Genomic DNA, 56,086 nt, shown 5'->3' with positions numbered 1-56,086 from the left:
CGCCGGCAATCCCCGCTATCCTTGCCGCCCCATTGATGACGGAGCAGGGCATGGCCGGCAACAGGCAAGTGGATGTGGTGGTTATCGGCGCCGGGGCGGCGGGCCTGATGTGTGCCGCCACGGCTGGCTACCAGGGTCACCGGGTACTGCTGCTCGATCATGCCAACAAACCCGGCAAGAAGATTCTCATGTCCGGTGGCGGGCGCTGTAATTTCACCAACCTGAATACCACGCCGGAGCATTTCGTCTCCGCCAACCCGCATTTCTGCAAGTCCGCGCTCAAGCGTTACAGCCCCTGGCACTTTGTTGATCTGGTGGAGCGTCATGGTGTCGAGCACGTGGAAAAGGCGCCGGGCCAGCTGTTCTGTGCCGACTCCGCCAAAGATGTGTTGCGGGTGCTGCTTACCGAGTGTGAATGGGCCGGTGCCCAGGTGCAGCTCAACACCAGCATTCGCCGGGTCAGTTACAAAGACCCGGGGTTCGAGCTGGTCACCAGTGAAGGCACGGTGGCCTGCCGCAAGCTGGTGGTGGCCACTGGTGGCTTGTCGATCCCGACCATGGGCGCCACCGGCTTCGGCTATCAGCTGGCCGACCAGTTCGGTCTCAAGGTCTATCCCACCCGGGCCGGTCTGGTGCCCTTTACCCTGCAGCCGTCGGACAAGGACTGGCTGGCGGCGTTGTCGGGTATCAGTACCGAGGTAGTGGCGCAGGCCGGCGGTGCCCGTTTTGCCGAGCCCCTGTTGATTACCCACCGCGGTTTGTCCGGGCCGGCCATGTTGCAGGTATCTTCCTTCTGGCAACCGGGCCAGTCGGTGCATGTGGACTGGCTGCCCGCCGTCGCCGACCCCCGTGCCGCGCTGATCGATGAGCGCCAGCAGCACCCCAACCGCAGCCTTGAGCGCTGGCTGCGACAGTATTTTTCCCAGCGGCTGGCCGCGGCGCTGGTGGCGCAGTTCGGCTGGCAGGGCAACCTGCAGCAGTTCAGCAATGACCGCCTGGGCGACGTGGCCGCGACCCTCAAGGGCTGGCAGTTCAAACCGTCGGGCACCGAGGGGTATCGCACCGCGGAAGTCACCCTGGGCGGGGTTGATACCGATGCCATTTCATCCCGTGATTTCCAGGTCAAAGAGGTGCCGGGCCTGCACTTCATTGGCGAAGTACTGGATGTGACCGGTCAGCTGGGCGGTTTCAATTTCCAGTGGGCCTGGGCCAGTGGCTGGTGCACGGGGATGGCGTTATAAACCCTGTCAGGCGATGTCAGGGAAACGGGCGCGGAAGTCTTCCGGCACCGGCATTACGCCATGGGTCTGATGATCGAAGAACACGAAGCCCTGTTTGGCCAGTACCACCATCTGGTCACCGGGTTGCTTGGTAACCCGGAAGATCAGGTCCGCGCCATACCTGTTGAAGTCCATCAACCCCACCTCGAACCGCAGGTCATCCTGGGCAAAACTCTCCGCCAGATAGGTGGCCACCAGATCGGTGACCACAATCCGTTCCTGGCTGTAGTCGATATGACAGAAGAAACGGTAACGGGCCTCCGAGAGCAGCGAGATCATCTGGTCATTGCCCACATGCTTGCCAGTGTTAAGGTCAGTCATGCGTACATTGATGGTGTGGGCGTAGAGAAACTGTTCGGGAAGATCGAGCTGAACACGGGCCATGGGGCACTCTGGGCATGCAAACGGGAGGAGCGCCATTATAGCCGGTCGGCGATGGATCTTCACGGTTTGTGAAACAGGGTTCCGATAATTCTCGGGAGGCAGGCCATGATTGATGTCAGCCACGGCTATCTCACCGCCGGCCTGCTTTATCTGGGCATCTGGGCCCTGTTGTTCGCGGTCAGCGAACCCTTTGTGCGGGTGGTCATGCTGGTCGGGGGCGTGCTGTTCTGCGGGTTGGGCCCGCTGGCAGGCTGCTGAAAAACCCCTTGCGTACTCAGCGTGGCCTGAAGCGTGCAGCTGTTGTGTCTTGTCTCGACGGTCAGGGTGGCTCCCTTTCCTAGAGGCAAGGCGCAGCAGATGTGCGCTTCAGGCCACGCCCTCCGGGCCTTCCAGGCTGGCCCGTACTCGTTGTTGCAATTTCTCGATGGGTGGACACACACCTTCAAAATTGCGCCTAGATTACGAGCCAGCCTGAAAGGCTGAGCATGCAAGGGGTTTTTCAGCAGCCTGCTGGGGCAACAGCTCTGGTTTCTGCATGACTGGTGGCACCCGCCGGGCGCTTTCACAGCGCAACCCTGGCCGGAGGACATCCTGCTGACCTTTGCCCATATCGGCATTGTGGTGGCCATTTACCCGGCCCTGGTCCGCCGCCGCAGTGGGCGTCGCCCGCATTCAACCTCCATGAGCGATTGCGCTCGGGCACTGATGCGCATGGTGCCCTTTTTGTTGTTATCGCTACTGGTGGTGTGGGGCGTGTGGGCCCTGCAAGTCCATTCCTCGGTGGCCTGCGCTGCGGGCATGCTGGCCGGTGGCAGCTATCTGCTCTGGCGGCGGCCGGATCTGTGGCCGGAGGCGCTGGTCAGCGGCGCCCTGATGGTGGCCGTGACCCTGCCGGTGTTCTGGCTACTGGCCTGGCTGAGCCCGCACTGGGTGGATCAGAGCTGGCAACCCGGGCTGTACTCACGCTGGCGGCTGTTAGGTATGCCGCTGGGGGACATGGCTTTTTATGCCTGCTCCGGGTTCCAGTGCGGCCCCTTGCTGGCCTTCATGTTCGATTTTCGCTGGCAGCCTCTTCAACGCCGAATGACAGTCCATCAGTAGCGGTTAGACGCTATCGCGTCATAATGGCCAGGATTGCAAACAGCAAGGAGGGGCCGAGGGATAAATCAGGCTGACGAGCGGCCCCACGCCTGACTTGCTGATCGGATTATTATCGTGATCGGTGCCAACAGCAGGATCGGCCTGGAAACCGTCAAACTGTCTGATGTCAGGGGGGCCTGCTTGCCGGACGTAGGCGCTGTGGACGTTTTGCCCTAGAATCCACGGTTTCCTTTTGATGCCGGAGCAATCAGCCCATGGGCCGCGCCTACCAGAACCGAAAAGAATCCATGGCCAAGACCTCGGACATGAAAGCCAAGGTCTACAGCCGTTACGGACGGGAAATCTATGTCTGTGCCAAGGCTGGCGGGCTGGACCCGAGTGCCAACCTGGCGCTGCGCAGCCTGATTGACCGGGCCAAGAAAGACCAGGTGCCCGGCCATGTGATCGACAAGGCCATCGACAAGGCCAAGGGCGGCGGTGGCGAAGATTTCGCGCCAGCCCGCTACGAGGGCTATGGCCCCGGTGGCTGCATGGCCATCATCGAGTGCCTCACCGACAACCCCAACCGCACTTTCGGCGATGTGCGCGTGGCCTTTACCAAGACCAAGTGCAAGATCGGCACCCAGGGCACCGTGGCGCACATGTTCGACCATGCGGCGATTTTCCGTTTTGCCCACGATGACGAGGATGCGGTGCTGGAAGCATTGATGGACGCGGACGTGGATGTCACCGATATCGAAAACGAAGACGGCATGCTGACCGTGTTCACCCCCAATACCGAGTTTGCCAAGGCCCGTCAGGCGCTCGCGGCGGCGATAGAAGGTATCGATTTCGATGTGGAGGAGATCCAGTTTATTCCCCATGCCTACACCACGGTGGAGGGGGATGATCTGGAGCTGTTCGAGAAATTCCTGGGCATGCTCAATGACCTGGACGATGTCCAGAACGTTTATCACAACGTGGAAAACGTCTGATTCCACGGCGGCCATACCGGAGCAGGGCACAATCAAAAAGCGGGAACCTGTTTACCCTGCAGTGACTCTTATCAGGCAGGGCGCTAATCTGACAGCGCCTTGTCCGATATGGAGGCTAGATCATGGCGAAAAACCCCCGGCGTCTTGACCCCATTTACCCTGCCAGATCGTCAGCGGCGATGACGCCCCGTTTTCTGGGTTATGTGGCCCTGTTCGATTCGTCCGATGAAATTCTGGCGTTCGGTGGGCTGGATCACCCGGATGAGGCCGGTTTCCGCACCGATCATCCGGCCTGGGCTCACCGCTTTACGTCCCTGGAAGAAATGCGCAGCCTGCGCAGCGCCGACACCATTCACCCCATGGCGCTCTTCGATGCCGGTGGCCGCTTTGTGCTCAGGCCCACCGAGAGCGTGCACTGACACCCGCCGGCCGGAGGCCCAGTCTCTGGCCGGCTCGTTTCTCGCGAGTAACACTTTCCCCCATTCCGTTTCCCCTGTCTTTTCTGCGTGAAGCTTTGGATGCGTCGTTGTAAGGCCTTAATGCGCCTGCGTATCCAACTGTCGTCTTGTGGTAAGACTGCCGGCGGTCATCACTTTCCGCTGCCGTTATCGGCGCACACTGGCCTCGGGTGCTTGCCATCCGAGTCAGACAGCACCCCATAACCATGACAATCAATGACAGTGGGAGAGGGCCATGAAAGCGTTTAATAAGCTGGCCAGCCTGGCGGCAGCGTCCGTCTTGCTGGTGGCTTGCGGTGGTGGCGGTGGCGGCAACGCCACCCCGGTGTCCAGCACGAACAATGCACAGGAGCCCCGGGCGGCGGACCCCATGGCGCCGGCTCCGCCCCCGGATGCCGCGTCCTTTGCCGGGCGGGATTATCGCTGTGTGGGCGAAGAATGCCGCATCGGTAAATTCAGCGGGCCTTTTGCCGAGCCGACCATCCGCTACAGCGACTCCACCACCGGTGATCAACTCAAGGTGGTCACCACCGACGACAAGTGCATCAAGGACGCGGAAAATGATTTCCGCTGCAAGCCCACCGCCGGTTCCGTGGCACTGCTGCCCGATGACCGTCTGGTGTACTTCAATGCCCTGGAGGGGACCGAGAATGTGGAACTGTCCATCGTGGCCGAATTCGGTTTCGTCTCGGTGGATGACCAGACCCGGGTGCTGAGCCTGGGCCCGGCCGGTCCGGTGGACCAGCCCTCCTGGCAGCGCCCGTCGCCCCTGAGCGGTGGCGCCAATGTGGATGGTAACGACAGCGAAACGCTGCTGCCCGGTAAACAGCTCACCGATGCGGAAAGCACCGCCGGTAATGACGGGGCGCTGTTCTGTGCCGACCTGGTGGCACTGGCGGATGGTCGCATCATGGCGGTGGGCGGTACGGACTATTACACCGAACCGTCCCTGGGCGCGGTATTCCCCCAGGCGCGGGACGTGCTCAGCGACTTTGATGCCGAATTCCCGCTGCCCAGCAACTTTGGCCGCCTGGGTGTGCCTGACGACATCGGTGTGGCGGAACTGGAAGGGCTCAAGGATGCCCGCATCTTTAACCCCGATGACAATTCCTGGACCCAGACCGGTCACATGAGCCAGGGGCGCTGGTACCCGACTCTGGTGACGCTGGCCGATGGCGATGTATTTGTGGCCAGCGGCGTGACCAAGCTGCTCAAGCCGGTCTACACCGGTAACCTGCTCACCGGCGAGGACCCGGTCAATGGCCTGGCGGACCTGCTGCAATCAGCGGATAACGTGCGCATCAGCGAGACCTACCATCTTGATACCGGTAACTGGACCGAGAACGGCGAGCAAGTCGGCACCTTGCACACTGCGGACAAATCCCTGCCACTGTTCCCGCGCCTGCACCTGCTGCCCAACGGTCAGGTGCTCTACAACGCCGGCGGCCAGGCCTTCAATCCCTTCGGCCAGTCCTATAACCAGGCCCAGTGGAATGTGGTGTCGGCCTACAACCCGAAAACCCAGCGCTGGAATGATCTGGGCTATGCGGGCCTCAATGTGCAGCTCAACCAGCTGTCGCTGGAGCGCCTGACCTCGGCGCTGACCCTGACCAACCCGGATTTGCTCAGTGACCTGAACCAGAGCACGGCCGGCCTGCTGGAGAATCTGCTCAACAAACCGCTGGACAGCCTGACCCAGGTGGAGAACCTGCTGGGCGATGTGACCGACCCACAGGTGGTCAACCGGGTGCTGGGTGCCGGTTTCCGGGGTTCCACCTTTTCAGTGATGATGCCCCTAAAGCCGGATGACAATGGCCAGTATCACAAGGCCGAGTTCCTCACCGCCGGCGGCGTGCTGGGCCTGGTGGCAGCCACCAGCCCGGGCAGCTATCTGGCCGTGCCCAACGGACGCATTGATACCGTGGAAGTGGGGGTGGATGGCGATGACACGGTCAGTGGCATGCGCTACTCCTCCCGTATCGTCGGCAATTTCAGTGGCCCGCGCTGGTACCCCTATGGCGTGTTGCTACCGGACGGCTCGGTGATGGCTTTCAATGGCGGTAACCGTGACGGGGTGGTATTGCCCGGGCTGGATGTGCCGGTGCGTCTGAGCGAGCGTTTTGATCCGGTCAGTGAGAGCTGGCAGCCCATGGCCACCTCCCTGCATCCGCGTACCTATCACAACACCGCCTTGCTGTTGCCCGATGGTCGGGTGCTGATCGGGGGGCATGCGCCGATCAATACGGCTTACCTGTTCAGCCTCAACCTGGAGAGTCTGGGACTGTCTCCCAACGATGGCCGTGACCCGTCCTTCGAGGTTTACAGCCCGCCCTATGTGTTCAAGAGCCGGCCGGTGATCGAGCAGGCCCCCACCCAGGTCAACCATGGCGATCGCATCACCGTGAAGGTGGATGATGCCGGGGCCATTCATCAGGTGTTGCTGGTTCGCCGTACCGCCACCACCCATCTGGTGGACGGTGACCAGCGTACCGTGGTGTTGCCGTTTACGGTGGCCGGTGCCCATTCCCTGTCGGTGCAGGTACCGGGTAATCCGGCGGTGGCGCCGGCGGGCCATTACATGCTGTTCGTCAACCGCATGGCTGAAGATGGCTCCGGCATGATCGTGCCGTCCGTATCGGCGCCGGTGCATGTCTCCCTGCCCACGCCGTTGGCCCTGGCCAGTTATCAGGAGGCACCATGAGAGCATGGATGGCCGGTCTGGTACTGCTGATGACCACCGCCGCCTGGGCCCACGGGCCAGAGGCCAGTGCCGTGAAAGTGAGACTGGACCCACTGCCGGCGCCAATGGCGGACATACAGGTCCAGGTGCAGACCACCGTTGCCCCGCAGCTGGTGGTGGCAAACCATGGCAAGGCGCCGCTGACGGTACTGGATGAACAGGGCCGGGCCTTTGTGCGCATTGCCCGTGACGGGGTCTATGCGGACGTGCGCAGCCCGGCCTGGTATCGCACCCAGAGCGCCGCCCGTGGCGTGCCATTGCCACAGGGGGTCAGTCAGACGGCATCGGCGCATTGGGTCAAGGTCCAGCGGGAGCCGCACTGGGGCTGGTTCGACCCGCGCCTTCGGACGGAGGGAGTGACCGTACCCCATGCGGTAAAGGATGCCGGCCAGCCGGCGTCCATTGCTGGCTGGTCCGTGCCGGTGCGTGTGGGAGATACCGAGACCCGCCTGCAGGGCCAGTTCCGCTATGAGCCCTTGCCCCGCGGCGTGATGTTTTCCCGGCTGACGTCTGCGGCTCAGCCGCTGGAAGGTGTCACCGTCAGCCTGGCGCCGGGAACGGTGCCGGCACTGCTGGTGGAAAACCGCCGCGACCAGCCGCTGCTGGTGATGGATGGCCAGGGCATGCCCTATTTGCGAATCGGCCCGCAGGGCAGTTTCGTCAACGCCCGGGAGGCTTCGCAGCGTAATGATCTGGTGCCGCCGCGCTGGGTGAAGGTGGCCGATGTGCCCCGTTACACCTGGACAGAACCCCGGGCGGCCCATGCCTCGCGCTACCCGCCGTCGGCGGTGGTGCGTCAGGGCCGGCGTGCCGTGCTCGATCACTGGCAGATTCCGGTGACCCTGGCCGGCAAAACCGTGCCGATCTCCGGTGTGGTCTATTGGCAGCCCGAGCGGGGCGAGTCAGTGGCCCGGGCGGGGCATGCCCATCATTCCCATTGAGTATTGGAACCCGGAAAGCAAAAAAGGCCGCGTCAGCGGCCTTTTTCATGTTGGCATTTTTCATTCTGGCATTGTGACTGGATCAATACGGTGTCAGGCGAATCAGCATGCCGAATTTGGGGTGGTCGAAGTAATAGACCGTCTTGCTTTCCATGCGCCGGCTCTGGTTGATATCCACGTAGTATTTCTGGCCGTTGCTCTGAGCCAGAAACCAGATGCGCGGGTCCACGTGCAGGTAGCGTTGCAGGCTGAAGTGCAGGGTGCCTTCCAGTTCCGGCACCGTGCCATCTTCGGTGGGGATCTGCTGGCCGCCCTGGATGTAGACCGGGCGGGTTTCGGCCTTGTCGCCAATCGGCTGGCGCCAGGCCTTGTGGAAAAGCTCCCGGTATTTGCCGGTGCCTTCCATGCGCTCGAGCATGTAGCGAAGAATCCTGTCGTCTTCCGGCAGCGGCTGCCAGGCGCCACGGCCGAAGGCATCCTGGTCGGCTCCGGTGCCCATGGGGTCAGCCAGGCTGATGGCCTGGCTGTCGTAGCGCGGTTGCAGGTTGAGCGGCCACAACTCATCGCTGATGCTGTTCTGGCGGGCAAACACCAGCACTTCTACCTGGTACCACTTTTCTGCCAGGGCCGGGCTGGCGAGCAGGGTCAGAACGGCAAGCAGTAACGCACGGATCATCCGGAACTCCTTCATACTACGACCGTCACGCCATGGCGGGACGGTACATCCAGCCGGGGACTATAGCGGGTATGCCCGCCGAATTCACCGGCAATGCGATTTTAGGCGGGCGCCTCTGGGGTCAGGCGCTGTCGCGCCTGATGCTCTGGGCCGCCAGCCGTTTGAGCAGGGCGTCCACCACCTCGATGCGCTCCAGCGCGGTTTCGCTGTCTTCCACAAAGCGCAGGGCGTTGGCGCCTTCCAGTTTGTAGCGATTGGGGCCCGACTGCACCAGTTTGACGATGGTCAGCGGGTCCACCGGTGTGCGCTCGCCGAATTCCAGTTTGCCGCCACCGGCGTGAGCATCCAGTCGGGTAATCCCCAGGCGTTCGGCCTGCTGGCGCAGTTCGGTGACCGCAAACAGGTTCTTCACCGGTTCGGGTAGCAGGCCGAAGCGGTCGATCATTTCCACCTGCAGTTCTTTCAGGCCGTCGCGGGTCTTGCAGCCGGCGATGCGCTTGTAGAGCGTTAGGCGGCCGAACACATCCGGCAGGTAGTCTTCCGGGATCAGCGCCGGGATGCGCAGGTTCACCTCCGGGCCGCCGCTGAGCGGTTTTTCCACGTCCGGCTGTTCGCCGCGTTTCAGGGCCTCCACCGCCTGTTCCAGCATTTCCATGTAGAGGCTGAAGCCGATGGTTTCGATGTTGCCGTGCTGCTCCTCGCCCAGCAGCTCGCCGGCACCGCGGATTTCCAGGTCCTGGCTGGCCAGCATGAAGCCGGCGCCCAGGTCGGTGGCCTGTTCGATGGCCTCCAGGCGCTTGAGTGCATCCTTGGTCATCACCTTGGGGCTGGGGGTGATCAGGTAGGCGTAGGCCTGGTGGTGGCTGCGGCCCACGCGCCCGCGCAGCTGGTGCAGCTGGGCCAGACCGAGCTTGTCGGCCCGGTCGATGATGATGGTGTTGGCGCTGGGCACGTCGATGCCGGTCTCGATAATGGTGGTACAGACCAGCACGTTGAAGCGGCGGTGGTAGAAGTCGCTCATCACCGCTTCCAGCTCGCGCTCGCGCATCTGACCATGGGCGATACCGACGCGGGCATCGGGCACCAGTTTGCGGATGTCCGCCGCGGTTTTTTCCATGGTGTCGATGTCGTTGTGCAGGTAGTACACCTGGCCGCCACGCAGCAATTCGCGCAGCAGCGCTTCCTTGATGGCGGTGTCGTTGTGCTGCTGCACAAAGGTCTTCACCGACAGGCGCTTCTGTGGCGGGGTGGCGATGATGGAAATATCGCGCATGCCGCTCATGGCCATGTTCAGGGTCCGAGGAATCGGCGTGGCGGTGAGCGTGAGAATGTCACACTCGGCGCGCATCTGCTTGAGGCGTTCCTTGTGGCGCACCCCGAAGCGGTGTTCTTCGTCGACGATGATCAGGCCGAGATTGTGGAAGCTGACGCTTTCCTGCAGCAGCTGGTGGGTGCCCACCAGAATGTCCACTTTGCCGGCCTTGAGCCGCTCCAGCACCTGGGTTTTCTCTTTGGCGCTGCGAAAGCGTGACAGCACTTCAATGTTCACCGGCCAGTCGGCAAAGCGGTCGCTGAAGGATTCATAATGCTGCTGGGCGAGCAGGGTGGTGGGCACCAGCACCGCCACCTGGGTCTGGTTTTCCACCGCCACAAAGGCGGCGCGCATGGCCACCTCGGTCTTGCCGAAGCCCACGTCACCGCACACCAGCCGGTCCATGGGCCGGTTGGCCTGCATGTCGGCAATCACCGAGGCAATGGCTGCCTGCTGGTCCGGGGTTTCCTCGAACGGGAAGGTGGCGCTGAAGCGTTCGTAGTCGCTCATGTCCACGTCGAACTGCCTGCCTTCGCGGGCTTCGCGGCGGGCATAGGTGTTGAGCAGCTCGGCGGCCACGTCGTGGATTTTTTCGGCGGCTTTCTGGCGTGCCTTGCTCCACTGTTCGGTGCCCAGCTTGTTGAGCGGGGCGGTATCGCCGCCCCCGTAGCGGCTGATCAGGTGCAGTGAGGACACCGGCACATAGAGCTTGTCACCGCCTGAGTATTCCAGCAGCAGGAATTCGTGTTGCTGGCGGTCCACTTCCATGTGGGTCAGCCCCAGATAGCGGCCGACGCCGTGCTCCAGGTGCACCACCGGGGCGCCCACGGTGAGTTCGCCCAGAGAGCGGAAGGCCTGCTCCGCAGCGCCATCATCGCTGCTGGATTTGCGTCGCCGGCGCTGCAGGACCCGTTCGCCATAAAGGTCGTTCTCGGTGACCACCAGCAGCTGGTGGTCCGGGGCATGAAAACCGGCGTCCAGTTCGCCGCGGGTCAGGCTCCAGCGCTCCGGTCGGGCGATGAAATCCGCCCAGCTGTCCTTCATGGCCGGCTGGATGCCGATTTTCTGCATCAATTCCAGCAGGGCTTCACGGCGCCCGGCGGTTTCCGCGCAGATCAGGATGCGGGTGTCCGGGTGGGCGTCGGCGAAGGTGTGCAGCAGTGACAGCGGATTGTTGGCACGCACGTCGGCGGTCAGTGCCGGCATCGGGGCGACGTCGAAATGCAGCGCCTGGCTGCTCTCGTTCTGCCGGGCACGGGGATGTTGCTTGAGGGCCGCGCCCAGCTCTTCGGGGCGCAGGAATAGCTGCCAGGGGGCCAGGATGGGGCGATGGATATCGTGGCGCCGGGATTCGTAGCGCTGCTGTACATCTTCCCAGAAGTGTTCGGTGGCCTGCTGGCAGTCGGCCAGTTCCACCAGCCGGACATCGTCGGGCAGGTAGTCGAACAGGCTGGCCATGTGCTCGAAGAACAGCGGCAGATAGTACTCCAGGCCCGGGGCGGCCAGGCCATCGGAGACATCCTGATAGAGCGGCACCTGGCGGGTGTCCACATCGAAGGTATCGCGGAAGGCGGTGCGGAAGCGGGCAATGCCTTCGGCGCTGAGTGGAAACTCCGCCGCCGGCAGCAGGGTAATGTCGTCCACCTTGCCGGTGGAGCGTTGACTCTCGGCCTCGAACAGGCGCAGGGACTCGATTTCGTCGTCGAACAGTTCGATGCGGAACGGCTGCTCGGCGCCCATGGGGTAGATATCCATGATGGCACCGCGCACGGCGAACTCGCCGTGTTCGTAGACGTTGTCACGCTGGCGGTAGCCGCAGGCCACCAGTCGCTGGCGGGTGGCTTCCATGTCGAAGGTGTCGCCCACCGTGAGAAGAAAACTGTTGCCGGTGATATGCAATGGTGGCGCCAGGCGCTGCATCAGGGTGTTGACCGGAACCACCAGAATGCCCTTGTGGGTGTCGGGCAGGCGGTGCAGGACCCGGATGCGGTCACTGATGATGTCCTGGTGCGGGCTGAACAGGTCGTAGGGCAGGGTCTCCCAGTCGGGAAACAGCATCACTGGCACGGCCTCTTTCCCGTCGGCGCCGCCGTCGAGGTAGAAGCCCAGGGAGTCGGCCAGTTGCTGGGCGCGGCTGGTATTGGGCGCCATGACCACGATCAGGTGGTCCTGGCTGCGGGCCAGCTCGGCAAGTACTGCGGCCATGCTGCCGCTACTGAGCCCGGCCCAGTCGCGATAATGCTCGCGGCCGGTGGGGAAGAGGGCACTGTCGGGGAGTAACTTCATCAAGACCCGTTCCTGCGAGTTCCAAGGCAAATCAGGGCGCGTATTGTAGCCGCGCTGATCCGGTGGTGACCATCTTGCCGAATGCGGCGTAAAGGCGGCGATAATGAATTTGACGTTTTAATCCGGTTAACATGATGGCCTGATTGGTTTTTTTGCGCTGAGGATTGGGTATGAAAGCACCGGTGCGGGAGTTGATGGATCTGTTTGATCTGGAACCGCTGGAGAACAACCTGTTTCGTGGCCAGAGTCAGGCCAATGGTCAACGTAGTGTGTTTGGCGGCCTGGTGGCCGGCCAGGCACTGCTGGCAGCGTCGCGCACGGTGCCGGAGGAGCGCCCGGTGCATTCGCTGCACGCCTATTTTCTGCGGCCCGGGGATTTCAACGTGCCGATCGTTTACGACGTGGACCGTATCCGTGACGGCAAGAGTTTCACCACTCGCCGGGTCAATGCCATTCAGCACGGCCGGCCGATTTTTTCCCTGGCCGCCTCCTACCAGGTGGAGGAGAGCGGGGCGTCCCACCAGGCCACCATGCCCGAGGTGCCCGGGCCGGAAGGGCTGGAAAACGATGAGGCCATCCGCCACAAGCTGGTGGAGCGCCTGCCGGAGCAGTATCGCCAGGACTTTCTTACCGAGCGGCCGGTGGAATTCCGCCCGGTGACGCCGCTGGACCCCATTTCGCCGGAGCCCAAGGCGCCGGTACGCGAGGTCTGGTTCCGGGTGATCGACCGGGTGGAGGCCAGCCCCATGATGCACCGGGCGCTGCTGGCCTACTGTTCCGATTTCGGCCTGATGGGCACCGCCATGCTGCCCCATGGCATGAATTTCTGGCAGGCCAATGTGCAATGCGCCAGTATCGACCACGCCATGTGGTTCCATAATGACTTCCGCATTGACGAGTGGCTGCTTTACCGCAGCGAGAGCCCCTTTGCCGGCGGCTCCCGGGGCATCAACTTCGGTGCCATCTATCGGCAGGACGGTACCCTGGTGGCCTCGGTGGCCCAGGAGGGGCTGATGCGTATCCATCCCTCTGACAGTCCCACCGGATGAGCGAGCTGATCTCTCTGCTGGAGGAGGTGAGGGCCTGCCGGTTGTGCGAGCCGCACCTGCCCCTGGGGCCGCGACCGGTGGTGCGGGCGGCAGAGAGCGCCCGTTTGCTGATCATCGGGCAGGCGCCGGGGACCCGGGTGCACGAGACCGGCATTCCCTGGAACGACCCGTCCGGTGACCGCCTGCGTGACTGGCTGCAGATGGATCGTGATACGTTTTACGACGAGAGCCGTATCGCCATTATTCCCATGGGCCTGTGCTATCCGGGGCGCGGGCGCGGCGGCGACCTGCCGCCACGGCCGGAATGCGCGCCCGCCTGGCATGGCCGGTTGCTGGCGCAATTGCCGGCCCTGCGTCTGACGCTGCTGGTGGGCCAGTATGCCCAGAAATCCTACCTGCCCGCGCCGGGCAAGACCCTGTCGGACAATGTGCGGCAATTTGCCACGGCCCTGCCGCATGGCTATTTCCCCCTGCCGCACCCCAGCCCGCGCAACCGCCTGTGGCTGCGCCAGCGCCCCTGGTTCGAGCAGCGCGTACTGCCGGCCCTGCGTGAACAACTGAAAGATGTCTTTGCCGGACGGTAATATCCGCGTCATCCGGGTGGATAAACGGGCCGTTACGCAGTATTATTCGCGCCCCAAACTCCACCGCAGGTGGCCGTGGAACGCGCCGTCCGGGCCCGCTCCCCGCACCTGAACCCAAACTGAGAGGGGCATCTCCGTGAACAAACTGGAAGACCATTTCGGACGCTGGAAGAACCGCGAGGAAATTGCCGAGGCCATGATCCCCATGATCGGCCGCCTGCATCGCGAAAAGAACGTGACCACCACGGTCTACAGCCGCTCCCTGGTCAACAAGTCTGTCATCCAGATTCTGAAGGCCCACCGCTTCGTCAAGCAGGTCGAGGATTCCGAGCTGTCTGTGGTCGATACCCTGCCGGTGCTGGAAGAAGTGAACAAGCTGGATCTGGGCCCTTGCCGCGTGGATATCGGCAAACTGGCGGTGGAGTACAAGAAGGACAACCGTGGCCTGTCCATCGAGGACTATGTCCGTGAAGAGCTGGCGGAAGCGGTCAACAGCAAAATGCCGATGCCCGAGCAGACCGACGTGGTGCTGTACGGTTTTGGCCGTATCGGCCGTATCCTGGCTCGCCTGCTGATCGAGAAGGCCGGTTCCGGCCAGGGCCTGCGCCTGAAGGCCATCGTGGTGCGTGAATCCGGCAAGGGCGACCTGCAGAAGCGCGCCAGCCTGCTGCGCCGCGATTCCGTGCACGGCCCGTTTGCCGGCACCATTTCCGTGGATGAAGAAGACAACGCCATCATCGCCAACGGCAACTTCATCAAGGTGATCTACGCCAACGACCCGAATACCATCGATTACACCCAGTACGGCATCCACAATGCCGTGGTGATCGACAACACCGGTAAATGGCGCGACGTGGAGGGGCTGACCCAGCACCTGAACCGTCCCGGTGTTTCCCGCGTGATGCTGACCGCGCCGGGCAAGGGTGACATGAAAAATATTGTTCACGGCGTGAACAATGACACCATCGTCGACAGCGACAAGATCATTTCCGCGGCCAGCTGTACCACCAATGCCATCGTGCCGCCGCTGAAAGCCATTGAAGACAAGTTCGGCATCGAATTCGGTCACGTGGAGACGGTGCACTCCTACACCAACGACCAGAATCTGCTGGATAACTTCCACAAGGGTCCCCGTCGTGGTCGTGCCGCACCGCTCAACATGGTGCTGACCGAAACCGGCGCTGCCACCGCGGCCGCCAAGGCGCTGCCTTCGCTGCAGGGCAAGTTGACCGGTAACTCCATCCGCGTTCCCACGCCGAACGTGTCCATGGCGATCCTCAACCTGACCCTGGAAAAGGAAACCACCCTGGAAGAGCTCAACGAATACCTGCGCTGGGTGAGCCTGCATTCACCGCTGCAGCGTCAGGTGGACTTCGTGAGCAGCCCGGATGCGGTTTCCACCGACTTTGTCGGCTCTCGTCACGCGTCCGTCATCGACGCCGAGGCTACCATTGTCAACGGGCGTCACTGTGTTCTGTACGTGTGGTACGACAACGAGTTCGGTTACAGCTGCCAGGTGCTGCGCATCCTGCAGCAGATCTCCGGCGTGGAGTATCCGGCGTACCCGAAGGACTGACCGATCAGGAAAAGCCCGCTTAGCGGGCTTTTTTTCGGCTCGATGATGGTGCAGGGGAGTCTGCACCGAAATGGGACTATGCGACCTTTGGCGCCATGGCGGGCGCTGGCGAACAGGCCGGCTGACCTTTATAATGTGCGCCGCTGACCTGTGGGTCGCTTTCATTGCAGAATCCGGTTTTTCCGATATTTCCTGGGTGTCTGGCCATTCCTGGCAGCCCTGGCCGGATATAACTCGACTTCAGCAACACGCAACGTGGGCGAGAAACTATGATTAAAGTCAGGAAGGGCCTTGACCTGCCCATCACTGGTGCACCGCGCCAGGCGATTGAGGAAGGTCATCAGGTTCGTTCTGTTGCCGTGCTGGGCGGCGACTACGTGGGTATGAAACCCACGATGGAAGTCCGCGAAGGGGACGTGGTCAAGAAAGGCCAGCTGCTCTTCACGGACAAGAAAACCGAAGGCGTGAAGTACACCGCGCCCGCCGCCGGCAAGGTGGTAGCCATCAACCGTGGCCATAAACGGGTTCTGCAATCCGTTGTTATCGAGGTGGCCGAGCAGGAAGAGCAGGTGACCTTTACCGCCCATGGTGCGGATCAGCTTGCTTCCCTGAGCCGTGAGGCCGTCCAGCAGCAGCTGGTGGATTCCGGTGAGTGGACCCTTCTGCGTACTCGCCCGTTCGGCAAGGTGCCGGCCATCGGCACGGCGCCCAACTCCATTTTCGTTTCCATCCTCGATACCAATCCGCTGGCCCAGGAGCCGGCAGTGGTCATCAAGGAAAACGAGCAGGCCTTCCGTAACGGCCTGACACTGCTGACCCGTCTGACCGACGGGCCGGTGTGGGTGGGGCGCGGTCCGAAAACCGAGCTGCCGTCCTTCGCCCAGGGTCAGATCCGTGAAGAGCAGTTCGCCGGCAAGCACCCGGCGGGCAACGTGGGCACCCACATCCACTTCCTGGATCCGGTCAGCCTTGGCAAGACCGTATGGTCCATCGGCTATCAGGATGTGATCGCCATTGGCCGCCTGTTCACCGAAGGCAAACTGTACACCGACCGGGTGGTGGCACTGACAGGCCCGCAGATGAAAACCCCGCGCCTGGTGCGCACCCGGGTTGGCGCCAATATCGAGGATGTCACCCGCGGCGAGCTGAAAGACGGTGATAACCGTCTGGTTTCCGGTTCCGTGCTGCATGGCCACCATGCCCGCGGCCCGCTGGCCTGGCTCAATCGCACCAGTAATCAGGTGACCGCCCTGCGCGAAGGTCATGAGCGTGAGCTGCTGGGGTATATCTCTCCCGGGATGAACCGTTTCTCGCTGATGAACATCTACCTGTCCAAGCTGATGCCGTCCAAGCGCTTCAACTTCACCACCACCACCAACGGCTCCGAGCGTGCCATGGTGCCGGTGGGCGCCTACGAGGAAGTGATGCCGCTGGATATTCTGCCTACCCAGCTGCTGCGTTCGCTGATTGTCGGTGATACCGATTCGGCTTCCGCACTGGGCGCGCTGGAACTGCTGGAAGAAGACCTGGCCCTGTGCACCTTCGTGTGCCCCGGCAAGTACGAGTACGGCCCGATCCTGCGCGACAATCTGACCACTATCGAGGCGGAGAACTGAGCATGGGCATGAGACGTTTTCTGGATAACAAGGTTGCCCCGCATTTTCACGAGGGTGGCAAGTTCGAGAAGTATTACACCTTCTACGAAATGTTCGACACCATGCTCTACAGCCCGGATTCGGTGACCCGAACCGGTGCGCATGCGCGTGATGGTCTCGATCTGAAACGCATCATGATGACGGTCTGGTTCTGTACCTTCCCGGCCATCATCTTCGGTCTCTACAACACCGGCTACCAGGCCAACCTGCAGATCACCGAGTTCGGGCAGAGCCCGCTTGCCGGCTGGCGCAGTGACCTGGTGATGGCCCTGACCGGCTTTGATTACCACAGCATCTGGGCCAACTTCCTGCATGGTGCGGTCTATTACATCCCGATTCTGCTCACCGTCTACATCGGCGGCTTTATCTGGGAAGGCCTGTTTGCCTGGAAGCGCGGTCACGAGGTCAACGAAGGCTTCTTCGTCACCGGTATCCTGTTCACCCTGATTCTGCCGCCGGCCATTCCCCTGTGGCAGGTATTCCTGGGGATTTCCTTCGGGGTCGTGATCGGCAAGGAAGTGTTCGGCGGCACCGGCAAGAACTTCCTCAACCCGGCGCTGGTCGGCCGTGCCTTCCTGTACTTCGCCTACCCGGCGCAGATGTCCGGGGACGCGGTCTGGACCGCGGTGGATAACTTCTCCGGTGCCACGCCGTTGTCTCAGGCGGCGGCCGGCAACCTGAACTTCGCCGCCGGTCTGGGTGAAAATGCCCTGGCCGCTGGAGCCAACGGTGCCACCGCCAGCCTGACCTGGATGAACACCTTCCTGGGCGGTATTCAGGGCTGTATCGGTGAAACTTCCACCCTGGCCATCCTGATCGGTGGCGCGGTATTGCTGCTCACCAAGATCGCCTCCTGGCGTATCGTGCTGGGCGTGTTCCTGGGTATGGTGGGCATGTCCGCCGTGTTCAACGCCGTCGGTTCCGACAGCAATGCCATGTTCGCCATGCCGTGGTACTGGCACCTGACCGTGGGCGGCTTCGCCTTCGGCATGATCTTCATGGCCACCGACCCGGTGTCCGCCTCCATGACCAACACCGGCAAGTACATTTTCGGGGCGGTGATCGGCATCATGACGGTACTGATCCGTGTGGTGAACCCGGCATTCCCGGAGGGCATCATGCTGGCGATCCTGTTCGGTAACCTCTGTGCCCCTCTGATTGACTACTTTGTAACCCAGGCGAACATTCGTCGTCGTCTGCGCCGGACCGGGGGAGAAGTGTAATGGCTGGAAATAGCGAAAGTATCAGCAAGACACTGCTGGTCGCCTTCCTGGTGTGCGTGGTCTGCGGTGTGGTGGTTGCCACCGCCGCCGTGAGCCTGCGCCCGGTCCAGGAGCAGAACAAGCTCAACGACAAGCGCACCAACATCCTGCAGGCCGCCGGCCTGTACAAGGCCGGTGTGCCGGTGGACGAGCAGTTTAAAAGCATCGAGCGCAAGTTCGTGGAAATCGATACCGGCAAATACGTGCAGGAACCGGAATCCTACGATCAGCGCAAGGCGGCCAAGGACCCGAAACAGTCCGTGCGGCTGCCCGGTGACGAAGATATTGCCGGCATCAAGACCCAGGCCAAGGTGGCCGAGGTCTACCTGGCCTATGATGACCAGGGCAAGCTGAGCCGCATCATCCTGCCGGTGCACGGCTATGGCCTGTGGTCCACCATGTATGGTTTCCTGGCCCTGCAGGCGGATGCCAACACCATTGCCGGTTTCGGCTTCTACGAGCAGGGTGAGACCCCGGGGCTCGGCGGCGAAGTGGACAATCCCAAGTGGAAAGCCCAGTGGCCCGGCAAGAAGCTGGAAGATGATCAGGGCGATGTGGAGATCCAGGTGGTCAAGCATGGCACCGGCTCCCCGTCCAAGGCGGATTACACCATTGACGGTCTGGCGGGTGCCACACTCACCACCAAGGGCGTCAGCAACCTGGTGCGTTTCTGGGTAGGCGAAGACGGCTTCGGCCCATACCTGGAGCGCATGCGTAGCGGAGCTGCTGATAGCGCTGAGGCGCAGGCCAGCAGCAAGCCGGCAACCAGCGACAAAGGAGAGGCGTAATGGCGGAGAAAACCAAGGACATTCTTTTCGGTCCGATTTTCGACAACAACCCCATCGCGCTGCAGATTCTCGGTATCTGCTCCGCCCTGGCGGTAACCAGTAACCTGAGCACCACGGTAACCATGTGTATCGCGCTGACCGCGGTCACCGCGTTTTCGAACCTGTTCGTCAGCATGATCCGCAACACCATCCCGTCCAGTATCCGCATGATCGTGCAGATGGTGATCATTGCCTCGCTGGTGATCGTGGTCGACCAGTTCCTGCGTGCTTATGCCTACAGCATTTCCAAGCAGCTGTCGGTGTTCGTGGGTCTGATCATCACCAACTGTATCGTGATGGGCCGGGTGGAAGCCTACGCCATGAAGAACCCGCCGCTGCCGTCCTTCATGGATGGTGTCGGTAATGGCCTCGGTTACTCCTTCATCCTGCTGTGTCTGGGTTTCATCCGTGAGCTGCTGGGTGCTGGTAGCCTGTTCGGTCACCAGGTATTGCCGAAGATCGCCGATGGCGGCTGGTACAACACCAACGGTCTGTTGCTGTTGCCGCCCAGTGCCTTCTTCCTGATCGGTCTGTTGATCTGGGGTATCCGCACCTGGAAGAAAGACCAGGTGGAAGAGGACACCTTCAAGATCAAGGCCAACACCCGTGTCAGCGACGCGTTTTAACGGAGACGAGGAATGTTTGAGCATTATCTGAGCCTGTTCGTCCGCGCCGTCTTTGTTGAAAACATGGCGCTGGCGTTCTTCCTGGGCATGTGTACCTTCATCGCGATCTCCAAGAAGATCCAGACCGCCATCGGCCTGGGTGTTGCGGTGATCGTGGTGCTGACCATCACCGTGCCGGTCAACAACCTGATTCTTCACAACCTGCTGGAACCGGGCGCCCTGGCCTGGACCGGCGTGGATGCGCTCGCCAACCTGGACCTGCGTTTCCTGGGCCTGCTCAGCTACATCGGCGTGATCGCGGCGATTGTGCAGATCCTGGAAATGACCCTGGACAAGTATGTGCCGAGCCTCTACAACGCGCTGGGTATCTTCCTGCCGCTGATCACCGTGAACTGCGCCATCATGGGGGCTTCCCTGTTCATGGTGGAACGTGACTACACCTTTGGTGAGTCCGTGGTCTACGGCATTGGCGCAGGCACCGGCTGGGCACTGGCAATCACGCTGCTGGCCGGTATCCGTGAAAAGCTCAAGTACAGCGATGTACCGGACGGCCTGAAAGGGCTGGGCATCACCTTCATTACCGTGGGTCTGATGTCTCTGGGCTTTATGTCTTTCTCCGGCGTGCAGCTGTAAGCGAGGGGTTGAATCATGAGTGTTGAGATTATTCTCAGTGTGGTCATGTTCACCGCCATCGTGCTCGCGCTGGTGGCTGTGATTCTGATTGCACGTTCGCGTCTGGTGAGCACGGGTAACGTGCACATCGACATCAATAGCGATGCGGAAAAAAGCATCGACGCGCCCGCCGGCGGCAAGCTGCTGGGCACCCTGGCCAACCAGGGGATTTTCCTGTCCTCCGCCTGCGGTGGTGGTGGTACCTGCGCCCAGTGCAAGTGTCAGGTGCTGGACGGTGGCGGTGACATCCTGCCCACCGAAGAAGGTCACTTCACCAAGGGCCAGATTCGTGATGGCTGGCGCCTGAGCTGCCAGGTCAACGTCAAGCAGGACATGAAGATCCAGGTGCCGGAAGAATTCTTCGGCGTGAAGAAGTGGGAATGCGAGGTTGTGTCCAACAACAACGTGGCCACCTTCATCAAGGAGCTGACCCTGAAACTGCCGGAAGGCGAGAACGTGGATTTCCGCGCTGGCGGCTACGTACAGCTGGAAGCGCCGCCGTTCGATATCAACTTCTCCGATTTTGATATCGAAGAGGAATATCGCGGCGACTGGGAGCGTTTCAACTTCTTCGATCTGAAGTGCAAGAACAACGAGGAAGTGATTCGTGCCTACTCCATGGCCAACTACCCGGAAGAGAAGGGCATCCTCAAGTTCAACATCCGGATTGCCACGCCGCCTCCGGGTTCCAAGGACATTTCTCCGGGCATCATGAGCTCCTATGTGTTCAACCTGAAGCCGGGCGACAAGATCACCGTATTCGGGCCCTTCGGCGAGTTCTTCGCCAAGGAAACCGATGCAGAGATGGTGTTCATCGGTGGCGGTGCGGGTATGGCGCCCATGCGCAGCCATATCTTCGACCAGCTCAAGCGTCTGAACTCCAAGCGCAAGATGTCGTTCTGGTACGGTGCCCGCAGCTGGCGCGAGACCTTCTACAACGACGAGTACGACATGCTGGCCGAAGAAAATGACAACTTCGAATGGCACCTGGCGCTGTCGGACCCGCAACCGGAAGATAACTGGACCGGCCTCACCGGCTTCATCCACAACGTGCTTTACGAGCAGTACCTGAAGGACCATCCGGCGCCGGAAGACTGCGAGTACTACATGTGCGGGCCGCCGATGATGAATGCGTCCGTGATCAAGATGCTGGAAGATCTGGGTGTGGAACCCGAGAACATCCTGCTCGACGATTTCGGCGGCTGATTCGCAACGCCGGCCTTGGGGCCGGCGTTTTTGTTGGTAATCCATCCCCGTATCTTTGCCGACCCACCTTCCGACTGATATTTCCATGAAGACTGCAATTGCACGATTTCTGCCGTTCTGGGTACTGCTGTTTGCGGTGCTCGCCAGTGGCTGTGATGATTCCCGGCAGCGGCTGTCGGTGCTGTCCGGCCCGACCATGGGCACCACCTGGTCCGTGAAATTTACCGGTACGCCGGATGACGGCGTGCCGGGCCTGAAAAAGGCCATCGAGGGCGCCCTGGTGACCATCAACCAGGAAATGAGCACCTATATCCCGGATTCCGAACTGAGCCGCTTCAACCAGGCGCCGGCGGGCACCCGGGCGACCCTGTCCGACGATTTCGCCCGGGTGATCAACGAGGCTCTGCGGCTCTCTCAACAGAGCGATGGCGCCTATGACGTGACGGTGGGGCCGCTGGTCAACCTGTGGGGCTTCGGCCCGGATCCGGACCGCTTCGAGCCGCCGTCCGACGAGGATATCCGCAAGGCTCAGGCACGTATTGGCTGGCAGAAACTGGTACTGGACGACAAGGTGCTGCTGCAACCCGGTGGTGTTTATGTGGACCTGTCCTCCATTGCCAAGGGTTTTGCGGTGGACAAGGTAGCCGAGCTGCTGGAAAAGCAGGGTCTGCACAACTATCTGGTGGAAATTGGCGGCGAGCTGCGCGCCCGCGGCCACAAGCCCTACAAGCAGCCCTGGCGGGTGGCGGTGGAAAAGCCCATTCCCGGCGTGCGGGAAGTGGAAAATGTTATTGATCTCAAGGACATGGCGGTGGCCACCAGTGGCGACTACCGCAATTTCTTCGAGGACAATGGCAAGCTTTATTCACACACCATTGATCCACGTACCGGCTACCCGGTGACCCACAAGCTGGCCAGTGTCAGTGTACTGCACAAGGACTGCATGACCGCCGACGGGCTGGCCACTACCATGACGGTGCTGGGGCCGGAGAAGGGCATGGAATTCGCCAAGGCCCATGAACTGGCGGTATTATTCATTGTCAGAACAGACAAGGGCGCCGAAGAACTGATGACGCCGGCCTTCAAGGCCATTCTCGACAAGCAGGAGAAGTAATCATGTTGTTGACCATCATTGCTGCCGTACTCTTCATCGGCCTGTTGTTCGCCGGTATGGCCGTGGGCGTGATTTTTGCCAACAAGCCGATCAAGGGCTCCTGCGGTGGTCTGGCGACCCTGGGCATGAAGGAAGGCTGCGAGATCTGCGGTGGTGACCGCAGCCAGTGCGAGGAAAATACCCGCAAGGTAAACGGCGAAAAAGCGGCGGCCCTGAGCAAGGACGCCATGAAAGTCTGATACCGGTGCCGATTGCCGCAACCATGAAAAGCCCCGCCAGAGCGGGGCTTTTTTATGGTTCATCGCGGAATTGCGGGAAAACGTACAAGGTCGGACGTCAGAGGTCGGACGCCAATCTTAACACCGACAGTTGGCGCGGCACTGAGATTTCGAGGCACCTCCTGCACGCGCACGCCTGTGCCCCTCTCCCCAACCCCTCTCCCTCAAGGGGAGAGGGCCTTAACATCTAAAGTGAACAGCATTGCCACAGGCGACGAGCCGGTGAAGATTTTTGGGGTTGGGGGTTTCAGCCTATCGCGTCCGACGTCCGCCGTCCGACCCCAGACGTTGGACCAGGCCGATTTCCCCCTAATCCGCGATGAACCTTTTTTATTGGCTTGCGGTATTGAGCCTAGCCACCAAGGACCACGGCGGTTTTCAGTTTGGCCTGTCCATAGCGATGCATCTGCCCGAACAGACGGCGACTGATGGGCACGTACTGGCAGTCCAGCGGTACCTGTTCCTCGCCTGGGTCCGGGTCGTGGATGTAAAAGCATTCGTCATCACTGCCACTGACAGCGACCCAGTGTGGAGCCTTGCGTCCGTCCAGCCGCCAGGTGCTGATCATCACCAGCACGATACGGCCCGCAGCGATGGCCTGGTCGATCTGGTCGGCGCCGAATTCCCGGTAATGTACCGGCAACTGCTGAGCTTTGGCCTGGGCGACGAAGTGATCGTGCAGGGTTTCGATCACCGCTTTCTTGGCGCTGTCACGGACCGAATCCACAAACAGGGGGCCGCGCTGATTGCACCAGACTTCCGCATTCAGGCCCCGCTGACGAGCGGCCAGTGCCAGGCCCAGTGGATGGCAGCCGCCATGGCCGGCGGTCATGAAAATGGTGGTAGCTTCACGCCACAGCAACAACTCTTCGGTGACCGTGGGGCGGTAGTCGCCCAGGGCCGCCATGGCCATCTGCAGACAGGCCGGACCACAGGTGAACGGTGTGCTCTGCTGCACCCAGGGCACCTGCAGCTGTTCCGCATTCTGTGGCAGATAGTGCAGCCGTTTCTGGAAGCGCAGGGCGTCTTCATGGTCCTCGTAGTAATCCGGCATTTCATCGAAATGCTGATAACCCAGTTGCTGGTACAGGCGAATGGCGCGCTCATTGTCGCGGCGCACTTCCAGACGCAGATAAAGGCGTCGCTGACTGTGGGCATAGTCTTCCGCGGCCTGCATCAGGGCGCGGCCCAGCTGACGGCCGCGACCGTCCGGGTCCACGGCAATGGAATAGAGTCGGGCCAGGCGGGTGCCTTGCTGTAACAGCACCAGGGCATAGCCCAGTAGCTGGCCGTCCTCTTCGGCGACGATCAACCCGGAATGCTGGGCCCGGATCCAGTGGCGGAAACTGCGTCGTGACAACCGGTCGCTCTGGAAACAGCGCTGCTCCAGCGCATCCAGGGCGTTTAGGTCGTCAGCAATGGCGGGGCGAAGGGTAAGGGTCATGGTGTTCAGTCCTGCGTTGCCCGCAGCATAGGGCAGAGTCCGGCATTAGGGAACCATTGAAAACGCCGGTGACGGGTGACGCCGACGGGGCAGGGCGGCATACTGATCAAAGGACACAAGGAGTCGATCCATGCAGCAACAGGACCCGGTACGCGGTCTGATTCTGTCGGGCGGGGGCGCCCGGGCCGCCTATCAGGTGGGGGTCTTGTCGGCCATGGCCGAGATGGTCCCCCGCGGTGAACGCAATCCCTTTCCGATTATCTGCGGCACGTCCGCCGGGGCGCTCAATGCCGCCGCGCTGGCGGCCAATGCCGACAACTTTCGCGTTGCCGTGCGCGGGCTGGAGCGGGTGTGGAGCAATATCACCGCCGAGCAGGTTTATCGCACGGAATTTTTTGCCTGCCTCAAGGGCGTGCTGCGCTGGTTGTTTTCCGGTGTGGCCACCGGGCGTACGCCGGAGAAGAGTGCTCTGCTGGACAACACGCCGCTGCAGCGCTTGCTCAATCTGGTGATCAACTTTCGCAAGATCTCGGGCAACCTGGATGCGGGCAATCTGCGAGCGCTGGCGATCACGGCCTCCAATTACGGCAGTGGCGAGTCGGTGAGTTTTTTCCAGGGCCACGATGAACTGCAGGAGTGGACCCGGGCCCGCCGTCTGGGCAAACGTTCGCATATCGGCGTGCAGCATCTGCTGGCCTCGGCAGCTATCCCGATTCTGTTTCCGGCGGAAAAGGTGGATGGCGGCTTCTATGGGGATGGCGCCCTTCGTCAGCTGGCGCCGGTGAGCCCGGCACTGCATCTGGGCGCGTCGCGGCTGCTGGTGATCGGGGTGTCCGGTAATGCCAGCGCCCACCATCAGCGTCGTCTCAGTGGTTACCCGTCCATGGCCCAGGTGCTGGGTCATGTGCTTAACAGCATCTTCGTTGACACGCTGGAGGGGGATGTGGAGCGTCTGGAACGGATCAACCATACCCTGGGCTCGGTGAGTGAGCGCGCGCGCAAGCGCAATGATATCCAGCTGCGCCAGGTGGAAGTGCTGAAGATTTACCCCTCCGAGCCGATTGATGAAATTGCCGCCGAGCATGTCAGGGAACTGCCCAGAAGCGTCCGCTTCTTCCTGCGCGGTTCCGGTGCGACCCGTTCACCGGGGGCCAGCGCCATGAGTTATCTGCTGTTTCAGCCGGGGTTTACCCGCACGCTGCTGGAGCTGGGGCGCAAGGATGCCCTGGCCCGGGCCGATGATATCCGGGCCTTTCTCAGCGAGGCACCCATGGGGCCCAAGGCGATCAGCGGGGAGAGTGAGCCTGCCGACGCTGAAAGTGCGTGACAAAGCTGCTGGGGTAGTCGGTGATAATGCCGTCTACACCCAGCCGGGTCAGCCGTTCGGCTTCGGTCAGATCGTTGACCGTCCACACCGAAACCTTGAGGCCGCGGCGGCGGGCACGGCGCATCAGCGCCGGCGTCACCAGGCTGAAATGGGGCATCACCCAGCGGCACCCCAGCCCCTGGGCACGGCGGGTCGGTTGCAGGTAGCGGTACTGGCAGACATAGCCGCGGTCGATATCCGGGGCCATGGTACCCATCATGCGCAGAAACCCGGTATGGCTGGAGGTAACCACCACCCGTGATTGCAGTTGCTGCTGCTGAATCATGTGAGTCAGGTTATGGGCCAGCTGGTGCAGCACGCTGCGATCGGCTCCCTTGACCTCGAACTGGAAACGCATGGCCGGGCCGCACAGATCCAGGACATCCTGCAGAGAGGGAATACCGGTGGGGCTGTGCCAGCCGGGGGTATTGCGCCGGGCATCCATGACACCCAGCTGGGCCAGGGTGTAATGGCGGGCGTTACCGCGCTGGCCGGTGGTACGCTGCACATCGCTGTCATGCAGCACGATCAGATGGCCGTCGGAAGACAGACGCACATCCAGTTCGATTTCGGTAACGCCGGCATCCACGGCCACCTGAAAACTGGCCAGGGTATTTTCCGGGGCTTCACCGCGGGCGCCGCGGTGGCCAACCAGAGTGGGATAGGGTGCGGTCATTGCAGCAGTCATGGCCTTATTGTTTCCCAAGAAGATGACAGTGCTGTGACCCGGACACAAGGGGGAAGTTTGTCATTTTTCTGCCGCAGAACTGTTTTATTGTTTCAATAAATCATGTTGCCGTGGACGCCTGCCGTGTTGTCACTGTTAAACCGATATCTGCGTTTTTTCTGTCTCAGCTGGTGGCCGGATTATCAGGGCCGCATTGGTGGTTTGTCACTGCAGCGATTGGTGGTCATGGCCCTGTTCTGGCCGCTGTTTGTCAGCGTACAGGCCATCAACGCTCTGGGCCTGTGTGTGGATCATCTGCTTTTTCCCGGCTTTCGCCGGGTGCCGGTGCGTGAACCGTTGTTTGTGGTGGGCGTGCCGCGCAGTGGCACCACCTTCCTGCACCGGTTGCTGGCCCTGGATGAACGCTTCACCACCACGGCGCTGTGGGAGTTGCTGTTTGCCCCCTCCATCAGCCAGCGCTATTTCTGGACCGGTGTGGCCGGTCTGGATTCGCGGCTGGGGCGCCCATTGGGCCGCTTGCTGATGTGGGCCGAGCGGCGTCTGCTGGGCGGGCTGGACGGGGTGCACAAGACCGGGTTGCTTGATCCCGAGGAGGATTATCTGGGCCTGATCCCGGTGTGGGGCTGTTTCCTGATGGTGCTGGTGGTGCCGGTGCCGGCCCTGTGGCAGCTCACCTACCTGGATCGGGATGGCAGTCAGGCAGACAAGCAGCGGCTGATGACAGCCTATCGTCGCTTCGTGCAACGCCATCTTTATTTCCATGGCACTGACAAGGTGCTGCTGTCCAAGAATCCGTCCTTCACCCCCTGGATGGAGACGCTGGCCCAGGCCTTCCCCGATGCCCGCTTTATCGGCTGTGTTCGTAACCCCAGTGCCTCGGTGCCCTCACAGATCAATTCCATCCTGATCGGCGCGCGCCTGTTTGACGGCCGGGATACCCGCGACTACTGGCGCCAGGGCTTCATGGACATGCTCGACTATTACTACCGCCATGTGCTGGCGGCGCTGGCGTCGCTGCCCGAGCATCGCCAGGCCCTGTCGGTGATGGAAACCCTGGCGACGGCGCCGGCGGACACGGTGCTGGGGTTTTACCGTCGCTTTGGCTGGCAGGTCGATCAGGCCTACCGGGCCCGGCTGGCGGAGCAGGATCGCAAGGCCGCCGGTTATCGCAGTGGTCATCACTATTCGCTTGACGATCTGGGCGTCAGTGCCGAGGCGCTCAACGACACCTTTGGCTGGGTTTACGAGCGCTTCGATTTCCCGCGGCCCTGACGCATTCGGTTACATCTTGTCGCAAAATTCCGGTCAGGCTTTGGGGTGCTGTCACATTTCAGACATGGGCGGACGGGATACTGCCGCTCATGGATACCAAAGACCTGCGCATACTGTTTGTGGTGGATGCGATCAAAGGCCGTAATGGGGTAGGTGCCTACTTCCAGGATCTGGCCGCGCATCTGAAGAATCACGTGGCCCGGGTGGAGCTGGTGCAGCCCTGCATGCAGCAGCCTCATCCTTGCCAGGGAGCGTCCATGCCCATCCCGGGGGATCCCACCCAGCGCCTTTTCTTCCCGAAAATACGCGAGCTCAGTGCTCTGGTCTGGGAGATGAAGCCCCACGTGATCGTCATTCCGGGCCCCGGCATCTTTTCCCTGGCGGGCTACTGGATCGCCAAAAAATGGGGTATTCCGGTCTGCGTGACCTTCCAGACCGATTACAACCGCCTGGTGGAACTCTACTGGGGAGAGCGGCTGGCCAGGCTGGCCGGGGGCCTGCTCAACTGGGGCAACCGCACCCTGTTCCGCGGCAGTGCGGCAGCGGCCACCATCTGTGCCTCCATGATTGCCCAGGCCCGCGCCGCCGGTGCCCGTAACCCGCAGCTGGTGGGTACACCGCTGGCGGCGGAATTCGTGCAGACGCCGGTCCGCTCCCTGTCTGATTCGGTGGAACGGGTCTGTTACGTGGGGCGCCTGGCGGCGGAAAAGAATATCGAAAGTTTCCTGGCGCTGGCCGAGCGCCGCCCGGACCTGCAGTTCGAGGTGGCCGGTGATGGCCCCCTGCGCGGCAAGGTGGAGAGCGCCTGCCGGTCACTGGGCAACCTGACCTTCCATGGCTGGTGCAGCCGTGCCCAGGTCGTGGACATCCTCGATCGCAGCCAGGTGCTGGTGCTGCCCTCCGCCGTGGAAGCCTTTGGCACCGTGGCCCTGGAAGCCATGGCTCGTGAGCGACTGGTCATTACCACGCCGGCCTGCGGTATCAACGAGTGGCCGGCACTGGCCCAGGGATTGTGGGTGATGCACCAGGGCGAAAGCCTGGCCGATACCCTGGCGCGGATGCAGCGGTTGAGCCCGGTCACCCGTCGTGAAAAGGCCTGCCAGGCTCGCCGCGCCGCCCTGGCCATGAACGAGGATGCCATCGGCCACTGGGGCGGTGTACTGGCGGGTTGCGCCGTGCAGGCGCCGGGCCAGGGCGCGGTGTTGCCGTCGCCCACCCTGGCGGTATTGCGCCGGCTGAGTAGCAGCTATGTCCGCAGTGCACTCTGATGCTACCAGGCGGGTGCCGGCGCTGGTGTCCATCCATGATGTGATGCCCGAGACCCGTGATGCGGTGCAGGCCATGCTGGACACCCTGTCGCTGCCGGCGGAGCAGGTCATTTTGCTGGTGGTGCCTGGCCGTGACTGGCAACGCGCGGATCTGCACTGGCTGCAGGATCTTCAGCGTCAGGGGCATCCACTGGCCGGCCATGGCTGGCAGCATCGCTGCCAGCCGCCGGCCACCCTGTATCACCGCCTGCACAGCCGGTTTCTTTCACGCAATGTGGCCGAGCACCTGTCTTTCTCCGCGGGCGGTATCGCTCGCCTGATCCGTGATTGCCACCAGTGGTTCGTGGATCAGGGGCTCACGCCCTCCGCGCTCTATGTGCCGCCGGCCTGGGCCATGGGCGCCATCAGCAAAGAAGCACTGAGCGGTATGCCTTTCCGGTATTTTGAGACCCTGGGCGGTATCTACGATGCCCGTGAAGACCGTTTCGATGCTTTGCCGCTGGTGGGCTTCGAAGCCGACACCGGCTGGCGGGCCCTGGTGCTGCGGCTGTTCAATGGCTGGAATCTGATGCGCGCGCGCCGCAGCGGGCAGCCCCTGCGCGTTGGGCTGCATCCCCATGACTTTTCACTGAAGCTGGCTGGCGACATTCTGTCGTTGCTGGCCCAGGTACAACCGCTGTCCGCCGGTCAGCAGCCTGTGATAGCCGGAAACATCGTTCAATCGCGGTAGCGTTTGGTCAGATCCCCGTAGGCGTCTACCCGACGGTCACGCAGGTAGGGCCAGATGCGGCGCACGGATTCGCTGCGCTGCATGTCCACATCCACCACCAGCACGGCTTCATCGTCACTGCCGGCCCGGGCCAGGAATTCACCCTGGGGGCCGCACACGAAGCTGTTGCCCCAGAAACGAATGCCGCTGTCATCCACCGGGCTTTGCTCGAAGCCGGTGCGATTGGCCACCAGTACCGGCAAACCGTTGGCGACACCATGGGCGCGCTGGATGGTGATCCAGGCATCGCACTGGCGTTGCTGTTCGTCGGCATCGTCGTTGGGGTCCCAGCCGATGGCGGTGGGGTAGAGCAACAGGTCGGCGCCGGCCAGGGCCATCAGGCGGGCCGCTTCCGGATACCATTGATCCCAGCACACCAGCAGGCCCAGTTTGCCAACGCTGGTTTCAATGGGGCTGAATCCGCTGCGTCCGTCGTTGAATTGTCCGTCACCGGGGGTGAAATAGAATTTTTCGTAAAAGCCCGGGTCATCGGGAATATGCATCTTGCGGTAGATACCCGCCAGGCTGCCGTCCTTTTCCAGTACCACGGCGGTGTTGTGGTAAAGGCCGGCGGCCCGTTTCTCGAACAGGCTGGCGACAATCACGATATCCAGTTCCCGGGCCAGTGCGCCCAGGCGTTCGGTGCTGGGGCCGGGAATCGGCTCGGCCAGATCAAACACGTCGGTGTCTTCGGTCTGGCAGAAGTAGAGGCTGCGGTGCAGCTCCTGCAGCATGACCAGGTTGGCGCCCAGGCGGGCGGCCTCCCGGATCAATGTCAGGGAATGATCCAGATTGGCGGCCAGGTCCGCACTGTTTTTCTGCTGAATAACGGCAACACGCATCAGTGACTTTCCTCCTTGCCAGGGCCCAGTGCGCCCTGTGGCAACTGCATGGTGACACAGTGCAGGCTGCCATGCTGTTCAATCAGTACCCGGCAAGCGATCGGTACCACGGTGCGCGCCCCGGCCACCGCCTGCAGGGCATCAATGGCCTGCTGGTCGGTGTCGCAGCGATAGATCGGTAGCAGGATCTTGTCGTTGCTGATCAGGAAATTTGCATAAGTCGCCGGCAGGCGCTCGCCGTCCTCACTGTACTGAGCTACCGGCAGCGGCAGGGGCACCAGGGTCAGACCATGCCGGTCAGCCAGTGTCTGCAGCTCCCTTTCCATGGCGTTGAGGCTGGCATAGTGGCTGTCGGCCGGGTCGGTGCACTGCACGTAGGCCACGGTGTGGGCGTTCACAAAACGCGCCAGGGTATCCACATGGGCGTCGGTGTCGTCGCCTTCCAGTTCGCCATGCTCCAGCCACCAGATGGCCTCAACGCCCAGCTGCGCTTTCAGGCTGGCTTCCAGTTCCGCATCGGTGAGCGACGGATTGCGGTTGGGGTTGCGCAGGCAGTGACGGGTGGTTAGCAGGTTGCCCTGGCCATCGGTGTCGATGGCGCCCCCTTCCAGTACCAGTGCCTGGTTTTCCAGTGGCAGGTGCCAGGGCAGGGTACGATTGAGGCGGTTGTCCTTGTCGGCATCGAACTTGCCGCCCCAGCCGGTAAAGGTGTAATCGAGCAGCAGGGTATGCAGGCCGTCGGCCACGGCAATGGGGCCGAAATCCCGGGCCCAGGTGTCGTTGTAATCGGCTACCACGGTGCGCAGTCGAGCGCAGTCCGTGCCGCGTTCAGCCAGTTGCTGGCGCACGCGGGTCTCGGTGGCATTGTCACGGCACACCAGCAGCACGCCCTCGTGATCCAGCAGGGCATGCATCAGGTCGAGATAACACTGTTGGGCGTCGGCCAGGTGGTCGGCCCAGTCGGTGAGGCTGTCTGGCCAGGCCAGCAGCACCCCCCACTGGGGGTGCCATTCAGGAAGTAATTGGCGCATGGAGGGCGGATCCCGCTAGAGGGTTAACATGCGCGCGAGTGTGCTATTGGCGGGCACCCCAGTCAATATGGTAGCCGCCGCCATTACTGTCGTTGCTGCCGGGGGCCTCGCTGTGCTCCTCGTCGGGGCTGGCTGCCGGTTCTGCCGGTGTTTCGGCCGGTTCCGGGCTTTTTGTGGCAGCGGGTTTTTCGGTCGGGGGCTTGGGCTCGGCGTTGGTCGCTGCCTTTTTGCTGGCATCGACCTTGGCATCGGCGGCTTCCGGAGCATTGCGGGACGCGGCGGCCTGATTCTCCTGGCCGCTGATGACGATGCGACCGGTTACCGGATCAAAACGGAACTCGGCATCCTTGTTGCCGGCCGGGGCGCTGCTTTGCTGTGGCGCAGGTGCGGGGGGCGGTGCCTTCGGTTTGGCCGGTGGTGGGGTTTTTGCCGCTGGAGGTTGAGCCTCGGCGGCGGCCTTGGGCGCCGCTTTCTGTGCCGGCGGGGTTGCCGGAGTGGGCTCTGCCGCCTGCACTGAGTCGGTGTGGTCGGTGGCGCTGCTTGCCGTTTTATCGGCGGCGGCGCTGGATGTCTCGCTATCCGCGCCCGTGCCACCTGCGGGCACGAAGCGCCCGGAAATCGGGTCGAAGGTCATGTCTTCGCTGTCAGCCGCATTGCTTTCGGCGGCGGGTTGCGGCGCCGGGGCGGCTTTTGGCACCAGCGCCGGGGGTGTCTGTGACGGTGGCTGGGTGGCGGCTGGCGCCGGCTGTGCCGGCTGATCGACCACGGTGTAGAGGGTCAGGTTGCGTTCGAAATAGACCGTGAAATGGTCATAGCGCCAGCGGGTGATGGGCGGGTTGCCCACCGGCGGCCGGGTCTGTTCGGGGGCGCCAAACTGGGCACGCACCTGGGACTGGGTCATGCCGCGCTGGGGAACGTCATCCGCCGCCAGAACGCTAACGGGCATGGCCAGTACCGCCGTGGCCAGCAGGGTGGTTATTTTTATAGTCATTCTTTCTTCCCCCAAAGGAAGTGGTAATTTCTTTCGATATTAGAAAGTTAGCGGCGCCTATTCAACCACTTTGCCAGTTGCCTGGCGCTGACCCTTGTCACAAAGCGGTGGCCCGGCCCGGGAACTGCGTCTATAACCGGGCGTCATAAAAAGGCCCATGCATGTGCATGGAGGTTGCCATAGTATTTGTCACCCGATTCGGTTTAAATGCGCCCATGTTTCGACCTCTCTCCTTTTATGTGGGGCTGCGCTATACCGGCGCCAGAGCCCGCAACAGCTTTATTTCCGTGATTACCCTGATCTCGGCCCTGGGCCTGATGCTGGGGGTGGCGGTGCTGATTACCGTGCTGTCGGTGATGAACGGCTTTGACCGGGAATTGCAGACCCGCATCCTTGGCATGGTGACCCATTTGTCCGTGCATGGCCGTGAGCCGGTACAGGACTGGCATGCCCTGGCCAAGCGCGTGGAGGGGCATGATGGTGTGCTGGCGGCGGCACCGTTCGTGCAGATGGAAGGCATGCTGTCCTACCGGGGTAATGTGGCCGGCACCATGGTCAATGGCATTGATCCCCAGGCTGAACGCAAGGTATCCATCGTCGGTGATTTCATGGAGGCCGGTGAGCTGTCGTCGCTCAAATCCGGGGACTTCAATGTGGTGCTCGGCTACGGCCTGGCCCGCAAGCTGGGGGCCAGGCTGGGCGACAAGGTCACGCTGGTGCTGCCGGAGGCGACCATTTCACCGGCCGGGGTCATGCCTCGCTTCAAGCGCTTTACCGTCACCGGTATTTTCCGGGTGCGGGCGGAAGTGGATTCCCTGTATGCCTACATGAATGTGGAGGATGCCGCCCGTCTGCAGCATCAGCCCGGCACCGTGGAAGGCGTGCGGCTCAAGCTGCGCGATTTGTTCAGTGCGCCGGCACTGGGCTGGTCCCTGCAGCAGGAGCTGGGGCCGGAGTACTACACCTCGGACTGGACGCGCAGTCAGGGCAGCCTGTTCCAGGCGATCAAGATGGAGAAGACCATGATGACGCTGTTGCTCAGCTTCATTGTGGCGGTGGCGGCGTTCAATATCATTTCCAGTCAGATGATGCTGGTCACCGAGAAGCGCGGCAACATTGCCGTGCTGCGAACCCTGGGTGCCTCGCCGGGCATGATCATGCGTATCTTCATGGTGCAGGGCTCGCTGATCGGTCTCGCCGGCACCTTGCTGGGCACGGTGATCGGTGTGCTGCTGGCCACCAATGTCAGTGATGTGGCGGCCTGGGTGGAGCGCACTTTCAACGCCCATCTGTTTGATGCCTATTTCGTCAACTATCTGCCGTCCCAGCTGGAGTGGAGCGATGTGCTCACCATTGTGGGCATTTCCCTGTTGATCAGCTTCTCGGCCACCCTTTATCCATCCTGGCGAGCCAGCCGGGTGCAACCCGCGGAGGCGCTGCGCTATGAATAATGCTGCCCAGACCACCGTGCTGCACGCCGAGCAGGTGGTAAAGACCTATCAGGAAGGACGCAACCGCTTGCAGGTTCTCAGCGGTGTGGATCTGAAAGTGGAGCAGGGCGATATCCTTGCCATTATCGGTGCCTCGGGCTCCGGCAAGTCCACCTTGCTGAATCTGCTTGGCGGGCTGGATCAACCCAGCCAGGGCACGGTGCACATTGCCGGCCAGCCGCTGACCTGCCTCAAGGATCGCCAGATCGGCCGGTTGCGCAACCGCTATCTGGGTTTCGTCTATCAGTTTCATCACCTGTTGCCGGAGTTCACCGCGCTGGAAAACGTGGCCATGCCGTTGCTGATTCGGGGCGAGAAACCGGCGCTCTGTCAGGCGCGCGCCGCTGCCATGCTGGAGCGGGTCGGCCTGGGGCCGCGGGTGAAGCACAAGCCTTCGGCACTCAGTGGTGGCGAACGCCAGCGGGTGGCCATTGCCCGGGCGCTGGTTACCGAGCCGGCCCTGGTGATGGCCGATGAGCCCACCGGTAACCTGGACGAGCGCACCGCCGCCCAGGTGCAGGACCTGATGCTGGATCTTAATGCCACTCTCAAGACGGCGTTTCTGATCGTCACCCACGATCAGGAATTTGCCGGTCGCTGCCCGCAGCAATACGAGCTGCACGAAGGGTTATTGCGGCGGCGGGTCTGAGGGATCCGATGCGTTACGGCGCCTGAAACGGCGCCGGGCGCGTTGCTGCCAGCTGCGAATCACCGCCAGCCGCCAGGCGACCTTCACCGCCATGTAGGACAGGGCGCCGAACAATACCGCGCAGGTCAGTGACCCCACCCATAGCGGCACCAGCTGCTCCACGAACCAGGCCACGGTAATGCCTTCGCCGCCATGGGGCGGCAGGCCCAGCATCCAGGCGCCAATACGGTAGGTGAAATAGAAAATCGGCACCCAGGTGATGGGGTTGGAGATCCACACCAGGATGACCGAGAGAGGCAGGTTGCAGTGAAAGCGCACGGCCAGCAGCGCCGCCACGCCCATCTGCATGGGGATCGGCAATAGCCCGGTGAACACACCGATGAACGCCGCCCCGGCCAGGGAGCGCCGGTTGATATGCCAGAGATTGGGATCCGACAGTACCTCACCCAGAAAACGCAGAGACTTGTGGTCTTTGAAACGCTCCGGTGAAGGCAGGTATTTTCGGAATATCCGTTTGGGCATGAAGAAAACTCAAGTGCCGACTGCGGGCGCTATTATGCCCGCATCATCAAAGAAGGCATACTCCCAACCGGCTTTTTCCTCAAACCACAGGAGCAAGGATGCGTGTGTGGTTATCGTGTGCGGCGCTTGTCGCTGCCTGCTGGCTGGGTGTGCTCTGGCCAGGGTGCCTGTTGTTGCTATGGTGGCTGGTGTCCCGCTGGCGGGGCCGTCAATGGCGGCTGCCCCTGTGTCTGATGCTGGCCTATGGCTACGGAATTTTCCAGCTTCATGCCGGGCTTGAAACCCGTCTGCCGCTTTCTCTCAATGGTGAAACCCTGTCGCTGCAGGCCCGGGTGGTGGATCTGCCCGATACGCAACAGTTGTATCGTTACGGTAAACGGCAGACGCGCCAGCGCCTGTTGCTGGACGTGTGGGGTGAAAATCGCTGGCCCGGTCACCATTATGTTCGCGCATCCGCCTACGATTTGACGCCGTTACTCCATGCCGGTGACCGGCTAACCGTGCAGGCCCGCCTTTTTGTGCCCCATGGCTGGTATAACCAGGCCGGCACCGACCGGGCACGCCAGGCTCTGGCCGAGCAAGTGGATGCCCGTGGTGTGATCAAACAGGTCGGGCCCATCACGCCGGGGCAGGGGTTGTTGCACAGGCGCGAGTCGTTGTCACGGTGGCTGGCTGCCGCGGTGGTGATGTCGCCCTCGGGGCAAGCGGTGCTGCCGGCGCTGGTAGTGGGCGACCGGGGTGCGCTGACCGATTCGCTCAGGCACGGTTTCCAGGGCACCGGCACGGCGCACCTGCTGGCCATTTCCGGCCTGCACGTGGCCATTGTGGCCGGCTGGTTGTGGTGGCTGGGGCGCTGGTTGTTGATGCCGTTGCTGCAGTGGCTCTTTCCCCGGTGGCGCCGTTTTACCCTGCAGCAGCTGGCCTGGGGCCCGGCGCTGGCAGCGGCGGCTGGCTATGCCGCGCTGGCTGGCTTCAGCCTGCCCACGGTAAGGGCGTTGATCATGCTTTCCTTGCTGGCTTTGTGTCAGTGGTTAAGGGTGCGGCTGGCGCTATGGCGGGTGCTGGGGTTGGCCTTGTTGATCGTGCTGTTACTGTTTCCGTTGTCGTCGTTATCCATGAGTCTGTGGCTGTCATTCGGGGCCGTGGCGGTGATCGCCTGGCTCACCACCGGTCGGCCAGATGGTCGACTGATGCTGTGGCTGCCGGTGGTGATGATGGTGGCCGGCGGTCTGTTGTTCGGCCAGTGGAGCTGGAGTTCGCCGCTGGCCAATCTGTTGCTGGTGCCGCTGTATGCCATGCTGGTGATTCCGCTGGCGCTGCTGGGTACGCTGGCGGCCAGCCCATTGCTGTTGCAGGCGGCGGCCACCGGTGTGGAATTGTCCGTGTTGGTGATGCAGGGGTTGCTGGCGCTGATGCCGCCGCTCACGGCGATGCTGCCGGGGCCGCTGGCGGGCCTGTTTCTGTTGCTGGCGGTGCTGTTGTGGCTGACGCCGTCGTTACCGGTGCCGCGCCGTTTGCTGCCCTTTCTGCTGGTGCCCTGGTTGGGCCAGCGTCCGCCACCGCTGGCCCAGGGAGCCATGGAGGTGATCTTTTTCGACGTGGGGCAGGGCGAGGCGGTGGTGGTGCGTACCCGGCAGCATTTACTGCTTTATGACACCGGGCCGGGCTGGCCCGGGGGCAGTGCCGCGGACTATGTGCTGTTGCCCTGGCTGCACCGGCAGGGGTTACGACCGGATCGGGTCATCGTCAGCCACGGCGACAGCGATCATGCCGGTGGCGTCCAGGCATTGCCGGCCGGCTTGGCCATGCTCAGTGGTGAACCCGACCGTGTGGATTATCCGGCCGGGCCCTGTCATCGGGGCCAGCACTGGCGGTGGGACGGGGTCGGGTTTGCCCTGCTCTGGCCCGAGGCGGATAGCGACGTCAGCGGCAACAATGCCAGCTGCGTGTTGCAGGTGCGTAGCCGTCAGGGCAGCGTGCTGCTGACCGGGGATATCGAAACGTCGGCGGAATACCGCATGCTGGGGCAACTGTCGCCGGTGGATTTGTTGCAACTGCCCCACCATGGCAGCCATTCCAGCAGCAGTGCCGCCCTGTTGCGGGCATTGTCGCCACGCTGGGCGGTGGCTACGGTGGGTTTTGCCAACCGTTTTCATCATCCCAGCCGCGAGGTGGTGGCGCGTTTGCAGCGCGCCGGCGTCACAGTTCTGCGCACGGACCGGGATGGCATGATTGTGTTTCGCTGGGGGGCCGTCGATAATGCTCCGCTTATAACAAGATGGCGTTTGGCGCATGGCCGGCCCTGGCACGGGCCCGCCCGCTGGCGTCTGTGGTAGCCCGGAATGCCGGGTTTGACGTGGTCAAACGAGGGGAGACTAAAAGGTGCAGGATCTTGTGCAGTCCGGAGGCTGGATGATGCTTCCGATCCTGATCTGTTCTGTGGTGGCGCTGGCCATTATTGTGGAGCGTTTCTGGACATTGCGGCCCAGCAAGCTGGCGCCCACGGATACCTTGCCGCAGGTGCAGTCCATGATTCGTCGCGGTCAGTTGAACGCGGCCAATCTGCAGAAATTGCGTGAAAGCTCGCCGCTGGGTGTGATTCTGGCCAGTGGCCTGACCAATGCCAAGCATGGCCGCGAGATCATGAAGGAGAGCATTCAGGAGAGTGCCACCGGCGTGATTCACGATCTGGAAAAATTTCTCAGTACGCTGGGCTCGGTAGCCGCGGTGGCGCCGCTGCTGGGTTTGCTGGGAACCGTGGTCGGCATGATCGATGTGTTTGCCGCCATCATGGCCCACGGCACCGGTGATGCGGCGCAGCTGGCCGGGGGCATTTCCCAGGCGTTGTTGACCACCGCGGCGGGTCTGATCGTGGCCATCCCGGCCATCTACTTTCATCGCTTCTTCCTGCGTCGCGTGGAAGAAATCACCGTGATGCTGGAGCAGAGCGCCGTGCATGTGGTGGACCTGGTGCACGGTGACCGCGAAGCGGAGCCGGGGGACAAGGCGTGAAGTTTTCCCGACCCCAGCGGGAGGAGGTGAACATCAACCTGGCGCCACTGATTGATGTGGTGTTTTTGCTGTTGATTTTCTTCATGGTGTCCACCACCTTCAACAACAAGACACAGCTATCCATTACCCTGCCGGAAGCCGATGGTGCACCGCGGGTTCAGCAGGCCCAGCAGGTGGAAGTGACAGTGACCTCCGCCGGTGATTATCTGGTCAACGGCGAGAAGCTTGCGCGCAATGATGCACAAACATTGCGTACCGCACTGATGCGTCTGGGTCAGGACAAGACCAAAATGCCGCTGATGATCTACGCCGACGCCAACGTGGCCTACCAGGCTGTGGTGCGCGTTTATGACGTGGCGGGTCAGCTGGGTTTTGATAAGCTGTCGCTTACCACCCGCGAAGCGTCCAACGAGGCACAATGAATCAATCCAACGTGGATGTGTGGCCGACCTACAAGCGGCTGCTGGCCTATGTTCGGCCCTACTGGTACATCCTGCTGGCGAGTGTGCTGGGTTATGGCATCTATGCCGCTACCCAGGCCGCTGCCGCCCAGCTCGCCGGCTATCTGGGCGAAACCATCCTCAATCCCACCGATTTCCGTGTGCTGGTGGTATCACTGGCGCCGCTGGTGCTGGCCTTCACCCAGGGGCTGGGTCAGTTCATGGGCAGTTATTCCATGAACTGGGTGGCCCAGGAAATCGTTTACGTGTTGCGCAACGATGTCTTCGGCCATGTGCTGAAACTGCCCCAGGGGGAGTTTCACAAGCAGGCGTCCGGCCGGTTGATGTCGAAGATCATCTTCGATGCACAGCAGGTGACCAGTGCCGGTACCGACGCCCTGATCGTGCTGTTGCGCGAAGGCATGACCGTGATCGGCCTGTTCAGTTATCTGCTCTGGCAGAACTGGAAACTGACACTGATTCTGGTGGCAGTGGCGCCGATCATCGCCTTCGTGGTCAATACCACCAGCAAGCGGTTTCGCAAGATCAGCCGGCGTATCCAGTCTTCCATGGGCAATATTACGCACTTTCTCAGCGAAGCCATCGAAGGCATTGACGTGGTGAAAACCTTTGGCGGCCAGGAGCAGGAAGCGAGCCGCTTTCATACCGTCAGCCGCCGTTTTGCCAAGCAGAACAACAAGCTCAATGCCAGCAAGATCGCCAGTACCGTGATCGTGCAGTTGTTCGTGGCGGTGGGGATTGGCGCGATTACCTTCATGTATATCAAGCTGATGGGGGAAAACCTCACCGTGGGCGGCTTCCTGTCCTACATTGCCGCCGCCGGCATGATCCAGAAACCGCTCAAGCAGCTCACTGATATAAACGTGAAGGTGCAGCGCGGTGTTACCGGCGCAGCCAGCCTCTTTGAAGTGCTCGATACGCGTGCCGAGGAAGACCTGGGCGAAGCCACTGCTGATCGAGTGCAGGGTGATATCCGCTTCGAAAATGTGATCTTCGGGTATGAGCCGTCGACGCCTGTATTGCGCAATCTCAGCTTCGAGATCAAGGCCGGTGAGACCGTGGCCCTGGTGGGGCGCTCCGGCGCCGGCAAGAGTACCATCAGCGCCATGCTGCCGCGTTTTTTCGATCCGGATCAGGGCCGTATCTATATTGATGGGGTGCCGCTGGACGAATACAGCCTGGCCGGGCTGCGCCAGCAGATCGCCATGGTCAGTCAGAAGGTGGTGCTGTTCAACGACACCGTGCGCAACAACATCGCCTACGGCGAACTGCGTGGTGCCAGTGACGAGGCCATTTTGCAGGCGGCAAAAGACGCCCACGCCTGGCGCTTCATCGAAACCCTGGAAAACGGCATGGATACCTTTGTCGGCCAGGACGGGACCCAGCTTTCCGGCGGTCAGCGTCAGCGTGTCGCCATTGCCCGGGCGCTGCTCAAGGATGCGCCGATTCTGATTCTCGACGAGGCCACCAGTGCCCTGGATACGGAATCCGAGCACCATATCCAGCAGGCTCTGGAGCGGGTCATGGCCGGTCGCACCACCCTGGTGATTGCGCACCGTCTGTCCACCATCGAAAAGGCGGACCGCATTCTGGTGTTGGACCAGGGGCAGTTGATCGAGCAGGGCAGTCACGAGGAGCTGTTGGCCAGAAACGGCCTTTATACCCAGCTCTACCGCATGGACTTTTCAGAACAATAGGAAACGCATGGGCAAGCTGGAAAACTGGGTGGAAAAACAATGGTATCAGGGCAATCCCAGTGGCTGGATGAGTGCTCTGAAACCGCTTTCCATGCTGGTATCCATGGAAGCCCGCCGTCGCCTGAAACGTTTTCACCGGCGTCGCCAGATACCCCCGGTGCCGGTACTGGTGGTGGGTAACATTACCGTGGGGGGCACCGGCAAGACACCGCTGGTGATTGCCCTGGTGGAGGCGGCCCATCAACGTGGTCTGACCGTGGCGGTGATTTCCCGTGGCTATGGTGGCACCACCACGGATTATCCGCAGGTGGTGCGTGCCGACAGCAATGCCCTGGAAGTGGGTGACGAGCCGGTACTGATTGCCCGCCGCACCGGTGCCCCGGTGATCCTCAACCCGGACCGCCGCGCGGCACTGGATTACGCCATCGAACGCTTCAATCCGCAGCTGGTGATCAGTGATGATGGCCTGCAGCATTATGCCCTGCCGCGCTCGGCGGAAGTGGTGGTGATCGATGGCCAGCGAGGTCTGGGCAATGGCCAGTGCCTGCCGGCCGGGCCCCTGCGAGAGCCCGCCGAGCGTCTCAAGGAAGTGGATTTTCTGATCAGCACCGGCGGCGGCTGGGCCGGCGCCCATCCCATGCTGATGCACCCGGCCGGGGTAGCGCCGGTGGCCGGCGGTGAAATACAGGACCTGGTGGCCTTTCAGCGCCGTGCCCCGCAGGTGCATGCGGTGGCCGGTATTGGCAACCCCAAGCGGTTCTTCAACCTGCTCAACCTGCTGGGTTTCAGCATCAAGCCCCATGTATTCCCGGATCATCATGCCTACCGGGCCGAGGAGCTGCATTTCGGTGATGACCTGCCGGTGTTGATGACCGAAAAGGATGCGGTAAAGTGTGCGCCTTTCGCCGAGCCCAACTGGTGGGCTCTGCCGGTTGAAGCTCGCCTGCCCGATGGTCTGGTGGAGCAGATGCTTGACCGTGCCCTGAATGGAGAAACTGCATGAGCTTTTACGTGGTGGTGCCCGCCCGTTACGCCTCCACCCGGCTGCCGGGCAAGCCGCTGGCAGAGATCGCCGGCCAGCCCATGGTGGTGCGCGTGGCCGAGCGTTGCCAGCAAAGCGATGCCGGCCAGGTCTACGTGGCCACCGATGATCCGCGCATTGCCGATGCCCTGGAGGGCAAGGTGCCAGTGGTGATGACCCGTGAAGATCATCCGTCCGGTACCGACCGCCTGCAGGAAGTGGCTGCCCAACTGGCGTTGGCCGACGATGACATCATTGTCAACGTGCAGGGCGACGAACCACTGATTCCGCCGGCGGTGATCAACCAGGTGGCGGAAAACCTGGCGGCCAACCCCCATTGCCAGATGGCCACCTTGTGCGAGCCCATCGAGCAGGCCGATGACCTGTTCAACCCCAATGTGGTCAAGGTGGTGTTCGATAATGAGGGCCGTGCCCTGTATTTTTCCCGGGCGCCGATTCCCTGGCACCGGGATGCTTTTGCCGGTGGTGGTCGGGATATCAACGGTGGTGACTGGTGGCGACACATTGGCATCTATGCCTATCGCGTCGCCTTTCTGCATCAGTACGTGAGCTGGCCCCCGGCCGCCCTGGAAACCCTGGAATCCCTGGAGCAATTGCGCGCCATGGCCAACGGCGTGGCGATTCACGTGGCCCCGGCCTGCGAGGCCGTGCCCGGAGGCGTGGACACCCCGGAGGATCTCGAGCGCCTGCGTGCCCAGCTGGAGTCCCGGGCATGAGCGTGTCCGTGCTGTTTGTCTGCCTGGGCAATATCTGCCGGTCTCCCACCGCCGAGGTGGTGTTTCGCGAACAACTGCGCCGCGCCGGCCTGGACAGTGAGATCGAGCTGGACAGTGCCGGCACCGGTGACTGGCATATCGGCCGGGCCCCGGACCCGCGTACCCAGGCGGCCGCCGCCCGGCGCGGTTATGACATGAGCGACCTGCGGGCCCGACAGGTCAGCCCGGCGGATTTTCATCGCTACGACCTGATCCTGGCCATGGATAATGCCAACCTGGCGGATCTGGAGGCCATGCAGCCCGACCAGGGCCGCGCCAGCCTGGGGCGCTTTCTGGATTACGGCCACAGTGGCGTACAGGAAGTGCCTGACCCCTACTATGGCGGTGAGGACGGCTTCGATACCGTGCTCGATCTGATCGAGGACGGCGCCGCCGGCCTGCTGGCCCGGTTGCGGGAGCGCCTGTGACGGTGCAGGTTATCCGCGATGCGGACCTGACCCCCTTCAATACCCTGCGCCTGCCGGCCAGGGCCGCGGCCCTGGCCCGTCCCCATACCATGGATCAGCTGGCCACCCTGCTGACCGGGCGCGACCCGCGCTTGCCCCTGCAGATTCTGGGGGAGGGCAGCAATCTGGTGCTGCGTGGCGATCTGCCCGGCCTGACCCTGATTCCCGCCCTGGATGGCATGACCTGTGTCCGTGAGGACGGCCGTCACGTCTGGGTGGCCGCCGGCGCCGGGGTGCGCTGGGACGACCTGGTGGCCTGGACCGTGGCCCGCGGCTGGCAGGGGCTGGAAAATCTGTCGCTGATACCGGGCAACGCCGGCGCCGCACCGTTCCAGAATATCGGTGCCTACGGGGTGGAGCTGTCCCAGGTGCTGGAGCAGGTGACCGCCATGGCGGTGGATACCGGTGTGGTGCATCACTTCAGTGCCAGCGAATGTGACTTCGCCTACCGTGACAGCCGCTTCAAGAGCGCCGACCGGGGCCGTTACGTGATCACCGGCATTGAGTTGCGACTCAATCGCCAGGCCGCCTGTAACGTGGAATATGGCCCCCTCAAGGCCGTTTTTGCCAACCAGCCCCCGGAGGCCATCACCCCGGCGGCGGTTCGCGAACGGGTGATTGCGGTGCGCCAGAGCAAGCTGCCGGACCCGTCGGTCCTGCCCAATGCCGGCAGCTTCTTCAAGAATCCGGTGGTCAGTGACGCCCAGCATACCGCGCTCAGTACGCGTTTCCCGGATCTGGTGGCCTTCCCCCAGCCAGCCGGCGCCAAGCTGGCCGCGGGCTGGTTGATCGAGCAGGCTGGCTGGAAGGGGCGGCGTCTGGGGCCGGTGGGCATGCATAGCGAACAGGCCCTGGTACTGGTCAATCACGGCGGCGCGACCAGTGCAGATGTGCTGGCATTGGCGGCGGCAGTGCGCGACAGTGTAAGGACCATGTTCGGGGTCGAACTGGAGCAGGAACCGATTCTGCTGCCCTGAGCATGCCTTGAATAGCTGACAGGGAGTCCGGCATGTACGAAGTCTATGTGCCCCTGGCGGGGCAATCCGATGCCTGGCAGACCGTGGACGCGGTCCATGTCCATGGCCAGGTTTACCGCCTGATCGGCGAAATGCCGGAAGATGAACAGTGGCTCTACAGCACCGGCCAGATGGTCGAGTGCGAGCGCCAGGCGCCGCCACAGCAACCGGACTCCGAAGAGACGGTCCTGGTGGCCCGCAAGGCAGTGGTGCCGGCGTCGCTTTAGGGCGCGACACTCTCGGGCATTGAAGACCTGTTTTACCGCAGAGACCACAGAGACAAAGCCTCATTCGTGCTCTGTCGTATTTGTGGTACGTCCACCCTGATTATCGCGCGACAGTGATGTTGCTGGTTTCGTTGCACCAGCGGAATTCATAAACCACAAAAAAGCCCGCCAGATTGGCGGGCTTTTTTGTGGGTGGCGAAAGCGGGCGGCGATTACTGATCCGACGCCGCATCCTCCGCCTTGGCTCGAGCCTGCTCGGCGGCCTGTTGCTCACGACGGCGCTGGCGCGGGTCGTTGCTGGCGCGGCCCTGTTCGGCGGCGGCCGGTTCGCTGCTGGTGCGCGGCGTGGTTTTTACCTCCACGGCGCGGGTGGGCAGCTCATTTTCCGGCTTGGCCTGGGGCTTGGGCTTTTCTGCCTTGGCCGCCGGTGCCGGTTGGGGCGCGGGCTGGCTGGCCGCAGGCTGATTGCCGCGCTGGCGCGGGTCGTTGCCGGCCCGTACCGGGCTGCTGTCAGCGGCCGGCGTTGCCGGTTTTGCTTCAGGCTCGGCGGGTGCCGCTTTCGGGGCTTCGGCTTGCTTCAGGGCTTGCTCCGGCGCTTTGACCGGTGCCTGGGCCTCAGGGGCTGCCGGTGCCGGGGTTTGCTCTGCAGCGGGTTTTTGCTCGGCCTGGGTAGGCGCCGGCTCGGCTTGCTGTTGCGCCGGGCGTTGCTGGGCGGCCGGGGCTTGCGGCGTCTTGTCGTCCTGCTTGTTGTCCTGCTCCGGGGCCTGTGCCTTTTGCGGCTGGGCCTGTGCCGCCGGTTGGGCGGCCGGCTTGTCTGCCGGGGCCGGCTGCGGCGCGGGTTTGTCCTCGGCGTTTGCCGTGGCAGGCGTGTCGTTGCGCTCGGTGCGCGCCGGTTTGCTGTCAGCGGCTACCGGGCCCTTGTTGCCGTCGCCGGCTTTGTCGGCGGCGGGTTCGTGGGCCGGGACCAGCTTGGCCGGCGGATGGCCTTCGTCATCCTTGTCCGCGGCATCGGTCTGGGCCGCCGGCTGGGGGCTGGGCCCCTTTTGCTCGTCACGGGCCGGCGGCTGCGGCTTGTTGTCCGCGGCCGGCTTGCTGCTGTCACGGTTGTCTTCGCGCTTGTCGGCCTTGGCCGGGCGCTGGCGCTCACGCAGGGGGCGGTCGTCCTTGGCATCGGTGCGACGGGGAGCCTTGGGACCCTTGTCGTTGTTGCCGGACTTGTTGTCGTTCTTGCTGTCGCCCTTGTTGTCCTGGGCGGGCTTGTTGTCGTCACCGCTGCGGTTGTTGCGATTGCGGTTGCGGCCCTTGTTGTTGCCGTCGTTGCGGTTGTCGTCCTTGTTGTCCGCGTTCTTGTTGCGGCGGTTGTCGTTGCGCCCGCCGCGGTTGTTGCGGTTGTCGTCCTTGCTGTCCTTGTTGTCGGCAGCACGGTTGTCGTCGCCCTTGTTGGGGCCGCGCTTGCGTTGTTGATTGTCGCCGCCGTTCTTGTTGCGGTTGTCAGCACGGTTGTCGCTGCGCGAATCGTTGCTGCGATTGTTGCGGCGGTTGTCGTTGTTGCCACCCCGGCCACGGCTGTTGCTGTTGCGGTTGCGGGTGTTCTGCTGGCGCTGATTGCCGTTGCTTCTGGCCTGCGGTTTGCTGGCCTTTTGCGGCTGGGCGTCCTTGCTGAATACCTGGGCCAGCCAGGTGAACAGGCGCGCCAGCAGTCCCAGCTGCTGGGTGCTGGCCGGCGGGGTCTTGGCCGCCACGGGTTCTGCCGGTTTCGGCGGCGGCGCAGCGGTGTCCGGGGCCATCAGTTTGACCGCCGGTTCCTGGGTCTTGATCTCGGTGTCCTGGGCGGACACGGTGGCCGGGTCCTTGTCGCCTTCCAGCAGGTCCATTTCGTGGCTCAGCTGGGCGGTGGTCTGGTCTTCGCGGATACGCTCCACTTCGAAGTGGGGGGTTTCCAGGTTCGGGTTGGGAATGATCACGACCCGGACCTTGTGGCCTTCCTCGATGGCGCGCAGGGGTTTGCGCTTCTCGTTGAGCAGGTAGGTGGCCACGGCCACCGGCACCTGGGCCTGGATTTCCCCGGTGCGCTCCTTCATCACCTCTTCTTCGATCAGGCGCAGGATGCTCAGGGCCAGGGATTTCACATCACGGATGTGGCCCTGGCCGTCACAGCGAGGGCAGACGATGCTGGAGGTTTCCCCCAGGCTCGGGCGCAGGCGCTGACGGGACAGTTCCAGCAGGCCGAAGCGGGAGATACGGCCCAGCTGAATGCGGGCGCGGTCGGCTTCCAGGGCATCGCGCATGCGGTTTTCCACATCGCGCTGGTTGCGCGCCGGGCCCATGTCGATGAAATCCACCACAATCAGGCCGCCGATATCACGCAGGCGCAGCTGGCGGGCGATTTCCTCGGCCGCTTCCAGGTTGGTCTGCAGGGCGGTTTCCTCGATGTCCGCGCCCTTGGTGGCCCGGGAGGAGTTGATGTCGATGGATACCAGTGCCTCGGTGGGGTCGATGACAATGGAGCCGCCGGAGGGCAGTTTCACTTCCCGCTGGAAGGCGGTTTCGATCTGGGATTCGATCTGGAAGCGGGAGAACAGCGGGGTTTCCTCGCTGTACAGCTTGATCTTGTGCTGGAAGTCTTGCATGACCTGCTGCACAAAGGCCTGGGCTTCCGCGAAGACCTTTTCGGAATCGATCAGGACTTCACCAATGTCCTTGCGCAGGTAGTCGCGGATGGCGCGGATAATGACATTGGATTCCTGATAGATCAGGAAGGGCGCCTTGCGATTTTGTGCGGCTTCCTCGATGGAGGTCCACTGTTTGAGCAGGAAATTCAGATCCCACTGCAGTTCCTCGGCGCTGCGACCCAGGCCGGCGGTACGCACGATCACGCTCATGTCATCCGGTACGGTCAGGGCGCCCAGGGCCTCCTTGAGCTGGGCCCGTTCTTCGCCCTCGATACGGCGCGAGATGCCGCCGCCACGGGGGTTGTTGGGCATCAGCACCAGATAGCGTCCGGCCAGGCTGATGAAGGTGGTCAGGGCGGCGCCCTTGTTACCCCGTTCTTCCTTGGCCACCTGGATGATGACTTCCTGACCTTCCTTGATCACATCCTTGATGTTGATGCGACCCTGGATGTCCTTGGGATCTTTCTGGAAGTACTGGCGGGAGATTTCCTTGAGGGGGAGGAAGCCGTGGCGCTCGGCGCCAAAGTCGACAAAGGCAGCTTCCAGGGAGGGTTCCACCCGGGTGATCTTGCCCTTGTAGATGTTGGCTTTCTTCTGTTCCCGTGTGCGGTGTTCGATATCCAGGTCATACAGCCGCTGGCCGTCGACCAGTGCCACCCGAACCTCTTCGGGGTGAGTGGCGTTGATAAGCATACGTTTCATTGTGCTACCACAAGTTCGTGGTGGCATGGGGCAGGGCCGGGTAATAACCGGTAGCAGACCAGGGGGAGTGCCGACAGGCTCGTCACGGGTTTTGACGCACCGTCTTCAGAGCGGGTGCGTGTTCCTTCGCGATGGTTGTGCCTGGGTCGGTGCGCTCTCCGAGTTGTTTGCAATGTTTAGTGCGTATGGTGCTGGCAATGGGCCAGTCATTAATGCTTCACGCTATTGCCGTGGCGATTGTCACACAGCAATCTGTAAACTCTTGTCTGTCTGTTTTCCAGGTCATTCTGACCGGCGCTGCAGGCCACCATTGTTAACGTTCAGGGCCCGGGAATGCCGGACGCTGTAAATGGATTTGCTGCAGCGTTTGCCCGCTGTGCCTCAATGAGAGCGGGCGCTAACGCTATGTCTGGCCGGGCGGACGGGCTGAATGTCTGACGGCGAATGATCGCTGCGCGTCGCCGTTGCCTCCGCAGGCCGACGCTTGACTATAGCAACAAACATAAAGGCAGTGAATAGTTGATCACGAATAATGCATAGCAAAAACAAGGGCTTCTTGGGTTGTTTATAGTCTTTGACTATTAATGAAGCGCTATTCACTGATATCGGCTTTCTATAGAATCGCGGCCATGTCTGAACGTACCCCCTCCGCGGACCGTGTCACCTTCGTTACCATTGACGAGGGTCGTGCCGGTCAACGCCTGGATAATTTCCTGTTCACCCATCTCAAAGGGGTGCCCAAGTCCCGTATCTACCGGATCATTCGCTCCGGCGAGGTGAGGGTGAACAAGGGCCGCGCCAAACAGACCACCCGATTGGCCACCGGTGACCAGGTGCGTATCCCGCCCATCCGTACCAGTGAATCGTCGGCGCCGCCGGCGGTCAGCGATGGCCTGGCCGAGCGCCTGCGCCGGGCCTGTGTCTATGAGGATGATCAGCTGATGATCTTCAACAAGCCGGCGGGGTTGGCGGTGCATGGTGGCAGTGGCGTCAGCCTGGGGCTGATCGAGGCCCTGCGGGTGATGTACCCCAAAGAGCAGAATCTGGAGCTGGTGCACCGGTTGGACCGGGATACCAGCGGCCTGATCATGGTGGCCCGTCACCGGGGCATGCTGCGCAAGCTGCAGCGGCTGATGCAGTCCGGTCAGGTGGAAAAGCGTTACTGGCTGCTCTGCCAGGGCTTCAAGGGCAAGGAAAGAACCCTGGAGGCCCCTTTGCTGAAAATGATGAACGGTAATGAACGCATCGTGCGGGTTTCCCGGGAGGGCAAGCCGTCCGTGACCCATTTCCGCTTGCTGGAGCGGCTCGGTGACGCTCAGCTGGTGGAGGCGCTGCTGGAAACCGGCCGCACCCACCAGATCCGCGTGCATGGGCAGTTTGGCGGGTTTGCGCTGCTGGGCGACGACAAGTACGGCAGTGACCGCGGGGCGGCCCTGCTGGAAAGCCTGGGCCGTCGCCGCCTGTGTCTGCATGCCCGCAGCCTGACGTTCGTGCACCCGACCACCGGCAAGCGTCTGACCGTCAGTGCGCCGCTGGATGAGGACTTCGAAGCCATCATTACGGCGCTGCGGGAGCGCGCATGAACTACGACCTGATTATCTTCGACTGGGATGGCACGGTGATGGATTCCACTGGCCGCATTGTCAGCTGCATGCAGCTGGCCGCCAGTGACCTGGCGCTGCCGTCACTGCACGATGACGCGGTGCGGGGGATTATCGGCCTGGGCCTGCCGGAAGCCATCGCCACGCTTTACCCTCACCTGGACGGGCAGGGCATCGAGCGGATGCGTGACCGGTACGCGCAGCACTTCATTGCCGCCGAGCAAACCCCCAGTGCCCTTTATCCCGGTGCCCTGGCCCTGCTTGGCCGGCTGCGGCAGGCTGGCCTCAAGCTGGCGGTGGCCACCGGCAAGAGCCGCAAGGGGTTGCAGCGGGTCTGGAACAATACGGACCTGGGTAGTTACTTTCATGCCTCCCGCTGTGCCGATGAAAGCCAGTCCAAACCGCATCCGGCCATGGTGCTGGAACTGCTGGAGGAACTGGCGGTCGCACCGGAGCGGGCTCTGGTGGTGGGGGATACCAGCTTTGATCTGGATATGGCCCGTGCTGCCGGGGTGGACCGGGTGGCGGTGAGCTACGGGGCCCATCCGCTGGAACGGCTGGCTCCCAGCGAGCCCCGCGCCATTATTGACGAACTGATGCAGTTGCTGCCCCTGATCGGGGTGGCGGACCAACCGATAACAGAGAGCGCCTGACAATGACCGATAATGAACAACCGCGCCCGCAGAACGACCGTGAGTGGAAACTGATCGAAAAGCTGCTGGGCCAGGCCCAGGATGAGCAGCGCAAGACGCGCCGCTGGGGCATCTTTTTCAAAGCCCTGACCTTCGTTTACCTGTTTGCCCTGCTGATTTTCATCATGCCCGGGCGCACCGGTGACAGCGTGGCGCTGGCCGAAGACCATGTGGCCGTGGTGGATGTGAACGGCATGATTGCCGCTGACCAGGATGCCAGTGCCGATCTGATCGGCAAGGGGCTGCGCGATGCCTTCGAGGCGGACAATGCCAAGGCGGTACTGCTCAAGATCAACAGCCCGGGCGGCTCGCCGGTGCAGGCCAATCAGGTCTACAACGAAATTCGCCGGCTGCGCCAGGCGCACCCGGACAAGAAAGTCTATGCGGCGATCACCGACATGGGCGCTTCCGGTGCCTACTACATCGCGTCTGCCGCCGATGAAATCTATGCGGACCCGGCCAGTATTGTCGGTTCCATCGGTGTGATCATGGCCGGCTTTGGCCTGGAAGGTACCGCCGACAAGCTGGGCGTGGAGCGTCGCGTGATGACCGCCGGCGAGCACAAGGACCTGATGGACCCCTTTGCACCGGTCAGCGACTGGGACAGGAAGTACATGCAGAGCATGCTGGATGACATTCACCAGCAGTTTATCGACGCGGTGAAGCAGGGCCGTGGTGACCGACTCAAGGTCGAAGGTCATCCGGAGCTGTTTTCGGGGCTGTTCTGGACCGGCCGCCAGGCCCTCCAGCTGGGCCTGATCGATGGCCTCAAAAGCCCCGGCCAGGTGGCCCGTGATGTAATCGGTATTGACCGTACGGTGGAATATTCCGCCAGCCGTTCTCCCCTGGACGAGCTGATCCGTCGCTTTGGTGTGTCCGTGGGCCACGGCGTGGCTTCCAGCCTGGGCCTCAACGCCAACGTGCCCACGGTGCGTTAGGCACGAACCTTGAATCCCCCTGTGCGGCGGCGAGCATCCGGCTCGCCGCCGTTGTTTCTGCATGAGGAATCTTCCCGCAAATGGATATCTTGCAAGCCATCATTCTCGGCATTGTCGAAGGGCTGACCGAATTTCTGCCAGTGTCGTCCACCGGCCACCTGATTGTGGTGGGTGACTGGCTGGGCCTGGCCAATACCGATGCCAACAAGGCCTTCGATGTGATCATTCAGCTGGCCGCTATTCTCGCTGTGCTGGCCAATTACCGTGACAAGATCAGCCTGCGACACCTGGAGCTTTGGAAGAAGCTGGTGCTGGCCTTTATTCCCATCGGCATCATTGGCCTGCTGTTTCACCACCAGATCAAGGAGCTGTTCTCGGTCACGGTGGTGGCGGTGATGTTTATTGTCGGTGGGGTGGTGTTCCTGGTGCTGGAACACTTCTACAAGGAAGAGCAGTCCCATACCGTCAATGTGGAGGACGTGACCTACCGGCAGGCGTTCTGGATCGGTATTGCCCAGATCTTTGCGGTGATACCGGGTACCAGCCGGGCCGGTTCGACTATCGTTGGCGGCTTGTTGTGCGGACTGAGTCGCCGCGCCTGCGCGGAGTTTTCCTTTCTGCTGGCCCTGCCGGTGATGGCAGCGGCCAGCGGCTTTGACCTGCTGCGTCATTACCAGGATTTCAGTGATGCCAACCTGATCAGCCTGGCGGTGGGTTTTGTCACGGCCTTTGTGGTGGCCTATTTCACCATGAAGTGGTTTATCCACTTCCTGCAGCGCTTCACCTTCGTCAGCTTCGGTATCTACCGGATCGTGTTCGGGGTGATGTTGCTGGTGTTCTACCACTCCAGCGTGGTGACCGGCTAGCCGGGCCACGGGGCCGTGGCCGAGGTGGCCTACAGAGGCAGAGTGACGCCCTCTGCGGCCAGGAAATCGGTCAGCTGAATCAGCGGTAGCCCTACCAGGGCGTTGGGGTCACGGCCCTCCAGGGTCTTGAACAGCACAATGCCGAGGCCCTCGGACTTGAAACTGCCGGCGCAGTTGAGTGGTTGCTCGATGTCCACATAGCGCTCGATCTGCTCGGGGCGCAGGGTGCGAAACTGCACGGCAAAACGCTCGCAGGCCACCTGGCTGCGGCCCGTGGCGGTGTTGAGCAGGCACAGACCGGTGAGAAACGTGACCCGCTGGCCGCTGGCGGCGCTCAGCTGGGCAATGGCATTGTCCCGGCTGCCGGGCTTGCCCAGCACCTGGTCGCCCAGCACCGCCACCTGATCCGAACCGATGACCAGTGTCTGCGGGTAGGCATCGGCCAGCGCCTGGGCCTTTTGTCGGGCCAGGCGCATCACCAGGGCAGTGGGGCTTTCCCCCGGATGGCGGGTTTCGTCGATATCCGGGCTCTGGTGCTGGAATGCCAGCCCCAGCTTGCCAAGCAGCTCCCGGCGAAACGGCGAGGAAGAGGCAAGCAGCAGGGAAGGGGTGTCAGTCATGATGATCTCCGCGTCAGGCGGCCAGAGTGTAGAGATTTTCCCCGGCGGGAAGAAGAGCCAGGCGCCGGGAAAACCGGTAAAATACCGTTACAGGGCTCCGATTGGGCGGCCGGGCCGGGAAGTTTTTTTACGGCCGGGAAAAAGTCTTTTCCCTTCAATCGGTTAGCCTCCCACATTCACTTTGACAGCAGGGCCTTGCGGCCCTAGAATTGCGCGCTTATGTTTTCAGGGCAATTGCCACAGTTCCTCGACCCGCGCAAGTACGCGGATCAGGGTCGCGTATTGGAAGGCCAGCTGACGGTGGCGGACCTGCCACGCCTGCAGGAATACCACGACAGTCTGGATCAGCCGGTGACCGTGTCACTGGCATTCGGTCGCGATGAAGAGGGGCATCGGCGTATTGAAGGCGAGGTCAGTACCACCATGGTACTGACATGTCAGCGCTGCCTGGAGCCGGTTTCCTATCCGATCACGGCCCACATTGATGTGGCTCTGGTATGGGGCGAGGATCAGGCCAAGGCATTGCCGGAGCGACTGGACCCCTGGCTGGTTGGTGATGAACCCATGGTTCTCGCCGAGCTGGTGGAAGAGGAGCTGCTGCTGGCCATGCCGCTGGTGGCGTTGCATGACCCCTGCCCGACATCCCTGCCGCAGGAGAGCGGTGAGGATGAAAAACAGGAAAACGCGGATAATCCTTTTGCCGTGCTGGCCCAGTTGAAAGGTCGCGGCAAGTAAACTGGCAGAGATAAACGCCCGAGGAGCTCGAAATGGCTGTTCAACAGAATCGTAAAACCCGTTCCAAGCGCGGTATGCGTCGTTCCCACGATGCGCTGTCCGCATCCACCATCACTGAAGATGCGAACACCGGCGAAGTGCATCGCCGTCACCACATTTCCCCGGATGGCATGTACCGTGGCCGTCAGGTGATTCGTCAGGTGGAAACCGACGACGAAGAGTAACACCGCAAAACGGGAGCTTCGGCTCCCGTTTTTGTTTGTGGCGCAATGCCCCTGAAATCCTCCCCGTGGAGGATTTTTTGTAAGTGGATGTGGGGAGCATGTTGCTGGCAACCGTTTTTTGTCAGAATGCCTGCGCTTAAACAATAAAGGAAACTGCCCATGTCGGTTGTGACTCTGGCGGTGGATGCCATGGGGGGCGATCACGGTACGCCAGTGACCGTGCCCGCCGTGGCCAGCATGCTGTCCCGCCACGAACACCTGCATATCATTCTTGTCGGCCAGCCCGCCGAGCTGGAAGCGGCACTGAAAAAGCAGGGTATTGCCGGCCATTCGCGCCTGGAGATACAGCCCGCCAGCGAAGTGGTGGCCATGGATGATCCGGTGGCCGTGGCCCTGCGTCAGAAAAAAGATTCCTCCATGCGCGTGGCTATCAATATGGTCAAGGACGGCCGTGCCCAGGCGGCGGTCAGCGCCGGTAATACCGGGGCACTGATGGCGGTCAGTCGTTTCGTGCTCAAGACCCTGCCCGGCGTTGACCGCCCGGCCATCTGTACCGCCATCCCCACCGCCAATGGCCATTGCCACATGCTCGACCTGGGCGCCAATGTGGATTCCGAACCGTCACATCTGTTGCAGTTTGCCCTGATGGGGCAGGCGGTGGTGTCTGCGGTGGACGGCGTCGAGCATCCGCGGGTGGCGCTGCTCAATATCGGTGAGGAAGACATCAAGGGCAACGAGCAGATCAAGGAGGCCGCCAGCCTGCTGCGTGAGCATGACCGTCTCAATTACGCCGGCTTTGTGGAAGGCAATGGTATTTTCGCCGGCGAGGCGGATGTGGTGGTCTGCGATGGTTTCGTGGGTAATGTGTCACTCAAGACCATGGAAGGCGTGGCCACCATGATCGCCGGCATGATCCGTGAAGAAGTGGGGCGCAGCTGGTGGCGCAAGCTCAGTGGCCTGTTTGCCCTGCCGCTGCTGACCGGCCTGAAAAAACGCATGGACCCGGAGCGCTACAATGGCGCCAGCCTGGTGGGGCTCAACGGTGTGGTGGTAAAAAGCCACGGCGGTACCGGTGTGCAGGGCTTTATCAGTGCCCTGGAGGTGGCCCAACTGGAAGCGCGGCGCAATGTGCCGGCGTTGATCCGTGATGCCCTGGCGGAGCCCGTCCCCGGATAACATATTTTGTTGCAGCCTGACCCGGACAGCACCGGCCAAAGCCGGCATACTGCGCCGGCATTGGCACATCCTGTCTTCGTACACCCTGTAAGAGTGGAAGGGAAAAAGAATGTCCAAGATCGCTTTTGTATTCCCCGGCCAGGGCTCCCAGAGCCTGGGCATGCTGGCGGACTTCGCCGACCAGACCCCTGTTCGCCAGGCTTTCCAGGAAGCTTCCGGCGCCCTGGACCTGGATCTCTGGGAGCTGGCTCAGCAGGGGCCCCAGGAGGCTCTCAACCAGACTGAAAATACCCAGCCGCTGTTGCTCACCGCCGGTGTGGCGCTGTGGAAACTGTGGGAGCAGAGCGGCGGCCCGCGGCCAACACTGCTGGCCGGCCACAGCCTGGGGGAGTACACCGCGCTGAGCTGTGCCGGGGTCATCAATCTGGGCGATGCGGTGCGTCTGGTGCGCACCCGTGGCCAGCTGATGCAGCAGGCCGTGGCCCAGGGCGAGGGCAGCATGGCGGCGATTCTGGGCCTGCAGGATCAGCAGGTACGTGATGCCTGCCAGCAGGCCGCCGAGGGCGATGTGGTGGAAGCGGTGAATTTCAATGCCCCCGGTCAGGTGGTGATCGCCGGGTCCGCCGCGGCGGTGGAGCGGGCCATTGCCGCCTGCAAGGACGCCGGCGCCAAGCGTGCCATGGCGCTGCCGGTGAGCGTGCCGTCCCACTGCGCCCTGATGAAGCCGGCGGCGCAGAAGCTGGCCGAAACCCTGCAGAGTATCAATTTTCATGCCGCGGAAATCCCGGTTATCAATAATGTGGATGTGGCGGTGGAAAGCGATCCGGCACAGATTCGTGACGCACTGATTCGCCAGCTCTACTCGCCGGTGCGCTGGGTGGAAACCGTGCAGGCGCTCAAGGACAAAGGGGCCACAAGGCTGTTCGAATGTGGCCCCGGCAAGGTGCTTTCCGGTCTGGTCAAACGCATTGATCGTGAACTGGACGCCAGGCCGCTGGAAACGGACGCTGCCTTCCAGGCAGCCTTGAAAGGGGAATAGGGATGACAGACAAGAAAGTGGCCCTGGTCACCGGTGCCAGCCGTGGCATTGGCCGGGCCATTGCCGAAGCCCTGGTGGAAGCCGGTTTTTTTGTGATCGGCACCGCCACCAGTGACAACGGCGCCCAGGCCATCGGCCAGGCGTTGGGCGATAACGGCGCCGGCAGGGTATTGAACGTGGCCGACAGCGACTCGGTCACCGAGACCATCAAGGCCATCAACGAGGAATTCGGTGCGCCGCTGGTGCTGGTCAACAATGCCGGCATCACCCGTGACAACATCATGCTGCGCATGAAAGAGGACGAGTGGGCGGACGTCATCAACACCAACCTCAACTCCCTCTACCGGGTCAGCAAGGCCTGCCTGAAAGGCATGACCAAGGCCCGCTGGGGGCGCATTATCAATATCAGTTCCGTGGTCGGTACCATGGGCAACGCCGGGCAGGCCAATTACGCGGCGGCCAAGGGCGGGGTCGAAGGGTTCACGCGCGCATTGGCGCGGGAGCTCGGCTCACGTAACATCACAGTCAACGCCGTGGCGCCGGGGTTCATCCAGACGGATATGACCGATGCGCTGCCTGATGCCCAGCGGGAGACCCTTCTCAAGGAAATTCCGCTCGGTCGTCTGGGGCAGCCACAGGAGATCGCCAGTGCGGTGAGCTGGCTTGCCAGCGACGGTGGGGGGTACGTTACCGGTACCACTTTGCACGTCAATGGGGGCATGTTTACCGGGTAGCTCAAAAAACGAGCGTTTGAGAGTTTCTGGGAAAGTGCTCTAGTTGACTGTTTTCCCAGAGAAAAATATTTGGAAAA

Annotated in this window: 53 protein-coding genes; 42 read left to right on the top strand and 11 right to left on the bottom strand. The window is 62.3% G+C overall.

The features are described 5' to 3' along the window. Positions 1–50 precede the first annotated feature (50 nt). Complete coding sequence (locus tag A11A3_RS04740; RefSeq protein WP_008928131.1) at positions 51–1,241, top strand: BaiN/RdsA family NAD(P)/FAD-dependent oxidoreductase; 1,191 nt, start codon at positions 51–53, stop codon at positions 1,239–1,241. A gap of 6 nt (positions 1,242–1,247) precedes the next feature. Here the strand turns inward: A11A3_RS04740 and A11A3_RS04735 are convergent, their stop codons facing one another. Beyond that, positions 1,248–1,664 carry a thioesterase family protein gene (locus tag A11A3_RS04735; protein ID WP_008928130.1) on the bottom strand — a complete coding sequence of 139 codons (417 nt, stop codon included), beginning with the start codon at positions 1,662–1,664 and terminating at the stop codon, positions 1,248–1,250. A gap of 105 nt (positions 1,665–1,769) precedes the next feature. Here A11A3_RS04735 and A11A3_RS17680 point away from each other — a divergent pair, with 105 nt between their 5' ends. The 6 genes from A11A3_RS17680 to A11A3_RS04710 all read left to right on the top strand — a co-directional run bounded on the left by A11A3_RS17680 (position 1,770) and on the right by A11A3_RS04710 (position 7,878). Beyond that, positions 1,770–1,922: a hypothetical protein gene (locus A11A3_RS17680; RefSeq protein WP_157375360.1), complete on the top strand. Its 153-nt coding sequence runs from the start codon at positions 1,770–1,772 to the stop codon at positions 1,920–1,922. 423 nt (positions 1,923–2,345) lie between these two features. Further along, the gene (locus A11A3_RS04730) at positions 2,346–2,765 is read left to right on the top strand and encodes a lycopene cyclase domain-containing protein (protein WP_157375357.1); all 420 of its coding nucleotides are present in this window, start codon (positions 2,346–2,348) and stop codon (positions 2,763–2,765) included. A gap of 254 nt (positions 2,766–3,019) precedes the next feature. Continuing rightward, entirely contained in the window at positions 3,020–3,739 is a 720-nt protein-coding gene (locus A11A3_RS04725) for a YebC/PmpR family DNA-binding transcriptional regulator (protein WP_008928128.1), read from the top strand. Between the two features lie 122 nt (positions 3,740–3,861). Next, on the top strand, positions 3,862–4,158 hold the full coding sequence (locus tag A11A3_RS04720) for a hypothetical protein (RefSeq protein WP_157375354.1): 297 nt from the start codon (positions 3,862–3,864) through the stop codon (positions 4,156–4,158). Between the two features lie 274 nt (positions 4,159–4,432). Continuing rightward, entirely contained in the window at positions 4,433–6,898 is a 2,466-nt protein-coding gene (locus tag A11A3_RS04715) for a galactose oxidase early set domain-containing protein (RefSeq protein WP_008928126.1), read from the top strand. Next, entirely contained in the window at positions 6,895–7,878 is a 984-nt protein-coding gene (locus A11A3_RS04710; protein WP_157375351.1) for a hypothetical protein, read from the top strand. Before A11A3_RS04715 ends, A11A3_RS04710 begins: the two co-directional genes overlap by 4 nt. 82 nt (positions 7,879–7,960) lie before the next feature. Here the strand turns inward: A11A3_RS04710 and A11A3_RS04705 are convergent, their stop codons facing one another. Then, positions 7,961–8,554, bottom strand: coding sequence for a peptidoglycan binding protein CsiV (locus A11A3_RS04705; protein WP_008928124.1), 594 nt, complete (start codon positions 8,552–8,554; stop codon positions 7,961–7,963). A gap of 121 nt (positions 8,555–8,675) precedes the next feature. Beyond that, positions 8,676–12,152, bottom strand: a complete 3,477-nt coding sequence (gene mfd, locus A11A3_RS04700) for a transcription-repair coupling factor (RefSeq protein ID WP_008928123.1) — start codon at positions 12,150–12,152, stop codon at positions 8,676–8,678. A gap of 170 nt (positions 12,153–12,322) precedes the next feature. On the opposite strand from mfd, the gene tesB reads away from it, so the two are divergent. The 11 genes from tesB to nqrM all read left to right on the top strand — a co-directional run bounded on the left by tesB (position 12,323) and on the right by nqrM (position 22,962). Further along, the gene (gene tesB, locus A11A3_RS04695) at positions 12,323–13,201 is read left to right on the top strand and encodes an acyl-CoA thioesterase II (protein WP_008928122.1); all 879 of its coding nucleotides are present in this window, start codon (positions 12,323–12,325) and stop codon (positions 13,199–13,201) included. Further along, on the top strand, positions 13,198–13,785 hold the full coding sequence (locus tag A11A3_RS04690; RefSeq protein ID WP_008928121.1) for a uracil-DNA glycosylase family protein: 588 nt from the start codon (positions 13,198–13,200) through the stop codon (positions 13,783–13,785). The genes tesB and A11A3_RS04690 overlap by 4 nt, the downstream gene beginning before the upstream one ends. A 136-nt stretch (positions 13,786–13,921) precedes the next feature. After that, the gene (locus A11A3_RS04685) at positions 13,922–15,361 is read left to right on the top strand and encodes a glyceraldehyde-3-phosphate dehydrogenase (RefSeq protein ID WP_083851675.1); all 1,440 of its coding nucleotides are present in this window, start codon (positions 13,922–13,924) and stop codon (positions 15,359–15,361) included. 269 nt (positions 15,362–15,630) lie between these two features. Beyond that, complete coding sequence (locus A11A3_RS04680; protein ID WP_008928119.1) at positions 15,631–16,977, top strand: Na(+)-translocating NADH-quinone reductase subunit A; 1,347 nt, start codon at positions 15,631–15,633, stop codon at positions 16,975–16,977. Positions 16,978–16,979: 2 nt separating this feature from the next. Further along, on the top strand, positions 16,980–18,239 hold the full coding sequence (locus A11A3_RS04675; RefSeq protein ID WP_008928118.1) for an NADH:ubiquinone reductase (Na(+)-transporting) subunit B: 1,260 nt from the start codon (positions 16,980–16,982) through the stop codon (positions 18,237–18,239). After that, on the top strand, positions 18,239–19,066 hold the full coding sequence (locus tag A11A3_RS04670) for a Na(+)-translocating NADH-quinone reductase subunit C (RefSeq protein WP_008928117.1): 828 nt from the start codon (positions 18,239–18,241) through the stop codon (positions 19,064–19,066). The genes A11A3_RS04675 and A11A3_RS04670 overlap by 1 nt, the downstream gene beginning before the upstream one ends. After that, positions 19,066–19,731, top strand: a complete 666-nt coding sequence (locus tag A11A3_RS04665) for an NADH:ubiquinone reductase (Na(+)-transporting) subunit D (RefSeq protein WP_008928116.1) — start codon at positions 19,066–19,068, stop codon at positions 19,729–19,731. Before A11A3_RS04670 ends, A11A3_RS04665 begins: the two co-directional genes overlap by 1 nt. Positions 19,732–19,743: 12 nt before the next feature. Then, a complete protein-coding gene (gene nqrE, locus A11A3_RS04660) occupies positions 19,744–20,364 on the top strand; it encodes an NADH:ubiquinone reductase (Na(+)-transporting) subunit E (RefSeq protein ID WP_008928115.1) in 621 nt (206 codons plus the stop codon). Positions 20,365–20,379: 15 nt separating this feature from the next. Continuing rightward, entirely contained in the window at positions 20,380–21,609 is a 1,230-nt protein-coding gene (gene nqrF / locus A11A3_RS04655) for an NADH:ubiquinone reductase (Na(+)-transporting) subunit F (RefSeq protein WP_008928114.1), read from the top strand. Positions 21,610–21,694: 85 nt separating this feature from the next. After that, positions 21,695–22,723 carry an FAD:protein FMN transferase gene (locus tag A11A3_RS04650; protein WP_008928113.1) on the top strand — a complete coding sequence of 343 codons (1,029 nt, stop codon included), beginning with the start codon at positions 21,695–21,697 and terminating at the stop codon, positions 22,721–22,723. 2 nt (positions 22,724–22,725) lie between these two features. Further along, a complete protein-coding gene (nqrM, locus tag A11A3_RS04645) occupies positions 22,726–22,962 on the top strand; it encodes a (Na+)-NQR maturation NqrM (RefSeq protein WP_008928112.1) in 237 nt (78 codons plus the stop codon). 391 nt (positions 22,963–23,353) lie between these two features. Here nqrM and A11A3_RS04640 read toward each other — a convergent pair whose 3' ends face one another. After that, positions 23,354–24,445 (bottom strand): GNAT family N-acetyltransferase/peptidase C39 family protein, encoded by a 1,092-nt coding sequence (locus tag A11A3_RS04640; RefSeq protein ID WP_008928111.1) that lies wholly within the window; start codon positions 24,443–24,445, stop codon positions 23,354–23,356. A 130-nt stretch (positions 24,446–24,575) separates the two neighbouring features. On the opposite strand from A11A3_RS04640, the gene A11A3_RS04635 reads away from it, so the two are divergent. Continuing rightward, the gene (locus A11A3_RS04635) at positions 24,576–25,772 is read left to right on the top strand and encodes a patatin-like phospholipase family protein (RefSeq protein WP_008928110.1); all 1,197 of its coding nucleotides are present in this window, start codon (positions 24,576–24,578) and stop codon (positions 25,770–25,772) included. Here A11A3_RS04635 and A11A3_RS04630 read toward each other — a convergent pair. Then, positions 25,732–26,499 carry a glycerophosphodiester phosphodiesterase gene (locus A11A3_RS04630; RefSeq protein ID WP_237738827.1) on the bottom strand — a complete coding sequence of 256 codons (768 nt, stop codon included), beginning with the start codon at positions 26,497–26,499 and terminating at the stop codon, positions 25,732–25,734. The two genes, A11A3_RS04635 and A11A3_RS04630, sit on opposite strands and share 41 nt — an antisense overlap. Before the next feature lie 123 nt (positions 26,500–26,622). Between A11A3_RS04630 and A11A3_RS04625 the strand changes: the two genes are divergently transcribed. The 3 genes from A11A3_RS04625 to A11A3_RS04615 all read left to right on the top strand — a co-directional run bounded on the left by A11A3_RS04625 (position 26,623) and on the right by A11A3_RS04615 (position 29,769). Continuing rightward, positions 26,623–27,771 (top strand): sulfotransferase, encoded by a 1,149-nt coding sequence (locus A11A3_RS04625; RefSeq protein WP_008928108.1) that lies wholly within the window; start codon positions 26,623–26,625, stop codon positions 27,769–27,771. A gap of 89 nt (positions 27,772–27,860) precedes the next feature. Next, on the top strand, positions 27,861–29,039 hold the full coding sequence (locus tag A11A3_RS04620) for a glycosyltransferase (RefSeq protein ID WP_008928107.1): 1,179 nt from the start codon (positions 27,861–27,863) through the stop codon (positions 29,037–29,039). Further along, positions 29,020–29,769 carry a polysaccharide deacetylase family protein gene (locus A11A3_RS04615; RefSeq protein ID WP_051011746.1) on the top strand — a complete coding sequence of 250 codons (750 nt, stop codon included), beginning with the start codon at positions 29,020–29,022 and terminating at the stop codon, positions 29,767–29,769. Before A11A3_RS04620 ends, A11A3_RS04615 begins: the two co-directional genes overlap by 20 nt. Here the strand turns inward: A11A3_RS04615 and A11A3_RS04610 are convergent. The 3 genes from A11A3_RS04610 to A11A3_RS04600 are packed head-to-tail and all read right to left on the bottom strand — an operon-like array spanning position 29,757 to position 32,672. Continuing rightward, on the bottom strand, positions 29,757–30,650 hold the full coding sequence (locus A11A3_RS04610) for a carbon-nitrogen hydrolase (RefSeq protein WP_008928105.1): 894 nt from the start codon (positions 30,648–30,650) through the stop codon (positions 29,757–29,759). The genes A11A3_RS04615 and A11A3_RS04610 overlap by 13 nt on opposite strands. Continuing rightward, positions 30,650–31,681, bottom strand: coding sequence for an agmatine deiminase family protein (locus A11A3_RS04605; RefSeq protein WP_008928104.1), 1,032 nt, complete (start codon positions 31,679–31,681; stop codon positions 30,650–30,652). Before A11A3_RS04605 ends, A11A3_RS04610 begins: the two co-directional genes overlap by 1 nt. A 43-nt stretch (positions 31,682–31,724) precedes the next feature. Beyond that, positions 31,725–32,672 carry a hypothetical protein gene (locus tag A11A3_RS04600; RefSeq protein ID WP_008928103.1) on the bottom strand — a complete coding sequence of 316 codons (948 nt, stop codon included), beginning with the start codon at positions 32,670–32,672 and terminating at the stop codon, positions 31,725–31,727. Positions 32,673–32,887: 215 nt separating this feature from the next. On the opposite strand from A11A3_RS04600, the gene A11A3_RS04595 reads away from it, so the two are divergent. Next, complete coding sequence (locus tag A11A3_RS04595) at positions 32,888–34,123, top strand: lipoprotein-releasing ABC transporter permease subunit (RefSeq protein WP_008928102.1); 1,236 nt, start codon at positions 32,888–32,890, stop codon at positions 34,121–34,123. Beyond that, complete coding sequence (lolD, locus tag A11A3_RS04590; protein ID WP_008928101.1) at positions 34,116–34,811, top strand: lipoprotein-releasing ABC transporter ATP-binding protein LolD; 696 nt, start codon at positions 34,116–34,118, stop codon at positions 34,809–34,811. The genes A11A3_RS04595 and lolD overlap by 8 nt, the downstream gene beginning before the upstream one ends. Here lolD and A11A3_RS04585 read toward each other — a convergent pair. Continuing rightward, positions 34,791–35,333 carry a DUF2062 domain-containing protein gene (locus A11A3_RS04585; RefSeq protein WP_008928100.1) on the bottom strand — a complete coding sequence of 181 codons (543 nt, stop codon included), beginning with the start codon at positions 35,331–35,333 and terminating at the stop codon, positions 34,791–34,793. The genes lolD and A11A3_RS04585 overlap by 21 nt on opposite strands. A 98-nt stretch (positions 35,334–35,431) precedes the next feature. On the opposite strand from A11A3_RS04585, the gene A11A3_RS04580 reads away from it, so the two are divergent. The 9 genes from A11A3_RS04580 to A11A3_RS04540 are packed head-to-tail and all read left to right on the top strand — an operon-like array spanning position 35,432 to position 44,010. Continuing rightward, a complete protein-coding gene (locus A11A3_RS04580) occupies positions 35,432–37,669 on the top strand; it encodes a DNA internalization-related competence protein ComEC/Rec2 (RefSeq protein ID WP_083851673.1) in 2,238 nt (745 codons plus the stop codon). A gap of 46 nt (positions 37,670–37,715) precedes the next feature. Then, positions 37,716–38,345, top strand: a complete 630-nt coding sequence (locus tag A11A3_RS04575; protein WP_008928098.1) for a MotA/TolQ/ExbB proton channel family protein — start codon at positions 37,716–37,718, stop codon at positions 38,343–38,345. Next, positions 38,342–38,767, top strand: coding sequence for an ExbD/TolR family protein (locus A11A3_RS04570; protein ID WP_008928097.1), 426 nt, complete (start codon positions 38,342–38,344; stop codon positions 38,765–38,767). The genes A11A3_RS04575 and A11A3_RS04570 overlap by 4 nt, the downstream gene beginning before the upstream one ends. Further along, entirely contained in the window at positions 38,764–40,503 is a 1,740-nt protein-coding gene (gene msbA, locus A11A3_RS04565; protein ID WP_008928096.1) for a lipid A export permease/ATP-binding protein MsbA, read from the top strand. The genes A11A3_RS04570 and msbA overlap by 4 nt, the downstream gene beginning before the upstream one ends. 7 nt (positions 40,504–40,510) lie before the next feature. Further along, positions 40,511–41,506, top strand: coding sequence for a tetraacyldisaccharide 4'-kinase (gene lpxK / locus A11A3_RS04560; RefSeq protein WP_008928095.1), 996 nt, complete (start codon positions 40,511–40,513; stop codon positions 41,504–41,506). Next, a complete protein-coding gene (gene kdsB / locus A11A3_RS04555; protein ID WP_008928094.1) occupies positions 41,503–42,261 on the top strand; it encodes a 3-deoxy-manno-octulosonate cytidylyltransferase in 759 nt (252 codons plus the stop codon). The genes lpxK and kdsB overlap by 4 nt, the downstream gene beginning before the upstream one ends. After that, positions 42,258–42,728 carry a low molecular weight protein-tyrosine-phosphatase gene (locus A11A3_RS04550; protein WP_008928093.1) on the top strand — a complete coding sequence of 157 codons (471 nt, stop codon included), beginning with the start codon at positions 42,258–42,260 and terminating at the stop codon, positions 42,726–42,728. Before kdsB ends, A11A3_RS04550 begins: the two co-directional genes overlap by 4 nt. After that, positions 42,725–43,744 (top strand): UDP-N-acetylmuramate dehydrogenase, encoded by a 1,020-nt coding sequence (gene murB / locus A11A3_RS04545; protein WP_008928092.1) that lies wholly within the window; start codon positions 42,725–42,727, stop codon positions 43,742–43,744. The genes A11A3_RS04550 and murB overlap by 4 nt, the downstream gene beginning before the upstream one ends. Positions 43,745–43,776: 32 nt before the next feature. Next, the gene (locus A11A3_RS04540; protein ID WP_008928091.1) at positions 43,777–44,010 is read left to right on the top strand and encodes a hypothetical protein; all 234 of its coding nucleotides are present in this window, start codon (positions 43,777–43,779) and stop codon (positions 44,008–44,010) included. Positions 44,011–44,222: 212 nt separating this feature from the next. Here A11A3_RS04540 and rne read toward each other — a convergent pair whose 3' ends face one another. Continuing rightward, on the bottom strand, positions 44,223–47,384 hold the full coding sequence (rne, locus tag A11A3_RS04535) for a ribonuclease E (protein WP_040296714.1): 3,162 nt from the start codon (positions 47,382–47,384) through the stop codon (positions 44,223–44,225). Positions 47,385–48,013: 629 nt separating this feature from the next. On the opposite strand from rne, the gene A11A3_RS04530 reads away from it, so the two are divergent. The 4 genes from A11A3_RS04530 to A11A3_RS04515 all read left to right on the top strand — a co-directional run bounded on the left by A11A3_RS04530 (position 48,014) and on the right by A11A3_RS04515 (position 51,481). Continuing rightward, positions 48,014–48,967: an RluA family pseudouridine synthase gene (locus A11A3_RS04530; protein ID WP_008928089.1), complete on the top strand. Its 954-nt coding sequence runs from the start codon at positions 48,014–48,016 to the stop codon at positions 48,965–48,967. After that, positions 48,964–49,638 carry an HAD family hydrolase gene (locus A11A3_RS04525; protein WP_008928088.1) on the top strand — a complete coding sequence of 225 codons (675 nt, stop codon included), beginning with the start codon at positions 48,964–48,966 and terminating at the stop codon, positions 49,636–49,638. The genes A11A3_RS04530 and A11A3_RS04525 overlap by 4 nt, the downstream gene beginning before the upstream one ends. Positions 49,639–49,640: 2 nt before the next feature. Beyond that, complete coding sequence (gene sppA, locus A11A3_RS04520) at positions 49,641–50,615, top strand: signal peptide peptidase SppA (RefSeq protein WP_008928087.1); 975 nt, start codon at positions 49,641–49,643, stop codon at positions 50,613–50,615. 80 nt (positions 50,616–50,695) lie between these two features. Next, the gene (locus tag A11A3_RS04515; RefSeq protein ID WP_008928086.1) at positions 50,696–51,481 is read left to right on the top strand and encodes an undecaprenyl-diphosphate phosphatase; all 786 of its coding nucleotides are present in this window, start codon (positions 50,696–50,698) and stop codon (positions 51,479–51,481) included. A 29-nt stretch (positions 51,482–51,510) separates the two neighbouring features. Here the strand turns inward: A11A3_RS04515 and A11A3_RS04510 are convergent, their stop codons facing one another. Then, positions 51,511–52,101 carry a Maf family protein gene (locus A11A3_RS04510; protein WP_008928085.1) on the bottom strand — a complete coding sequence of 197 codons (591 nt, stop codon included), beginning with the start codon at positions 52,099–52,101 and terminating at the stop codon, positions 51,511–51,513. 219 nt (positions 52,102–52,320) lie between these two features. Here A11A3_RS04510 and A11A3_RS04505 point away from each other — a divergent pair, with 219 nt between their 5' ends. From A11A3_RS04505 to fabG, 5 genes are all read left to right on the top strand, one after another. Beyond that, positions 52,321–52,836: a YceD family protein gene (locus A11A3_RS04505; RefSeq protein ID WP_008928084.1), complete on the top strand. Its 516-nt coding sequence runs from the start codon at positions 52,321–52,323 to the stop codon at positions 52,834–52,836. A 32-nt stretch (positions 52,837–52,868) separates the two neighbouring features. Then, on the top strand, positions 52,869–53,060 hold the full coding sequence (gene rpmF / locus A11A3_RS04500) for a 50S ribosomal protein L32 (RefSeq protein WP_008928083.1): 192 nt from the start codon (positions 52,869–52,871) through the stop codon (positions 53,058–53,060). Positions 53,061–53,219: 159 nt separating this feature from the next. Beyond that, the gene (gene plsX / locus A11A3_RS04495; RefSeq protein WP_008928082.1) at positions 53,220–54,236 is read left to right on the top strand and encodes a phosphate acyltransferase PlsX; all 1,017 of its coding nucleotides are present in this window, start codon (positions 53,220–53,222) and stop codon (positions 54,234–54,236) included. Positions 54,237–54,345: 109 nt separating this feature from the next. Next, positions 54,346–55,275, top strand: a complete 930-nt coding sequence (gene fabD / locus A11A3_RS04490) for an ACP S-malonyltransferase (RefSeq protein WP_008928081.1) — start codon at positions 54,346–54,348, stop codon at positions 55,273–55,275. Positions 55,276–55,277: 2 nt separating this feature from the next. Then, the gene (gene fabG, locus A11A3_RS04485; RefSeq protein ID WP_008928080.1) at positions 55,278–56,009 is read left to right on the top strand and encodes a 3-oxoacyl-ACP reductase FabG; all 732 of its coding nucleotides are present in this window, start codon (positions 55,278–55,280) and stop codon (positions 56,007–56,009) included. The last annotated feature ends 77 nt before the right edge of the window (positions 56,010–56,086 follow it).

The organism is Alcanivorax hongdengensis A-11-3 (assembly GCF_000300995.1).
In the GTDB taxonomy this organism is placed as follows: domain Bacteria; phylum Pseudomonadota; class Gammaproteobacteria; order Pseudomonadales; family Alcanivoracaceae; genus Alcanivorax; species Alcanivorax hongdengensis.
The sequence above is the reverse complement of the archived record's forward strand: the minus strand, read 5'-3'. Positions and strand labels throughout refer to the sequence as shown.

Bases quoted from the DNA above. Each gene is read 5' to 3' on its own strand.
- A11A3_RS04610 (WP_008928105.1), bottom strand. From the start codon at position 30,650: ATGCGTGTTGCCGTTATTCAGCAGAAAAACAGTGCGGACCTGGCCGCC.
- A11A3_RS04525 (WP_008928088.1), top strand. From the start codon at position 48,964: ATGAACTACGACCTGATTATCTTCGACTGGGATGGCACGGTGATGGAT.
- A11A3_RS04650 (WP_008928113.1), top strand. From the start codon at position 21,695: ATGAAGACTGCAATTGCACGATTTCTGCCGTTCTGGGTACTGCTGTTT.
- A11A3_RS04630 (WP_237738827.1), bottom strand. From the start codon at position 26,499: ATGACTGCTGCAATGACCGCACCCTATCCCACTCTGGTTGGCCACCGC.
- plsX (WP_008928082.1), top strand. From the start codon at position 53,220: ATGTCGGTTGTGACTCTGGCGGTGGATGCCATGGGGGGCGATCACGGT.
- A11A3_RS04665 (WP_008928116.1), top strand. From the start codon at position 19,066: ATGGCGGAGAAAACCAAGGACATTCTTTTCGGTCCGATTTTCGACAAC.
- A11A3_RS04510 (WP_008928085.1), bottom strand. From the start codon at position 52,101: ATGACTGACACCCCTTCCCTGCTGCTTGCCTCTTCCTCGCCGTTTCGC.
- A11A3_RS04515 (WP_008928086.1), top strand. From the start codon at position 50,696: ATGGATATCTTGCAAGCCATCATTCTCGGCATTGTCGAAGGGCTGACC.
- rpmF (WP_008928083.1), top strand. From the start codon at position 52,869: ATGGCTGTTCAACAGAATCGTAAAACCCGTTCCAAGCGCGGTATGCGT.
- A11A3_RS04550 (WP_008928093.1), top strand. From the start codon at position 42,258: ATGAGCGTGTCCGTGCTGTTTGTCTGCCTGGGCAATATCTGCCGGTCT.
- A11A3_RS04715 (WP_008928126.1), top strand. From the start codon at position 4,433: ATGAAAGCGTTTAATAAGCTGGCCAGCCTGGCGGCAGCGTCCGTCTTG.
- A11A3_RS04710 (WP_157375351.1), top strand. From the start codon at position 6,895: ATGAGAGCATGGATGGCCGGTCTGGTACTGCTGATGACCACCGCCGCC.
- A11A3_RS04580 (WP_083851673.1), top strand. From the start codon at position 35,432: ATGCGTGTGTGGTTATCGTGTGCGGCGCTTGTCGCTGCCTGCTGGCTG.
- rne (WP_040296714.1), bottom strand. From the start codon at position 47,384: ATGAAACGTATGCTTATCAACGCCACTCACCCCGAAGAGGTTCGGGTG.
- lolD (WP_008928101.1), top strand. From the start codon at position 34,116: ATGAATAATGCTGCCCAGACCACCGTGCTGCACGCCGAGCAGGTGGTA.
- A11A3_RS17680 (WP_157375360.1), top strand. From the start codon at position 1,770: ATGATTGATGTCAGCCACGGCTATCTCACCGCCGGCCTGCTTTATCTG.
- fabG (WP_008928080.1), top strand. From the start codon at position 55,278: ATGACAGACAAGAAAGTGGCCCTGGTCACCGGTGCCAGCCGTGGCATT.
- A11A3_RS04720 (WP_157375354.1), top strand. From the start codon at position 3,862: ATGGCGAAAAACCCCCGGCGTCTTGACCCCATTTACCCTGCCAGATCG.
- A11A3_RS04690 (WP_008928121.1), top strand. From the start codon at position 13,198: ATGAGCGAGCTGATCTCTCTGCTGGAGGAGGTGAGGGCCTGCCGGTTG.
- A11A3_RS04740 (WP_008928131.1), top strand. From the start codon at position 51: ATGGCCGGCAACAGGCAAGTGGATGTGGTGGTTATCGGCGCCGGGGCG.
- nqrE (WP_008928115.1), top strand. From the start codon at position 19,744: ATGTTTGAGCATTATCTGAGCCTGTTCGTCCGCGCCGTCTTTGTTGAA.
- A11A3_RS04505 (WP_008928084.1), top strand. From the start codon at position 52,321: ATGTTTTCAGGGCAATTGCCACAGTTCCTCGACCCGCGCAAGTACGCG.
- A11A3_RS04600 (WP_008928103.1), bottom strand. From the start codon at position 32,672: ATGACTATAAAAATAACCACCCTGCTGGCCACGGCGGTACTGGCCATG.
- A11A3_RS04620 (WP_008928107.1), top strand. From the start codon at position 27,861: ATGGATACCAAAGACCTGCGCATACTGTTTGTGGTGGATGCGATCAAA.
- A11A3_RS04640 (WP_008928111.1), bottom strand. From the start codon at position 24,445: ATGACCCTTACCCTTCGCCCCGCCATTGCTGACGACCTAAACGCCCTG.
- nqrF (WP_008928114.1), top strand. From the start codon at position 20,380: ATGAGTGTTGAGATTATTCTCAGTGTGGTCATGTTCACCGCCATCGTG.
- A11A3_RS04680 (WP_008928119.1), top strand. From the start codon at position 15,631: ATGATTAAAGTCAGGAAGGGCCTTGACCTGCCCATCACTGGTGCACCG.
- lpxK (WP_008928095.1), top strand. From the start codon at position 40,511: ATGGGCAAGCTGGAAAACTGGGTGGAAAAACAATGGTATCAGGGCAAT.
- A11A3_RS04540 (WP_008928091.1), top strand. From the start codon at position 43,777: ATGTACGAAGTCTATGTGCCCCTGGCGGGGCAATCCGATGCCTGGCAG.
- A11A3_RS04585 (WP_008928100.1), bottom strand. From the start codon at position 35,333: ATGCCCAAACGGATATTCCGAAAATACCTGCCTTCACCGGAGCGTTTC.
- A11A3_RS04670 (WP_008928117.1), top strand. From the start codon at position 18,239: ATGGCTGGAAATAGCGAAAGTATCAGCAAGACACTGCTGGTCGCCTTC.
- A11A3_RS04730 (WP_157375357.1), top strand. From the start codon at position 2,346: ATGAGCGATTGCGCTCGGGCACTGATGCGCATGGTGCCCTTTTTGTTG.
- mfd (WP_008928123.1), bottom strand. From the start codon at position 12,152: ATGAAGTTACTCCCCGACAGTGCCCTCTTCCCCACCGGCCGCGAGCAT.
- A11A3_RS04725 (WP_008928128.1), top strand. From the start codon at position 3,020: ATGGGCCGCGCCTACCAGAACCGAAAAGAATCCATGGCCAAGACCTCG.
- A11A3_RS04735 (WP_008928130.1), bottom strand. From the start codon at position 1,664: ATGGCCCGTGTTCAGCTCGATCTTCCCGAACAGTTTCTCTACGCCCAC.
- A11A3_RS04530 (WP_008928089.1), top strand. From the start codon at position 48,014: ATGTCTGAACGTACCCCCTCCGCGGACCGTGTCACCTTCGTTACCATT.
- A11A3_RS04605 (WP_008928104.1), bottom strand. From the start codon at position 31,681: ATGCGCCAATTACTTCCTGAATGGCACCCCCAGTGGGGGGTGCTGCTG.
- msbA (WP_008928096.1), top strand. From the start codon at position 38,764: ATGAATCAATCCAACGTGGATGTGTGGCCGACCTACAAGCGGCTGCTG.
- A11A3_RS04675 (WP_008928118.1), top strand. From the start codon at position 16,980: ATGGGCATGAGACGTTTTCTGGATAACAAGGTTGCCCCGCATTTTCAC.
- kdsB (WP_008928094.1), top strand. From the start codon at position 41,503: ATGAGCTTTTACGTGGTGGTGCCCGCCCGTTACGCCTCCACCCGGCTG.
- A11A3_RS04595 (WP_008928102.1), top strand. From the start codon at position 32,888: ATGTTTCGACCTCTCTCCTTTTATGTGGGGCTGCGCTATACCGGCGCC.
- tesB (WP_008928122.1), top strand. From the start codon at position 12,323: ATGAAAGCACCGGTGCGGGAGTTGATGGATCTGTTTGATCTGGAACCG.
- A11A3_RS04615 (WP_051011746.1), top strand. From the start codon at position 29,020: ATGTCCGCAGTGCACTCTGATGCTACCAGGCGGGTGCCGGCGCTGGTG.
- sppA (WP_008928087.1), top strand. From the start codon at position 49,641: ATGACCGATAATGAACAACCGCGCCCGCAGAACGACCGTGAGTGGAAA.
- A11A3_RS04705 (WP_008928124.1), bottom strand. From the start codon at position 8,554: ATGATCCGTGCGTTACTGCTTGCCGTTCTGACCCTGCTCGCCAGCCCG.
- fabD (WP_008928081.1), top strand. From the start codon at position 54,346: ATGTCCAAGATCGCTTTTGTATTCCCCGGCCAGGGCTCCCAGAGCCTG.
- nqrM (WP_008928112.1), top strand. From the start codon at position 22,726: ATGTTGTTGACCATCATTGCTGCCGTACTCTTCATCGGCCTGTTGTTC.
- A11A3_RS04635 (WP_008928110.1), top strand. From the start codon at position 24,576: ATGCAGCAACAGGACCCGGTACGCGGTCTGATTCTGTCGGGCGGGGGC.